General features: G+C 72.7%; 36 protein-coding genes, 2 pseudogenes and 1 riboswitch. Of the genes and pseudogenes, 21 read left to right on the forward strand and 17 right to left on the reverse strand.

The genetic code is table 11. From position 1 onward, the window contains the following. The 4 genes and pseudogenes from ACFW1A_RS07350 to ACFW1A_RS07365 form a co-directional block, all read left to right on the forward strand. Positions 1-373 (forward strand): annotated as a pseudogene (locus ACFW1A_RS07350) (transcriptional regulator); the annotation flags it as partial. A gap of 268 nt (positions 374-641) precedes the next feature. Then, complete coding sequence (locus ACFW1A_RS07355; RefSeq protein WP_380405669.1) at positions 642-2,240, forward strand: chitinase; 1,599 nt, start codon at positions 642-644, stop codon at positions 2,238-2,240. Positions 2,241-2,309: 69 nt separating this feature from the next. Beyond that, positions 2,310-4,349, forward strand: a complete 2,040-nt coding sequence (locus ACFW1A_RS07360; protein WP_380405672.1) for a glycosyl hydrolase family 18 protein — start codon at positions 2,310-2,312, stop codon at positions 4,347-4,349. A gap of 324 nt (positions 4,350-4,673) precedes the next feature. Then, positions 4,674-6,608 carry a tetratricopeptide repeat protein gene (locus ACFW1A_RS07365; protein WP_380405675.1) on the forward strand — a complete coding sequence of 645 codons (1,935 nt, stop codon included), beginning with the start codon at positions 4,674-4,676 and terminating at the stop codon, positions 6,606-6,608. Positions 6,609-6,659: 51 nt separating this feature from the next. Here the strand turns inward: ACFW1A_RS07365 and hisN are convergent, their stop codons facing one another. The 5 genes from hisN to ACFW1A_RS07390 all read right to left on the reverse strand — a co-directional run bounded on the left by hisN (position 6,660) and on the right by ACFW1A_RS07390 (position 11,104). Further along, the gene (gene hisN / locus ACFW1A_RS07370) at positions 6,660-7,457 is read right to left on the reverse strand and encodes a histidinol-phosphatase (protein ID WP_380405679.1); all 798 of its coding nucleotides are present in this window, start codon (positions 7,455-7,457) and stop codon (positions 6,660-6,662) included. A gap of 43 nt (positions 7,458-7,500) precedes the next feature. Beyond that, positions 7,501-7,824, reverse strand: a complete 324-nt coding sequence (locus ACFW1A_RS07375) for a DMT family transporter (protein ID WP_380405682.1) — start codon at positions 7,822-7,824, stop codon at positions 7,501-7,503. Between the two features lie 73 nt (positions 7,825-7,897). Beyond that, on the reverse strand, positions 7,898-8,953 hold the full coding sequence (rsgA, locus tag ACFW1A_RS07380) for a ribosome small subunit-dependent GTPase A (RefSeq protein WP_380405685.1): 1,056 nt from the start codon (positions 8,951-8,953) through the stop codon (positions 7,898-7,900). A 17-nt stretch (positions 8,954-8,970) separates the two neighbouring features. Then, positions 8,971-10,296 (reverse strand): 3-phosphoshikimate 1-carboxyvinyltransferase, encoded by a 1,326-nt coding sequence (aroA, locus tag ACFW1A_RS07385; protein WP_380405688.1) that lies wholly within the window; start codon positions 10,294-10,296, stop codon positions 8,971-8,973. 97 nt (positions 10,297-10,393) lie between these two features. Then, complete coding sequence (locus tag ACFW1A_RS07390; RefSeq protein WP_380405691.1) at positions 10,394-11,104, reverse strand: M50 family metallopeptidase; 711 nt, start codon at positions 11,102-11,104, stop codon at positions 10,394-10,396. A gap of 91 nt (positions 11,105-11,195) precedes the next feature. On the opposite strand from ACFW1A_RS07390, the gene ACFW1A_RS07395 reads away from it, so the two are divergent. From ACFW1A_RS07395 to def, 8 genes and pseudogenes are all read left to right on the forward strand, one after another. Next, positions 11,196-11,954, forward strand: coding sequence for an SOS response-associated peptidase (locus ACFW1A_RS07395; protein WP_380405694.1), 759 nt, complete (start codon positions 11,196-11,198; stop codon positions 11,952-11,954). Next, positions 11,948-12,592 carry an alpha/beta family hydrolase gene (locus tag ACFW1A_RS07400; RefSeq protein ID WP_380405771.1) on the forward strand — a complete coding sequence of 215 codons (645 nt, stop codon included), beginning with the start codon at positions 11,948-11,950 and terminating at the stop codon, positions 12,590-12,592. The genes ACFW1A_RS07395 and ACFW1A_RS07400 overlap by 7 nt, the downstream gene beginning before the upstream one ends. Before the next feature lie 100 nt (positions 12,593-12,692). Further along, positions 12,693-13,592, forward strand: coding sequence for a sigma-70 family RNA polymerase sigma factor (locus tag ACFW1A_RS07405; protein WP_380405697.1), 900 nt, complete (start codon positions 12,693-12,695; stop codon positions 13,590-13,592). Beyond that, positions 13,589-13,942: a mycothiol system anti-sigma-R factor gene (rsrA, locus tag ACFW1A_RS07410; protein ID WP_380405699.1), complete on the forward strand. Its 354-nt coding sequence runs from the start codon at positions 13,589-13,591 to the stop codon at positions 13,940-13,942. The genes ACFW1A_RS07405 and rsrA overlap by 4 nt, the downstream gene beginning before the upstream one ends. A gap of 328 nt (positions 13,943-14,270) precedes the next feature. Beyond that, positions 14,271-15,659, forward strand: a complete 1,389-nt coding sequence (locus tag ACFW1A_RS07415) for an HD-GYP domain-containing protein (RefSeq protein ID WP_380405702.1) — start codon at positions 14,271-14,273, stop codon at positions 15,657-15,659. Beyond that, the gene (locus tag ACFW1A_RS07420) at positions 15,656-17,137 is read left to right on the forward strand and encodes an HD-GYP domain-containing protein (RefSeq protein ID WP_380405705.1); all 1,482 of its coding nucleotides are present in this window, start codon (positions 15,656-15,658) and stop codon (positions 17,135-17,137) included. Before ACFW1A_RS07415 ends, ACFW1A_RS07420 begins: the two co-directional genes overlap by 4 nt. A 177-nt stretch (positions 17,138-17,314) precedes the next feature. Then, complete coding sequence (locus ACFW1A_RS07425) at positions 17,315-18,304, forward strand: tetratricopeptide repeat protein (RefSeq protein ID WP_380405708.1); 990 nt, start codon at positions 17,315-17,317, stop codon at positions 18,302-18,304. 143 nt (positions 18,305-18,447) lie between these two features. After that, positions 18,448-18,984 (forward strand): annotated as a pseudogene (gene def / locus ACFW1A_RS07430) (peptide deformylase); the annotation flags it as partial. A 72-nt stretch (positions 18,985-19,056) separates the two neighbouring features. Here the strand turns inward: def and ACFW1A_RS07435 are convergent. The 5 genes from ACFW1A_RS07435 to ACFW1A_RS07455 all read right to left on the reverse strand — a co-directional run bounded on the left by ACFW1A_RS07435 (position 19,057) and on the right by ACFW1A_RS07455 (position 25,716). Further along, complete coding sequence (locus tag ACFW1A_RS07435; protein ID WP_380405711.1) at positions 19,057-20,835, reverse strand: ricin-type beta-trefoil lectin domain protein; 1,779 nt, start codon at positions 20,833-20,835, stop codon at positions 19,057-19,059. Positions 20,836-21,025: 190 nt separating this feature from the next. Further along, entirely contained in the window at positions 21,026-22,021 is a 996-nt protein-coding gene (locus ACFW1A_RS07440) for a ribonucleotide-diphosphate reductase subunit beta (protein WP_380405774.1), read from the reverse strand. A gap of 38 nt (positions 22,022-22,059) precedes the next feature. Next, positions 22,060-24,471: a ribonucleoside-diphosphate reductase subunit alpha gene (locus ACFW1A_RS07445; RefSeq protein ID WP_380405714.1), complete on the reverse strand. Its 2,412-nt coding sequence runs from the start codon at positions 24,469-24,471 to the stop codon at positions 22,060-22,062. 154 nt (positions 24,472-24,625) lie between these two features. Then, a riboswitch (cobalamin riboswitch) is annotated at positions 24,626-24,757 on the reverse strand. 102 nt (positions 24,758-24,859) lie between these two features. Further along, entirely contained in the window at positions 24,860-25,405 is a 546-nt protein-coding gene (locus tag ACFW1A_RS07450; protein WP_380405717.1) for a GNAT family N-acetyltransferase, read from the reverse strand. Then, entirely contained in the window at positions 25,348-25,716 is a 369-nt protein-coding gene (locus ACFW1A_RS07455; RefSeq protein WP_380405720.1) for a hypothetical protein, read from the reverse strand. Before ACFW1A_RS07455 ends, ACFW1A_RS07450 begins: the two co-directional genes overlap by 58 nt. 92 nt (positions 25,717-25,808) lie before the next feature. Between ACFW1A_RS07455 and ACFW1A_RS07460 the strand changes: the two genes are divergently transcribed. Then, positions 25,809-26,768 carry a helix-turn-helix domain-containing protein gene (locus ACFW1A_RS07460; RefSeq protein WP_380405723.1) on the forward strand — a complete coding sequence of 320 codons (960 nt, stop codon included), beginning with the start codon at positions 25,809-25,811 and terminating at the stop codon, positions 26,766-26,768. Positions 26,769-26,824: 56 nt separating this feature from the next. Here the strand turns inward: ACFW1A_RS07460 and ACFW1A_RS07465 are convergent, their stop codons facing one another. The 5 genes from ACFW1A_RS07465 to ACFW1A_RS07485 all read right to left on the reverse strand — a co-directional run bounded on the left by ACFW1A_RS07465 (position 26,825) and on the right by ACFW1A_RS07485 (position 32,622). Continuing rightward, positions 26,825-28,525, reverse strand: a complete 1,701-nt coding sequence (locus ACFW1A_RS07465; protein WP_380405726.1) for a ricin-type beta-trefoil lectin domain protein — start codon at positions 28,523-28,525, stop codon at positions 26,825-26,827. 186 nt (positions 28,526-28,711) lie between these two features. Then, positions 28,712-29,464 (reverse strand): histidine phosphatase family protein, encoded by a 753-nt coding sequence (locus ACFW1A_RS07470; RefSeq protein ID WP_380405731.1) that lies wholly within the window; start codon positions 29,462-29,464, stop codon positions 28,712-28,714. 141 nt (positions 29,465-29,605) lie between these two features. Beyond that, complete coding sequence (gene mctP, locus ACFW1A_RS07475; RefSeq protein WP_380405736.1) at positions 29,606-31,252, reverse strand: monocarboxylate uptake permease MctP; 1,647 nt, start codon at positions 31,250-31,252, stop codon at positions 29,606-29,608. Then, positions 31,249-31,533, reverse strand: coding sequence for a DUF3311 domain-containing protein (locus ACFW1A_RS07480; RefSeq protein ID WP_380405739.1), 285 nt, complete (start codon positions 31,531-31,533; stop codon positions 31,249-31,251). The genes mctP and ACFW1A_RS07480 overlap by 4 nt, the downstream gene beginning before the upstream one ends. A 300-nt stretch (positions 31,534-31,833) precedes the next feature. Next, positions 31,834-32,622, reverse strand: coding sequence for a GntR family transcriptional regulator (locus tag ACFW1A_RS07485; protein WP_380405742.1), 789 nt, complete (start codon positions 32,620-32,622; stop codon positions 31,834-31,836). 354 nt (positions 32,623-32,976) lie between these two features. On the opposite strand from ACFW1A_RS07485, the gene ACFW1A_RS07490 reads away from it, so the two are divergent. The 7 genes from ACFW1A_RS07490 to ACFW1A_RS07520 all read left to right on the forward strand — a co-directional run bounded on the left by ACFW1A_RS07490 (position 32,977) and on the right by ACFW1A_RS07520 (position 42,477). Beyond that, a complete protein-coding gene (locus ACFW1A_RS07490) occupies positions 32,977-34,251 on the forward strand; it encodes an extracellular solute-binding protein (RefSeq protein WP_380405746.1) in 1,275 nt (424 codons plus the stop codon). A gap of 129 nt (positions 34,252-34,380) precedes the next feature. After that, complete coding sequence (locus tag ACFW1A_RS07495; protein ID WP_380405749.1) at positions 34,381-35,376, forward strand: carbohydrate ABC transporter permease; 996 nt, start codon at positions 34,381-34,383, stop codon at positions 35,374-35,376. Continuing rightward, positions 35,373-36,212, forward strand: coding sequence for a carbohydrate ABC transporter permease (locus ACFW1A_RS07500; RefSeq protein WP_380405752.1), 840 nt, complete (start codon positions 35,373-35,375; stop codon positions 36,210-36,212). Before ACFW1A_RS07495 ends, ACFW1A_RS07500 begins: the two co-directional genes overlap by 4 nt. Positions 36,213-36,217: 5 nt before the next feature. After that, entirely contained in the window at positions 36,218-37,789 is a 1,572-nt protein-coding gene (locus ACFW1A_RS07505; protein WP_380405755.1) for a glycoside hydrolase family 3 protein, read from the forward strand. A 386-nt stretch (positions 37,790-38,175) separates the two neighbouring features. Further along, positions 38,176-39,483, forward strand: coding sequence for an extracellular solute-binding protein (locus ACFW1A_RS07510; protein ID WP_380405758.1), 1,308 nt, complete (start codon positions 38,176-38,178; stop codon positions 39,481-39,483). Between the two features lie 66 nt (positions 39,484-39,549). Continuing rightward, on the forward strand, positions 39,550-40,635 hold the full coding sequence (locus ACFW1A_RS07515) for an SIS domain-containing protein (protein WP_380405761.1): 1,086 nt from the start codon (positions 39,550-39,552) through the stop codon (positions 40,633-40,635). 333 nt (positions 40,636-40,968) lie between these two features. Then, a complete protein-coding gene (locus tag ACFW1A_RS07520) occupies positions 40,969-42,477 on the forward strand; it encodes a sensor histidine kinase (protein ID WP_380405777.1) in 1,509 nt (502 codons plus the stop codon). A gap of 404 nt (positions 42,478-42,881) precedes the next feature. On the opposite strand, the gene ACFW1A_RS07525 is transcribed toward ACFW1A_RS07520, so the two are convergent. Both ACFW1A_RS07525 and ACFW1A_RS07530 read right to left on the reverse strand, forming a co-directional pair. Next, complete coding sequence (locus ACFW1A_RS07525; RefSeq protein WP_014138019.1) at positions 42,882-43,133, reverse strand: WhiB family transcriptional regulator; 252 nt, start codon at positions 43,131-43,133, stop codon at positions 42,882-42,884. Positions 43,134-43,517: 384 nt separating this feature from the next. Beyond that, the gene (locus tag ACFW1A_RS07530) at positions 43,518-44,489 is read right to left on the reverse strand and encodes a diacylglycerol/lipid kinase family protein (RefSeq protein ID WP_380405764.1); all 972 of its coding nucleotides are present in this window, start codon (positions 44,487-44,489) and stop codon (positions 43,518-43,520) included. A 51-nt stretch (positions 44,490-44,540) separates the two neighbouring features. Between ACFW1A_RS07530 and ACFW1A_RS07535 the strand changes: the two genes are divergently transcribed. After that, a complete protein-coding gene (locus ACFW1A_RS07535; RefSeq protein ID WP_380405768.1) occupies positions 44,541-44,966 on the forward strand; it encodes a hypothetical protein in 426 nt (141 codons plus the stop codon). Positions 44,967-45,001 lie beyond the last annotated feature (35 nt).

A 45,001-nucleotide genomic window follows, 5' to 3' on the forward strand; every position in this document is an offset into this window, starting at 1 on the left:
GCGCGCGGCGGCGGCCCGGCTGGCCGCGCACCCCGGGCGGGGGCCGGCCGCGCTGGCCGCCCGGCTCGCCGACGAGCACGCCCGGCTGGCGGAGCTCAGCCCGGGCGGGCGGGGCCCGGCCGCGGCGCTGGACTCCGCGCGGCAGCGGCTGGCCCGGGCGCGGGGCGGCCCCGCGGCGCTGGCCCTGTTCGCCGGGCTGGCCGCCGCGCACCCCGGGGGAGTTGACGAAGTATCGTGCTCCCCGGAGGAGTTGCTGGAGCTGCTGGCCGAGTACGGCCTGGCGGTGCCGACCCCGGGGGGCCGTTACCGGATCCCCGCGCTGACCGCCGCGTTCGGGCGGGCGCTGGATGGACCGCGGATGGAATCCGGCTGACGGTCCGGTGCCCGTGCCGCCCCGCCCCCGGCGGCTGACCGGCCACGATGCCGAGTGGTGTGATGCTCCGTCAAGTCCGTTCCGCGGTCCGGCCCGGACCGCCCCGGGCGGCCGCTCTGATCCTCTTGACCGGCTATTTGGTCTAGTCCACTCTGAGTCCGCCGTCGGCACGAGCGGAGCAGTGCGCGCCGACGGCGCAGTGCGCGCCTCCCCCACAGGCTCCCCATCGCCCCCACTCGCCGCCCGGCGACGATCCAAGGAGCAGAACGTGCATCGTGCGACCAGAGTGACCCAGCCCAGACCCGCCCGCGCGGCGCGGCCCGGCGCCCGTGCGGTGGTGGCCTCGGCCGCCGCGCTGGCCGTGGTCGCGAGCGGCAGCCTGCTGCTCGCCGCCACCGGCGACGCCAATGCCGACGTGGTCAACCTGCTGCAGAACCCCGGCTTCGAGGCCGGCAGCCTGCAGGGCTGGAGCTGTACCGCCAACTCCGGCGCGGTGGTCTCCAGCCCCGTGCACAGCGGCAGCCACGCGCTGCAGGCGACCCCGGTCGGCAGCGACAACGCGCAGTGCACCCAGCAGGTCTCGGTGCGGCCCAACTCGAACTACACGCTGAGCGGTTGGGTCCAGGGCAACTACGTCTACCTGGGGGACAGCGGCACCGGCGGCACGGACACCTCCACCTGGAGCACCAACGCCGCCTGGAATCAGCTGACCACCAGCTTCACCACCGGGCCGAGCACCACCAGCGTGACGGTCTACCTGCACGGTTGGTACGGCACCGGTGCCTACGGCGCCGACGACCTGGTGCTCAGCGGCCCGGGCTCGGGCAGCACCCTGCCCCCGCCGCCCACCACCCCGCCGCCGACCACCGCGCCGCCGACCACCGCGCCGCCCACGACCCAGCCCCCGACGACGCAGCCCCCGACCACCCAGCCGCCCACCTCGCCGCCGCCGACCTCGCCCACCCCCACGGGCCCGGCCAAGCACCTGCTCACGGGCTACTGGCAGGACTTCGACAACGGCGCCACCGACCAGCGGATCAGCGACGTCAACGCGGCCTACGACATCATCGCGGTTGCCTTCGCGAACGCGACCGGCACGCCGGGCGCGATCGACTTCGCGCTGGACGGCACCCTGTCGAGCAAGCTGGGCGGCTACACCGACGCCCAGTTCGAGGCGGACATCGCCGCCAAGCACGCGGCCGGCAAGAAGGTGATCGTCTCGGTCGGCGGCCAGAACGGGACCATCTCGGTCAGCGACTCCGCCTCCGCGGCCAACTTCGCCAACAGCGCCTACGCGGTCATCCAGAAGTACGGGTTCGACGGGATCGACATCGACCTGGAGAACGGGGTCAACTCCACCTACATGGCGCAGGCGCTGCACAGCCTGGCGGCCAAGGTCGGCAGCGGCTTCGTGCTCACCATGGCGCCGCAGACCATCGACATGCAGTCCACCGGCATGGAGTACTTCAAGCTGGCGCTGGCCGTCAAGGACGTCCTGACCATCGTCAACATGCAGTACTACAACTCGGGTTCGATGAACGGCTGCGACGGCAACGTCTACTCCGAGGGCACCGAGAACTTCCTCACCGCGCTGGCCTGCATCCAGCTCCAGGGCGGCCTGGCGCCGGGCCAGGTGGGCCTGGGCGTGCCGGCCTCGGGCAGCGCGGCGGGCGGCGGGTACGTCTCGCCCGGTGTGGTGAACGCGGCGCTGGACTGCCTGGCGAGCGGCACCAACTGCGGCTCCTTCAAGCCCACCACCAAGTGGCCCGGCATCGGCGGTGCGATGACCTGGTCCACCAACTGGGACGCCAGCAACGGCAGTTCCATCGCGACTTCGGTCGGCGGCCACCTGCACGCGATGCCCTGACCGGAACCGCGGGGCCCCACACCCCGCAGCGCAGTCTCTCAACCCCCACGACAGAGAGAAGACAACCGCATGCGCAGAACCAGTCGATCCGCCTGGGCGGTGACCTCCGCGGCCGGCCTCCTGCTGGGCGGCGCCCTGTCGGTGCTGGGCATGGCCCACGCCCAGGCCACCCAGACCACGGCGACGCCCGCCGCGGCCCCGGCGAACACCACCGGCGCGCCCGCCACCTCGGGCGGCATGAAGGTCGCCTACTACGACCAGTGGGCGGTCTACCAGAACGCGTTCTACCTGAAGAACGTGGACACCACCGGTGAGGCGAGCAAGCTCACCACCCTGATCTACGACTTCGAGAACATCGACCCGACCAACCTGACCTGCTTCGAGGCCAACTCGGCCGCCTCGCAGGACGAGAACAACCCGAACGCGGGCGACGGGGCCGGCGACTCGTTCGCCGACTACGGCAAGACCTTCGCCAACGGCAACTCGGTGGACAACTCCACCGACACCTGGAACCAGCCGATCGCCGGCAACTTCCACCAGTTGCAGGAGCTGAAGGCCAAGTACCCGAACCTCAAGGTGGTCCTCAGCCTGGGTGGTTGGACGTACTCCAAGTACTTCTCCGACGCGGCGGCCACCGACGCGTCGCGGAAGAAGTTCGTCTCCTCCTGCATCGACATGTTCATCAAGGGCAACCTGCCCTCGCAGGGCGGCTACGGCGGCGCCGGCACCGGCAAGGGGATCTTCGACGGCTTCGACATCGACTGGGAGTACCCGGGCGGCGGCGGCCACACCGGCAACCACTCCTCGCCGGCGGACAAGCAGAACTTCACCGCGCTGCTGGCCGAGTTCCGGTCCGAGCTGAACACCCAGGGTGCCGCGGACGGCAAGACCTACTCGCTGTCGGCGGCGCTGCCGGCCGGCCAGGACAAGATCAAGTCCGTCGAGACGGACAAGATCGGCCAGTACCTGACCTTCGGCGACCCGATGACCTACGACATGCACGGCGGTTGGGAGGCGACCGGCCCGACCAACCACCAGTCGCCGCTCTACGACAACCCGGCCGACCCGTCCAACCCGATCGCCCCGGGCACCAGCAAGTACTCCATCGACGAGGCGATGAAGGCCTACACCGTCGGTGACTCGCAGTACGGCATCCCGGGCGGCTTCCCGGCCGCCAAGCTCAACATGGGCGTGCCGTTCTACTACCGCGGCTGGACCGGGGTGGCGGCGGGCAGCAACCACGGCCTGTTCCAGCCCGCCAGCGCACCCGCGCCCGGCGCACCCGACTCGGGCAACGTGGCGGGCACCCGGATGTACAAGGAGCTGTCCGGCGTGGTGGACAACGCCGCCGACACCTTCTGGGACCCGCTCGCGCAGTCCGCGTGGTTCTACGACGGCACCAACTTCTGGTCCGGCGAGGACCTGCAGTCGATCCAGGCCAAGGCCGACTACCTGCACTGCAACGGCATGGGCGGGACGATGATGTTCTCGCTCTACGACCTGGACCCGGCGGCCACGCTGTTCAACGCGGTGGTGAACGACACCAACGGCTCGGCGGGCAACTGCCCGGCGCCGCCGACCGGCTCGCCCACCCCGACGCCCACTCCCACGCCCACCCCGACGCCGACTCCCACGCCGACGCCCACCCCGACCCCCACGCCCACCCCGACCCCCACGCCGACCCCGACCCCGACGCCCACCCCGACCGGCCCGTCCGGCGGCCCGGTGGTGAACGGCGGCTTCGAGTCCGGCAGCCTCTCCCCGTGGACCTGCACCGGCAACCTGGGCTCGGTGGTGAGCAGCCCGGTGCACTCCGGCTCGCACGCCCTGGCGGGCGCTGCCAGCAGCAGTGACGACGCCCAGTGCTCGCAGACCGTCACGGTCAAGCCGAACACCACCTACACCCTGTCCGGCTGGGTGCAGGGCAACTACACCTACCTCGGGGTGACCGGCTCCGGCGCGGACACCTCGACCTGGACCTCCGGCCCCAACTGGTCGCAGCTGTCGACCAAGTTCACCACCGGCGCCGCGGTCACCTCGGTGACCGTCTGGGTGCACGGCTGGTACGGCCAGGGGACCTACTACGCGGACGACATCAGCGTCGGCTGAGCCTGCGCGAGCTGATTCCGCACCAGCACGGGGCGGTGCCACCCATAAGCGGTGGCACCGCCTCCGCTACTATGGGGCCACGTTCGCTGCATCCCTTGCGCCACCGGGGTTTGTGAGGCGCAAGTGTCGGGAAATCGACAAAGCGCTGAAGCTATCTCCGCCGGCTTCGGTCCGGCCCGGCAAAATCGCGCGGGCAGGTGTACGCGGGTGTTCGGGTGATGCGACGATGGACCAGATGGGGGACGGGGCGCGGCTGCTGACGGGCCGTGGGCCTACGCGCGTCCCCGCGGGATGCCACGACACTCGGGGGGAGCGGGAGTCGGCATGAAGCTGATCGGCAAGCAGCAGCCGGGCGTCGACACCGCCGCCAGCACCGCACCCGTGCCCGCCCAGCGCGGACTGGGCGGCGCCGCGGCCCGCCCCGGCTACGGCCCGGAGAGCCTGGAGCCGGTGCCGGTCCCGCAGTTGGGCGGCCGCTACCCGGCGCCGTCCGCCGTGCCGGCCGTGCCCGAACCCGCCGGCCCGGCGTCGGCCGCCGCACCCTCCGAGGCCGCCTGCGAGACCGGCGCGGCTGACGGCGACGGCTTCGAGAGCGAGCTGGCGGCCCGCGAGTCCGCCGCACTGGAGGGCCGCTACCGTGCCGCCGCCGACGGCGGCGACCTCGGCGCGGCCAGCCGGCTGGGCGCGCTGCTGCTGCGCCGCGGCGATCTGGACGACGCCGAACCGTATCTGCGCCGGGCCGCCGCCGCGGGGGTGCGGGCCGCCGCCAACAACCTCGGCGTGCTGCTGCACCAGCGCGGCCACCGCTCGGAGGCCGGCCAGTGGTGGCGCCAGGCCGCGGTGGCCGGCAGCGCGCCCGCCGCGCACGCCCTCGGCCTGCACCTGCGCGACCACGGCGACGAGGAGTCCGCCGAGTACTGGCTGCACTTCGCCGCCGAGCAGGGGCACGCGCTGGGCGCCTACGCGCTCGGCGACCTGATGGAGCACCGGCGCGACGTGCGCGCCGAGCGCTGGTTCCGGCTGGCCGCCGACGCCGGCCACCGGGAGGCCGCCTACCGGCTGGCCCGGATGCGCGAGGCGGTCGGCGACAAGGACAGCGCCGAGACCTGGTACCGCACCGCCGCGGTGCGCAGCCACGCCCGCGCGGCGCTGCGGCTGGGCGTGCTGGTCGAGGAGCGCGGCGGCCGCGAGGAGGCGGCCCGCTGGTACCGCCAGTCCGCCCAGAACGGCGAGCCCCGGGCCGCCTGCGCGCTGGGCTTCCTGCTGCGCGACAGCGGCGACCTGCCGGCCGCCGCCCAGTGGTGGCAGGAGGCGGCCGAGGCCGGCGACGGCAACGCCGCCAACGCCCTGGGTGCGCTGCACGCCGGCCGCGGCGAGGACCGGGACGCCGAGCGCTGGTACCGGGCGGCGCTGGAGGCCGGGGACCACAACGGCGCGTTCAACCTCGGCCTGCTGTGCGCCTCCACCGGGCGCGAGGCGCAGGCCGAGCAGTGGTACCGCCGGGCCGCCTACGCCGGGCACCGTGAGGCCTGCAACGCGCTGGCCGTGGTGCTGCTGCAGCGCGGCGACGAGGCCGGGGCCGAGCCCTGGTTCTCCAAGGCCGCCGAGGCCGGCAGCGTGGACGGCGCCTTCAACCTCGGCATCCTGCACGCGGGCCGCGGCGAGCAGCAGCAGGCCCAGGAGTGGTACGCCCGGGCCGCCGCCGAGGGGCACGGCGAGGCCGCCCTGCAGCTCGCCGTGGCCAAGGAGCAGCGCGGCGACCAGGGCGCGGCGCTGGAGCGCTACCGGCAGGCCGCCGAGGCCGGTTCGGCCGAGGGCGCGTTCCGGCTCGCCGCGCTGCTGGACCGCCGGCAGGACGCGCCCGAGCAGGCCGAGCACTGGTACGCGGTGGCGGCCGACGCCGGGCACGGCCGGGCCCAGGTGCGGATGGGCGTGCGGGCCGCCGAGCGCGGCGCGCTGGAGATCGCGGAGAGCTGGTACCGGCGGGCCGCCGAGACCGGCAGCCGCAGCGCCGCCTTCAACCTCGGCCTGCTGCTGGCCCGCCAGGAGCGCGAGCCGGAGGCGATGCTCTGGTACACCCGGGCCGCCGACGCCGGCCACGGCCGGGCCGCGCTGCGGCTGGCGCTGCTCGCGCTGCGCCGCGGCGAGCCGGTGCAGGCGGAGAACTGGTGCCGCCGGGCCGCGGACTACGGCCCGCCCGAGGTGGCCGAGCGGGCCGGGCGGCTGCTGGACGCGATGCACCCGGAGATGACCGCCTGACGGGCCGTCGCCCGACGGTGCGTCGGGCGGTCGGCCGGCCCTGCCGGTGCGTCAGACGCTCAGCCGGCGCAGCGCCTCCTCGTGCAGCAGGCCGTTGGAGGCCACCGCGTCGGCGCCGCTGGGGCCGTCGATGCCGTCCAGCCCGGTGAACCGGCCGCCGGCCTCCTGCACCACGATGCACGGGGCGGCCATGTCCCACAGGCTCAGCTCCGGCTCGGCGGCGACGTCCACCGCGCCCTCGGCCACCATCATGTAGGACCAGAAGTCGCCGTAGGCCCGGGTCCGCCAGCAGGCCCGGGTCAGGTCCAGGAACGGGTCGAGCCGGCCGCGCTCCTCCCAGCCGGAGAGCGAGGAGTAGGAGAACGAGGCGTCCTCGATCCGGGAGACCTGGGAGACGTGGATCCGGCTCGCCTTGGCCAGGCTGCGCCCGGCGTAGGCGCCCAGGTCCTTGGCCGCCCACCAGCGCCGCTGCAGCGCCGGTGCGGAGACGATGCCGACCACCGGCTGCTCCGTCCCGTCCGGGCCGACCTCCAGCAGGGCGATCAGGGTGGCCCAGACCGGCACCCCGCGGATGTAGTTCTTGGTCCCGTCGATCGGGTCGATCACCCAGCGCCGGGGACCCGAGCCGACCAGGCCGAACTCCTCGCCCATCACGGCGTCGCGCGGCCGGGCCCGCTGCAGCACCCCGCGCACCAGCTCCTCGGCGGCCTTGTCGGCGTCCGAGACCGGCGTCAGGTCGGGCTTGGTCTCGATCGCCAGGTCCAGCGCCCGGAAGCGGTCCAGGGTGACCGAGTCGGCCGAGTCGGCGAGCACGTGGGCGAGGCGGAGGTCATCGTGGTAGTCGGCCATGGGTCGAACAGTACCGTCCGGACGCCCCCGCCCACCGCAGCGTTCAGTGACCGGACCCGCTGAGCTGGAGGCCCACCACACCGGCGATCACCAGGCTGACCGAGACCAGCTTGAGCACCGAGGTGGACTCGCCCAGCCAGACCATCCCGTAGATCGCGGTGCCCGCCGCGCCGATCCCGGTCCACACCGCGTACGCGCTGCCCACCGGCAGCTGCTTGAGCGAGAGGGTGAGCAGCCCGAAGCTGCTCAGCGCGAAGAAGGCGAAGGCGATGGTCGGCCCCAGCCGGGTGAATCCGTGGCTGAGCTTGAGGTTGACGGCGAATCCGGTCTCCAGCAGACCCGCGAGGACCACCATGAACCAGGCCACTGCGCCTCCTGTGTCGAGCTCGCCCGTCCTCCTATGATCACCAATCGGCGGGCGCCCGACACCTGGGAGGCCGTCAGTCCCCCTCGCGCGGCTCCCGGGCGGCGAGCAGGCGGCGCAGCGAGTGCAGCCGGGCCGGCTCGGCGTGGCCGTCCGCCACCCAGGCGTCCAGCGCGCAGTCCGGCTCGTCGTGGCTGCAGGCGCGCGGGCAGTCCGCGGTGCCCGGCTCCAGGTCGGGGAAGGCGAGGATCACCCGGGACGGGTCGATGTGCGACAGGCCGAAGGAGCGGAAGCCGGGGGTGTCGATCACCCAGCCCGGGTCCAGCGCCTTCTTCGAGCCGGGCTTGGCCCCCGGCGGCGGGGGCAGCCGCAGCGCCAGCGCCGAGACGGTGGTGTGCCGGCCGCGCCCGGTCACCGCGTTGACGTGGCCGGTGGTCCGCTGGCGCTCCGGCACCAGGGCGTTCACCAGGGTGGTCTTGCCGACCCCGGAGTGCCCGATGAAGACGGTGGACAGCCCGCGCAGGTGCGCGCGCACCTCCTCGGCGCCGGCGGTGGCCAGCTCGTCCCGGCGGGTGACCACGTACTGGATGCCGAGCGGGGCGTACGCCTCCAGCAGCGGCTCGGCCGGGGCCAGGTCGGACTTGGTGAGCACCAGGAGCGGTTCCATGCCGGCGTCGTAGGCGGCCACCAGGCAGCGGTCGACCAGCCGCGGGCGCGGCTCCGGGTTGGCCAGCGCGATGACGATCGCCAGCTGGTCGGCGTTGGCCACCACGATCCGCTCGTACGGGTCGTCGTCGTCCGCGGTGCGGCGCAGCACCGAGGTGCGCTCCTCGACCCGGACGATCCGGGCCAGCGTGTCCGGCTCCCCGGACAGGTCGCCGACCAGGCTGACGGTGTCGCCCACCACCACGCCCTTGCGGCCGAGTTCGCGGGCCTTCATGGCCAGGACCTGGCGCTCCCGCTTGGTGCCGGCCTCGACCAGGCAGGTCAGCCGGCCGCGGTCGACGGTCAGCACCATCGCCTCGGCGGCGTCCTCGTGCTTGGGGCGGATCCGGGTCCGCGGCCGGGAGCCCCGGCGGGCCGGGCGGTTGCGGATGTCGTCCTCGTCGGCGTCCTTGCCGTAACGGCGCATGGTGCTGCTACCCCCGCTCAGCCGGCCGCCCGGCCGAGCAGTTGGTCCCACATCAGCGGGAAGTCCGGCAGCGTCTTGGCGGTGGTGGCCACGTTCTCCACCTCGACGCCGGGCACCACCAGGCCGAGCACCGCGGCGGCGGTGGCCAGCCGGTGGTCCTCGTAGGTGTGGAAGACGCCGCCGTGCAGCGCGCGCGGGCGGATCCGCAGGCCGTCGGCGGTCTCGGAGACGTCGCCGCCCAGCTCGTTGATCTCCTTGGCCAGCGCGGCCAGCCGGTCGGTCTCGTGCAGCCGCAGGTGGGCGATGCCGTACAGGTGGGACTCGGAGTCGGCCAGCGCGGCGACCGCGGCGATCACCGGGGCGAGCTCGCCCACGTCGTGCAGGTCGGCCTCGATGCCGTGCACCGCGCCGGTGCCGGTGAAGCGCAGGCCGTCGTCGGTGAACTCGGCCCGGCCGCCCATCCGCCCGAAGATCTCGCGCAGCTGGTCGCCCGGCTGGGTGGTGTGCCGGGGCCAGTCCCGCACGGTCACCCGACCGGCCGTCACCAGGGCGGCGGCGAAGAACGGGGCGGCGTTGGACAGGTCCGGCTCGACCACCAGGTCGCGGCCGAGCAGCGCGCCCGGAGTGACCCGCCAGACGTCCGGCTCGCCGCCGTCCTCGGGCGCGTCCACCTGGACCCCGGCGAGGCGCAGCATGTCGACCGTCATCCGGATGTGCGGCAGCGAGGGCACCGGGCCGCCGGTGTTGCGGACCTCGACGCCCTGGTTGTAGCGGGCGCCGGAGAGCAGCAGCGCGCTGACGAACTGGGAGGAGGCGGAGGCGTCCAGCTCCACCACGCCGCCGTCCAGCGCGCCGGTGCCGTGCACGGTCAGCGGGAAGCCGCCGCGCCCGCCGTCCTCGATCCGGGCGCCGAGCGCGCGCAGCGAGTCGATCACGCCGTGCTGCGGGCGCTCGTGGCTGCGCGGGTCGCCGTCGAAGTGCACCGGACCGTCGGCCAGCACGGCCAGCGGGGGCAGGAAGCGCATCACGGTGCCGGCGTTGCCGACGTCGACCCGGGCCGGGCCGGCGAGCTGCTTGGCCGGGATGACCCGCCAGGCCTCGCCGCCGCCGGTGCCGCCGCTGGAGTTGTTGACCTGCTCCTCGATGCCCACGCCCAGGGCCCGCAGGCCGTCCGCCATCAGCTGGGAGTCGCGGCTGCGCAGCGGGCGGCGCACCCAACTGGGCTCGCCGGCCAGCGCGGCCAGGATCAGCGCGCGGTTGGTGACGGACTTGGAACCAGGAATGGTGACAGTCGCGTCGACGGCGCCGGTCGCAACCGGTGCGGGCCACAGGGTGTCGGTCATGCGGCCAGTCTAGGTGCGGTGGCCTGGGATGCGGCCCACCCGGCCGAGGGGTGGACGGCCCGGCCGCGCAGGGGCGTCCGCCGGTCCGGGAGGCCCGTTAGCCGGCCAGCAGCCAGCTGCTGCCGATCACCAGGCAGGCCAGCGCGACCACCGCGAAGAGCGCCACCCAGAGCAGCGCGGCCACCCCGGTGAGCCGGGCCAGCTGGTCGGCGTCCGAGTCGCGCGCACCGCCGCGGTGCCGCTTGCGCTGCAGCTCGACCACTGGGCGCACCCCGGCCAGCAGCAGGAACCAGACCCCGAGGAAGGCGAAGCAGGCCTGCAGCTGGGCGCTGCCGAACCAGGAGACCGCGAAGAAGGCGGCGCCGGTGAGCACCACCGAGAGCAGCCCGAAGGCGTTGCGGATCATCACCAGCATGCCGACCAGCAGCACGATGGCTATCCAGAGCAGGGCGGTGATCCGGCCGGCGGCCAGCAGCGCGGCGCCGCCGAGGCCGAGCAGCGAGGGGGCGGTGTAGCCGGCCGCCGCCGTGAGGATCATGCCGGGCCCGGTGGGGCGCCCGGCCGAGACGGTCAGTCCCGAGGTGTCCGAGTGCAGCCGGATCCCGGCCAGCCGCCGACCGGTGAGCAGCGCGACCAGCGCGTGCCCGCCCTCGTGCGCCAGCGTCACCACGTTGCGGCTCAGCCGCCAGACCGGGTGCGGCAGCACCGCGAGCAGGGCGGCGCCGGCGCAGGCCAGCACCAGCCAGTGCGGCGGGTCGGGCTGGGTGCCGACGGCCTGCTGCCAGAGCTGGTCGAGACTGTGGTTCATCGCGAGTTCCCTGGGTCGGGCGGGCGGGGGGTGGGCAGCCTCCCATGCCGAGACGTCCCGGCGGTAGCCGCCGGTTGCATAGGGTGGCCGCATGTGTGGTCGATTCGCGGCGAGCACCCGGCCGGAGGACATCGTCGAGCTCTTCGGGGTCGCCCAGTGGGACCCGGAGGAGACCCTGGCGCCCAGTTGGAACGTGGCGCCGACCGATCCGGTGCTGGCGGTGCTGGAGCGGGTGCCGAAGGGCGGCGGCGCGCCGGTGCGCCAGCTGCGGCGGCTGCGCTGGGGCCTGGTGCCGGCCTGGTCGGACTCGCCGGCGACCGCGGTCAAGATGATCAACGCCCGGGCCGACACGGTGCACGAGAAGCCCGCCTACCGGCAGGCCTTCGCCGCCCGCCGCTGCCTGCTCCCGGTGGACGGCTACTACGAGTGGCAGACCGTCGAGCCGGTCGGCGGCCGGGGCCGGCCGCGCAAGGTCCCGCACTTCGTGCACCGGGTGGACGGGGCGCCGCTGGCCCTGGCCGGCCTGTACGAGTTCTGGCGGGACCGCGGCCACCCGGCCGACCACCCGGCGGGCTGGCTGGTCACCTGCACGATCGTGACCACCGGGGCCGAGGACCTGCTGGCGCCGATCCACCACCGGATGCCGCTCTTCCTGCAGCCCGAGTCGTTCGCCGCCTGGCTGGACCCGGGGCTGGACAATGCGGAGGAGGCCCGCGCGCTGCTGGTCCCGCCGCGGCCCGGCCTGCTCGCGGTCACCCCGGTGGCCAGTGCGGTGGGCAGCATCCGCAACAACCACCCCGGGCTGACCGAGCGGGTCACCCCCGACATGGAGGGGGCGCTGTTCTGGTGACGGACCGTCGGACCCTGGTGGAGACCCCGGCCGGGCCGGCCGCGATCAACTGGCACCGGGCCGCCGAGCCGCGCCTGCTGCTGGCCCTCGGGCACGGCGCGGGCGGCGGCATCGAGGCCCCGGACCTGGCCGCGCTGGCCGCCGCGCTGCCCGGGCACGGGGTGAGCGTGGCCCTGGTCGAGCAGCCCTGGCGGGTGGCGGGCCGGAAGCTGGCCCCGGCCCCGAAGACCTTGGACGCCGGCTGGCTGCCGGTGGTCGAGCGGCTGGCCGGCGAGGGGCTGCCGCTGGTGGTCGGCGGCCGCAGCGCCGGCGCCCGGGTGGCCTGCCGGACCGGGGCCGCCAGCGGTGCGGTGGCCGTGCTGGCGCTGGCCTTCCCGCTGCACCCGCCGGGGAAGCCGGAGCGCTCCCGGGCCGCGGAGCTGCTGGACAGCGGCCTGCCCACGCTGGTGGTGCAGGGCGGGGCGGACACCTTCGGCACCCCGGCGGAGTTCCCCGAGCTGCCCGCCGGACACCGGCTGGTGCCGGTCCCGGCCGCCGGACACGGGTTCAAGGTGCCGAAGTCCGCGCCGATCGATCAGTCCGGGGTGCTGGCGCTGATCACCGGCGCGGTGGCCGACTGGCTGGCCGGGACCGGCTGAGTGGCGGACCGGGGGAATCCGTGCTGGGCCCGGGAATGCCGGGGCGGTCGGCCGGGTTAACCCTTCCGTCAGGAAGTGCTCCAGCGGAAAGGCAGCGCACATGGGTTCGATCGCTTGCCCCGAGCGGCCGGAGGAGCGGAGCGCCGAGAGCGCCTTCGTCCCGTGGTCGGAGTGGCTCGTCGCGGGCGAGAAGCCCGAGGGCCCGATATCCTCGCTTCCGGGCGGGCTCGCGGTGAGCCGTGCCCGCAGCAGCGAGGAGGTGGGTCCGGTCGCCGCGACCGAGGACGAGCCGCACGTGGGCCTGGACGGGGACGAGCTCCCGGGCGACACGCCGCTGACCGGTGAGGAGCTGGCGGAGGCGATCGGCGAGGACACCTTCCGGGTCTCCGCCGAGGAGACCGAGGAGGCGCGCCGGGCGCGCTTCGAGCGCGACGCCCTGGGCTATCTGGACCCGATGTATTCGGCCGCACTGCGGATGACCCGCAACCCGGCCGATGCCGAGGACCTGTTGCAGGAGGCCTTCGCGAAGGCGTACGCCTCCTTCCACCAGTTCCGCGAGGGCACCAACCTGAAGGCCTGGCTGTACCGCATCCTGACCAACACCTTCATCAACTCGTACCGCAAGAAGCAGCGGGAGCCGCAGCGCACCGCCGCCGAGGAGATCGAGGACTGGCAGCTGGCCCGGGCCGAGTCGCACATGTCGACCGGTCTGCGCTCGGCCGAGACCCAGGCGCTCGACCACCTGCCGGACAGTGACGTGAAGGACGCCCTGCAGGCGATCCCGGAGGAGTTCCGCATCGCGGTCTACCTCGCGGACGTCGAGGGCTTTGCATACAAGGAGATCGCCGACATCATGGGGACCCCCATCGGTACGGTGATGTCCCGGCTGCACCGAGGCCGCCGCCAGTTGCGGGGCATGCTGGAGGACTACGCCCGCGAGCGCGGGCTGGTTCCGGCCGGCAGCGGGGCTGGGCGCGAGGCGAAAGGCACCGGCTCATGAGCTGCGGAGACCCGCACGCCACGGACTGCGGCGAGGTGCTCGACCACCTCTACGAGTTCCTCGACAACGAGATGCCGGAAGGCGACTGCGCCAAGCTGCGCCAGCACCTTGACGAGTGCTCGCCCTGCCTGGAGAAGTACGGGTTGGAGCAGGCCATCAAGGCGCTGATCAAGCGTTCCTGCGGCTGTGACGACACCCCGTCGGACCTGCGCAGCAAGGTGCTGGCCCGGATCGACAGCATCCGGGCTGGCCAGCGCAGCACCGAGCCGGTGGTGGAGGTGGACCCGGGCGCCGCGCACGGCGGGACCGGTCTGCTGGCCGCCGGCCCGGTGGTCTCGCCCGCCGAGTAGGACGGCTTCGCACAGGGGCCCGGGAGTTCGCTCCCGGGCCCCTGTCGCATGTGCGCACGGCCCGCATGACGCGCCGTCAGTTCGCTCAAGTCACTCGATCGGGTGAGTGTGTGCCGGGCACGGCCGGGTATCGCGTGATGGCGGCTCCCAGCCCGGGAGTTGAGGCCTATCCTCCTCTGACGAGCCCGGGCGAGGTGGGGAGGCTGAGATCGCTGTCGATCGTGGGGGCCACGCGCTCCCGGAACGGACGGCCGCCGAGCGGACCGCCCCCGACGGCCGGTCGGGCGGCGCGCGGCTGACCGCCCCGGCCCGCGGCTACGTGGTGCTGGTGCTGGTCGCCGCCGGCTGTTGCTGCCTGCTGCCGGGCCGGCCGAGCTGGACCGGGTCGGTCGACTGGCCCAGGGTCGCGCTGCTCGCCTTCCTGCACGCCTGCTGGGAGTCGGTCGCCCAGGGCGTGCCCAGCCCCTGCCTGCGCGCGGTGCGCCGGGTCCGGGCCCGGCTGGTCCGGGTGCCCCGCCCGGTCGCCGAGCCGGTCGGGGTGATCCGGCCCAGTGCCAACACCTTCCTGCCGGTGCTCTACGCCGGGGTGCTGATGCTGCCGCCGGGCGCCGCCGCGCTGGTGGCGCTGCCGGCCGCGCTGACCGGCGGTGCCGCGGGCGGGCCGCCGCTGCTGCGCCGGGCTTGGAACGCGGCCCAGTTCGCGCTGTCCGCCTGGACGGCCGCGGTGCTGTTCGGCGCGCTGCACGGCCCGCGGCTGCTGCTGGGCGCCCGCTACCCGGTGGCGCTGGCCCCGGCGCTGGCCGCGGTGCTCGCCTTCTGCCTGGTCAACGGGGTGCTGGTGGCGGGCGTGCGGGTGCTGGCCGAGCGCACCCCGCTGTCCGAACTGGCCCGCGGCGCGCGCAGCGTGCTCGGCCTGCCGGCGCTGGTGCACGCGCTCGGCGGGCTGATGATGGCGGTGCTCTGGCAGGGACCGTACGGCGCCTTCGCCGCGGTGCTGGCGCTGCTGCCGCTGTCCATCTCGGCCTGGGTCTTCGCCCAGGGGCACCGGGAGCGGGCGGCGCACCGGGCCACCGTGGAGGCGCTGGTGCAGGCGGTGGAGATCAAGGACGCCTACACCCGCGGGCACAGCGAACGGGTCGGCCGGGCCTCGGTGCTGATCGCCGGTCAGCTCGGCATGGCCGGCGAGCGGCTGCGCACGCTGCACTTCGCCGGCACCCTGCACGACGTGGGCAAGCTCGGGGTGGCGACCGAACTGTTGCGCAGAAACGGTCCCCTGACCGAGGCCGAGCGCCGGGCCGTCGAGGTGCACCCCGAGTACGGGCACGAGCTGGTGCGCGGCATCGACTTCCTCGGCGAGGCGCACGCCGGGATCCTGCACCACCACGAGCGGCTGGACGGCCGCGGCTACCCGCACGGCCTGGCCGGCGAGCGGATCCCGGAGTTCGCCCGGATCATCGCGGTGGCCGACGCCTTCGACTCGATGACCTCCACCCGTTCCTACCGGCGCGGCCGCCCGGTCGCCGAGGCGGTGGCCGAGCTGCGCCGGTGCGCCGGCAGCCAGTTCGACCCGGCGATGGTGGAGGCGCTGGTCGCGGCGGTGGCCCGGCACGGCTGGCAGCCGGTGCTGCCGCCGGCCGAGGGCGAGGAAGCGGTGCCGGACATCCCGCTCGGGGTGCCGGAGCCGCCGCCGCGGCTCGCCGCGGGCGGTGCCAGATGAGGGCGGCGGTGGTCCGCCCGGGCGGTGGTCCGGGCGGGGCCGCGGCGGTGCGGGCCGCCGCGCTGCTGCTGCTGGCGGCCGCGGTGGCCGCGGTGGTCACCGGTCCGGTGGCCGAGCCGGTGGTGGCGGCCGGCTTCGCGGCGCTGGTCACGGTGGGTGAGGCGGTCCGGATCCGGCGTCCGGACGGGCGCGAGCAGGCACCGCTGGGTGCGGCCGCCGGGCTGGCCTACGCACTGCTCGGGCCGTTGCGCGGACTGCCCACCCAGCACGGGGCGCTGCAGGTGGTGGCCGTGGTCGGCGCCGGGCTGGCCGCCGGCACCCTGTTGCGGGCGGTGGCGCCGGACCTGCTCGCCCGGCTCCGCGGCCGGGCGCCGGAGCGGGACGGCTCGGTGCCGCGCCCGCGGCGCACCCCGGTCGGCGGGCACCCGCACGCGCGCGCGGCGGCGGACCGGCGCCGGGTCCGGCCCGACCGGCCGGTGCGCGGGCGCCGCAGCCACCGGCGGCGGGCCGACCGGTTCGGGCCGGTCCGCGCGTTCGACGCGGACGGCGCGGCCCGCCGGCTGCTGGTGGTCGGCTTCGCCGCGGTGCTCTTCCAGCCGCTCTACACCAGTGGCGCGCTGGACCGGCTGCCGCTGGCCGGGCCGGCCTACGGGGTCTTCCTGGTGCTGGTGGCCGCACTGGCCGGCCTGTGCGACGCGGTGCTGGCGGCCTGTCAGCACCGGGGGAGCGGGGCGCGGTTCGGCTCGGCGCTGGAGGAGGAGCTGCGCGCGCTGCCCGGGATCGGCTCCGCGATCGCCGCCACCGGGATGCTGGTGAGCCTGGCGGCCGGCGAGGTGGGCCTGTGGGCGCTGCCGGTCTTCTGCCTGCCGCTGCTGCTGGCCCAGGCGTCGTTCCGGCGGGCGGCCGCGGTGCGGGCGACCTACGGGCAGACCATCGCCAGCCTGGCCCGGGCCACCGAGGTGGCCGGCTACACCGCGCCCGGCCACGCCCGCCGGGTGGCGGACACCGCCTGCGCGCTCGGCCGCGAACTGGGTCTGGGCGCCCACGAGCTCGCCCTGTTGGAGTACGCCGCGCTGATGCACGACATCGGCCAGCTCTCCCTGGTCGAACCCGTCGCGGCCGGCGCCACCGCCACCCTGCCGGAGCAGGAGCAGCAGCGGATCGCCCGGCTGGGCAGCGAGGTCATCCGGTGCACCGGGGTGCCGGAGCCGGTGGCCGAGCAGGTGGCCCGGTCGGCCGATCCGCTGCTCGGCCCCGACGGCCGGACGGACCGCACGCTGCCGCTGGCGGCCCGGATCATCCGGGTGGCCAACGCGCACGAGGACCTGTGCGGGGTGACGGACGGCGCCGCCGCGGTGCTGGCCGCCCTGCGGGCCGAGTGCGGGCGCAGCTACGACCCGGTGGTGGTGGCGGCGCTGGAGCGGGTGCGGGCCCAGGGGCGCGGGCCGTGCACGGTGGCCAGGGCCGAAGGCGGATGAACCGCTGTGCAGGGATGAACCCCTGTGCAGTGAGCGCGCCCGGCGGCAGCCGTGGTTGGATGCGGTCGTAGCGTGGAACTACCCGAACCGGGGCCCCGGGCTCCCGGCTCGGCAACGGGGAGGCGGACCGGCCCCAGCAGGATTCAGCGGAACCGAGCGGACAGGCGGCAGGGCAACGTGAAGATCTTCCACCGGGCACGGCACCGGCCGTCCGCCACCTGGCGGCAGACGACCGACCGGGCCTTCACGCTGATCGGCGACGGGCGGTACGAGGACGCCGGAGCGCTGCTGGTGATGGCCGCCGACCTGGAACCCTGGCTCTCCGACTCCTGGTTCAACCTGGCCCTGCTGCACAAGTTCCGCCGGGACTGGGAACAGGCCCGGGTGGCCGGCCTGCGCGCGGTCGCCCTGCTCGACCGCGACCACGGCGCACCCGACTGGTGGAACCTGGGCATCACCGCCACCGCGCTGCAGGACTGGCCGCTGGCCCGCCGGGCCTGGCAGGCGTACGGCCTGCGGCTGCCGGGCGGGACGGGCGCCGTGGCCGACGGCCCGGTCCGGCTGGACCTGGGCACCACCCCGGTGCGGCTCTCCCCGGAGGGCGAGTCCGAGGTGGTCTGGGGCCGCCGGCTGGACCCGGCCCGGGTGGAGGTGCTCTCCATCCCGCTGCCCTCCTCCGGCCGCCGCTGGGGCGAGGTGGTGCTGCACGACGGCGCCCCGCACGGCGAGCGGGTGGCCGGCGGCACCGCCTACCCCGTCTTCGACGAGATCGAGCTGTGGGCGCCCTCGCCGGTGCCGACCTACGTGGTGCTGCTGCAGGCGGCGACCGAGGCGGACCGGGACGCGCTGGAGCGGCTGGTGGCCGAGGCCGGCTACGCGGCCGAGGACTGGACCTCGTCGGTCCGACTGCTCTGCCGGGCCTGTTCGGAGAGCCGGATGGTGACCGACGACGGCCGCACCGTGCACCACGACCCGCACGACGACGGCGACGCGGCGCACCCCGGCCACCTCAGCCACCTGAGCCACGGCAGCGGCGGCTCCGCCTGGCAGACCGAGCGGGAGTGCGGCATCGCCGCCCCGGCCGGCCTGGTCCGACTGCTGCTGGACCGGTGGGTGGCGGCGGCGCCGAGCACCCGGGCCTACCGGGACGTGGAAGAGGTCTGCTGAGCGCCCCTTAGGCTTGGACGGTTAGCCCACCGGCGCACTACAGGAGCGGACAGATGGCCGAGCAGCACGACGAGCACACCCACGAGCACCAGGAGCCGGCCGAGCCGGTCCGGGTGATCGGTGAGGAGCCCGACACCAGCAAGGGCACCGCCCGGCCGATCACGGTGGTGGGCAACCCGGTGCTGCACCGCGAGTGCCGGACGGTCACCGCGTTCGACGGCGAGCTGGCCGCGCTGATCGACGACATGTTCGTCTCGATGTACGCGGCCGAGGGCGTCGGCCTGGCGGCCAACCAGATCGGCGTGGACGCCAAGGTGTTCGTCTACGACTGCCCGGACGACCAGAACGTGCGGCACGTCGGGCACGTGATCAACCCGGTGCTGGAGGAGCTGCCGGTGGACCGGCGCACCCTGGACGACGGCAACGAGGGCTGCCTGTCGGTGCCCGGCGCCTACGCCGAGCTGCCCCGGCCGGACTTCGCCGTGGTCACCGGCCAGGACAAGGACGGCAACCCGGTCCGGGTCGAGGGCACCGGCTTCTTCGCCCGCTGCCTGCAGCACGAGACCGACCACCTGAACGGCTACCTCTACATCGACCGGCTCTCCAAGCGCGACCGCAAGGACGCGCTGCGCCAGATGGCCGAGGGCACGCCGAAGTACGCCACGGTCCCGAACGCCTAGTCCGGCACGGCGTCAGGGCCGCCACCCCGCACGGGGTGGCGGCCCTGACGCGTGTGCGGGCGGTGCGGCGGATCAGGTGGCCGAGGTGAGGGTCCACTTCTGGCCGACGGCGCCGGTGCAGGTCGCGAGCTGGAGCTGGACCGGGTTCGCGGTGCTGCCGTTCGGGTCGGTCATGCACGGGCCGGCCGGCAGCTGGAACGCGCCGTTCGGGTTGCCGACCCAGCGCTGGCGCTGGTCGCCGCGGCAGCGGTCCAGGAAGAGCGGGTTGCCCACGGCGTCGTTGGAGGACACGCAGTGCGAGCCCATCTGGACCGACAGGTCGGGGGCCAGGGTCCAGACCTGGTTGGAACCGCCGGTGCAGTCGAACAGGTTGGTCGCGGTGCCGATCGAGCTGAAGCCCCACGGGGAGTCCACGCACTTGTTGGCCAGGTCGGCCGACTGGATCCGGACGTGGCCGGGGCGGATCAGCGAGAGCGTCGACGGGGCACCGAACTGGGCGGAGCCGAACGCGGCCGGGGCGCCCGGGTACTCCCGCAGGATCCCGCCCGGGCTGAGGGTGTAGAGGTCGGGGTTGCCGTTGGTGGTGTCACCGGGGGCGTAGAACGTCGAGACGGTCTCCGCGATCGCGCTCACCGGCAGGTACGGCGAGGTCACCGGTCCGTTGTTGGACTGGCCGAACCAGCGCTGGTTGGCGCCGCCGTTGCAGTCCCAGAGCTGCAGCTGGGTGCCGGGCGTGTTGGCGCCGTAGGGGTTGTCCATGCAGCGGCCGGACACCGGGTTGAACAGCGAGCCGTTGGCGCCGTTGCTCCACTGCTGGTTGGCACCGCCGTTGCAGTCCCAGAGCTCCAGCTTGGTGCCGTTGGCGGTGCCGTTGCCGGTGGCGTCCAGACACTTGCCCAGGGCCCGCACCGTGCCGTCGCTGCCGAACGCCCAGGCGTTGGCGAACGGGTCGACGTGCAGGTACTGCACCTGGCTCCCGCTGGTGCTGTCGACCGGGGTGGCCCCCATCCAGGCCCCGGTGGCGGTGTCCCGCACGGTCTGCCACATCGGCGTGGGCTCTTCGGCGAAGTCGCCGGTCGGCAGTCCGGCCGCGTCGTAGGACAGCTGCTTCGTGTAGAGGACCCCACTGATTTCGTCACCGGCCCACAGGGTGGGGGCGCCGCCGACGTTCGCCACCATCAGGGCGGAGCCACGGACGGCGCCGATGTTGACCGCGGGGGAGAGGCCGCTGCCGGTCCAGCCGAACGAGTAGATCGCGCCGGCCTCGTTGTCGATCAGCGTCGGCCCGGTGCCGCCGTTGTGCCCGGGACCGGCGACGATCTGATCGGCCCCGCTCCAGTCCGCGGCGTAGAAGCCGCAGCGGAGGCCGGCCGTGTTGCAGGCGGGCCGGGCCAGCTGGCCGACCCCGGCGGGGTTGGTGAACTGGCCCGCGGTGCCGCCCGAGGCCGCGTCGTTGCGGTAGCTGTACAGCTTGTGCGAGACGAGGTTCAGCGCGAACAGGTCGTCAGGTCCGCTGCCGGTCAGGCTGCCGTAGTGCGCGATCCGGTAGTTGCGCCAGCTGTCGTGCTCGGGGCTGGCAGCCGCGGTCGAGACGACCCGCGGCTGGAACGTGCTCCCGGCGCCGGTGCTGACGGCGATCAGGTTGCCGTTGCCCGAGGGGTCGGGCAGCACGATGTCCGGATTGCCGTCGCCGTCGATGTCCCCCGGGACGACGGCGCTCTGCGCCGCGGCCGGCGCGGCCTGCACGAGCCCGACGCCCCCGAGGCCCAGTGCGCCGACCGCGGCGGTCGCCAGCAGACGGTGCGTCAGGGTGCGCAGCGAGCGCGGCCGGACGCGGATGGATCCCCCCATGTGGTGCTCTCCCTCTTGGTTGGTACCGGAACTGCGGTGGCAGACTACGAGTGTGACGACCTGTTGGCAAAGTGGTAATTGAGACAGGGATCGATTCACGAGTCCGGCACCGGCGGTCGCCGTTGCCACCCCGGAAAAGCAGAACGGGAGCGCGGTGGCGGCCACCGCGCTCCCGTCCCGACGGGTCGGATCAGAAGTCGTCGTCGAAGGAGACCGAACCCTCCACGGCCACCTGGTACGCCGAGACCCGGCGCTCGAAGAAGTTGGTCAGCTCCTGGACGTTCTGCAGCTCCATGAAGCCGAACGGGTTGGTCGAGCCGTAGCGGACCGGCAGGCCCAGGCGGGCCAGCCGCTGGTCGGCCACCGCCTCCAGGTACTGGCGCATCGACTCGGTGTTCATGCCGGCCAGGCCGTCGCCGCACAGGTCGCGGGCGAACTGGAGCTCGGCCTCGACGGCCTCCTCCAGCATCTCGGTGACCTGCTGGGCCATCTTGTCGTCGAAGAGGTCGGGCTCCTCGGCGCGCACCGTGTCCACCACCGACATGGCGAAGTCCATGTGCATGGACTCGTCGCGGAAGACCCAGTTGGTGCCGGTGGCCAGGCCGTGCAGCAGGCCGCGGCTGCGGAACCAGTACACGTAGGCGAAGGCGCCGTAGAAGAACAGGCCCTCCACGCAGGCCGCGAAGCAGATCAGGTTGAGCAGGAAGGCCCGGCGGTCGTCCTTGGTCTGCAGCGACTCGAGGTGGTCGACCGCGTTCATGTACGTGAAGCAGAACTGCGCCTTCTGCGCGATGGAGGGGATGTTCTCCACCGCCGCGAAGGCCGCCGCGCGGTCCTCCGGGTCGGGCAGGTAGGTGTCGAGCAGCGTCAGGTAGAACTGGACGTGCACGGCCTCCTCGAACAGCTGCCGGGAGAGGTAGAGCCGGGCCTCGGGCGAGTTGATGTGCTTGTAGAGGCTCAGCACCACGTTGTTGGCGACGATCGAGTCACCGGTGGCGAAGAAGGCGACCAGGCGGCCGATCAGGTGCCGCTCGCCCTCGCTCAGCTTGGCCAGGTCGGCGACGTCGGAGTGCAGGTCCACCTCCTCCACGGTCCAGGTGTTCTTGATCGCGTCCCGGTACCGGTCGTAGAACGACGGGTAGCGCATCGGACGCAGGGTCAGCTCGAAGCCGGGGTCGAGCAGCATCTTCTTCCGGCCGTCGGGCTGGTCGGCGGGGGTGGAGCTCACTGGCAGGCCTCGCAGGACTCGGGGTTCTCCAGCGAGCAGGCGATGGCGTCCTGCTCGGCCTGGGTCATGGTGGGGGTGTTCACGGGCTGCGGCGCGGCGGCGCGGGCGGCGCCGGGGGCGGCCTGGGCGATCCGGGTGGCCGGGCGCGAGCGCAGGTAGTAGGTGGTCTTCAGACCGACCTTCCACGCGTAGGCGTACATCGAGCTCAGCTTGCCGATGGTCGGCGCCGCCATGAACAGGTTCAGCGACTGGCTCTGGTCGATGTACGGCTGCCGGGCCGCGGCCAGGTCGATCAGCGCGCGCTGCGGCAGCTCCCAGGCGGTGCGGTACAGCGAGCGCACCTCGGCCGGCAGCCAGCCCAGCTCCTGCACGCTGCCGTTGGCGTCGCGCAGCGCGTCCCGGGTCTGCTGGTCCCAGACGCCCAGCTCCTTGAGCTCCTTCACCAGGTACGGGTTGACCTGGAGGAACTCGCCGGACAGCGTCTCGCGCTTGAACAGGTTGGAGACCTGCGGCTCGATGCACTCGTAGACGCCCGCGATGGAGGCGATGGTGGCGGTCGGGGCGATCGCCAGCAGCAGCGAGTTGCGCAGGCCGGTGCGGGCGATCGTGGCGCGCAGCGCGTCCCAGCGCTCCCGCCACTGCGGGGTCACGCCGAAGTGGTCGATGTGCAGCTGGCCCCGGGCCGCGCGGGTCTCGCCGTAGGCCGGGTGCTGCCCGAACTGCTCGGCCAGCTCGCTGGAGCGCTCGTAGGCGGTCAGCATGATCCGCTCGGCGATCAGCGTGGACAGCTTCTTGGCCTCGGCGGAGTCGAAGTCCAGGCGCAGCTTGAAGAAGACGTCCTGCAGGCCCATCACGCCCAGGCCCACCGGGCGCCAGCGCGAGTTGGAGGTGCCGGCCTCGGTGGTCGGGTAGAAGTTGATGTCCACCACGCGGTCCAGGAAGGTCACCGCGGTGCGCACGGTGGCGTCCAGCCGCTCCCAGTCCATCGCGGTCAGCAGGTCCGCGGCGCTCGCGCCCTCGGCCAGGTGGGCGCCGAGGTTGACCGAGCCGAGGTTGCAGACCGCGGTCTCGGAGTCGTCGGTGACCTCCAGGATCTCGGTGCACAGGTTGGAGGAGTGCACCGTGCGGCCCGGCAGCGCGGTCTGGTTGGCGGCCCGGTTGGAGGCGTCCTTGAAGGTCATCCAGCCGTTGCCGGTCTGCGCCAGGGTGCGCATCATCCGGGCGTACAGGGTCTGCGCGGGGATGGTGCGCACGGCCTTGCCGGCCTGCTCGGCCTTCAGGTACGCCTCGTCGAAGTCCGCGCCCCACAGGTCGACGAGCTCGGGCACGTCGGCCGGCGAGAAGAGCGACCAGTCGGCGTTGGCGTTGACCCGGCGCATGAACTCGTCCGGGATCCAGTGCGCCAGGTTGAGGTTGTGGGTCCGGCGGGCCTCCTCGCCGGTGTTGTCGCGCAGCTCCAGGAACTCCTCGATGTCCGCGTGCCAGGTCTCCAGGTAGACGCAGGCCGCGCCCTTGCGCCGGCCGCCCTGGTTGACCGCGGCGACCGAGGAGTCCAGGGTGCGCAGGAACGGCACGATGCCGTTGGACTGGCCGTTGGTGCCGCGGATCAGGCTGCCGCGCGAGCGGATCCGGGAGTAGGACAGGCCGATGCCGCCGGCGTGCTTGGAGAGCCGGGCGATCTGCGCGTAGCGGGAGTAGATCGAGTCCAGGTTGTCCAGCGGCGAGTCCAGCAGGTAGCAGCTGGACATCTGCGGGTGCCGGGTGCCGGAGTTGAACAGGGTGGGCGAGCTGGTCAGGTACTCCAGCCGGCTCATCAGGCGGTACAGCTCGGCCACCTCGGCCACCGACCGGGCGGTGTCGCCGACCGCCAGGCCGCAGGCCACCCGGAGCAGGAAGTGCTGGGGCGTCTCCACCACCTTGCGGGTGATCGGGTGGCGCAGCAGGTAGCGGGACTGCACGGTGCGCAGGCCGAAGTACTCGAACCGGTCGTCGCCCGAGGGGTCCACCAGCGCGTTCAGCGCCGCGGCGTGCTTGGCCACGAAGTCGGCGGTGGAGTCGCCGATCAGGCCCTCGCCGTGGCCGACGACGATCGAATCGGTGAAGCTGACCACGCCCTGGGTCGCGGCCTCGTCCAGGATCTCCTGGGCGAGCAGCCGGGCGGCCAGCTTCGAGTACTGCGGGTCCTCGGCGATCATCGAAGCGGCGGCGTCCACGGCCAGCCCGCGCAGCTCGGCGAAGTCCGAACCGGCGTGGCGGCCGCGCAGCGCGGCGGCGGCGACGTGGCCGGGGTCCACCTGCGGAAGGTCGGTGCTGCAATCAGTGAGCAGCCGAAGCAGCGCCGTACCGGGGTCGGTGGGGGCATCTGCATTTCCCTGGGACGGCAGGGCGACTGAGGCAGCGACGGTCAAGGCGCACTCTCTCCTGTGGCGGCGGCGGACGTGTCCGACCACTGGGGCGCGACAGGGAAAACGGCACGGCGAAACGTTCCGGCGCGCGCGTCGTCACCCTGGCCCACCCGCGGGGCCGGACGGTACTGGTGCTGTGAAGGCCCCTGCGGGGAGGCCCGGGTGGCACACCGTCGGCAGGTACTCGGACTCGCGGCGCCGGGCGTGGCCGGTCGCGCTCACCGCTGCGGGGCAGTCCCGGACTCGCACCGGGTTCCCCTGCGTCGACAGCGAGAGTGAGCATACATGTAGTGGCGGCTGCCCGACGCAGGCCCAGATGTAGTGTCGGCGGCGTGTTGGATCCGTCGCGCTGTGGTGCTGGCGGCTTCGCGGAAACCGGCCTGATCCCGGGTCAGCGGGCGCCTGACGCCGCGTCGGCACCGGTCCGGAACGCCATCGTGTAGACCCACAGGTCGATGCCCTCGCGCGGGCTCCAGTCGCGCTCCGGGCAGCGGGCGAAGCCGACCCGCTCGTAGATCCGGTGCGCGGCCCGCATCCCGGGGCGGGTGGAGAAGGCCATGCCCGCCAGGCCCAGCGCGCGGCAGCGGTCCACCGTGGCGCGCACCAGGGCCTCGCCGACGCCGCGGCCCCGGGCGGCGGCCGCGGCCGCCAGCATCCGGATCTCGCCCTCGTCGGGGCCGGCGATGTCGGCCCACTCGGTGCCGCCGACGGCCAGCGTGACGGTGCCGAGCACCCGGCCGGCCGGGCCCCGGGAGAGGTCGGCCGGGTCGACGGCGACGAGCAGCTCGGCCTCGGCGGCGCGGCGGCGGGCGTCGCGCAGCAGGCTCACGTACTGGGCGTCGGGCGGGGTGTGGCCGTCGCCGACGAACGCCTCCACGGTCACCTCGCCTGCGGCGTGCAGGTCTGCTTCGAGCGCGGGGCGGATGACGAGGTCCATCGGACCAGTGTGCCAAGGCGCAGGTCGGAGGCGGCGGGGAGGGTGCCGCGCAGGCGGTCGGCGGCGTCGGCGGCCGGGGCGTCGGCGGCCGGGACGGCGGGGGAGACGGCGGTCGGGACGGCGGTCGGGACGGCGGTGCGGTGCAGCCGGTCGGGCTGACCGGGGTCGGCGGGGTAGCCGGTCGGGCGGTGCCAGTTGTCGCGGCCGTGCCGTCCGGTGCGGTCGAGGTCGCGGCCGAGCAGCAGGCCGAGGGCGCCGAAGCCGCCGACCAGGCCGAGGACGAGGAGTGCGTTCGCCAGCGTGGAGGTCATGGCTCCAGCCTGGCAACCGGTTCGAAGCGGAACGAGTGGCAGCAATGCCACTCTCCGTCGAATTCCTGCCAGTGGTTCGCTAGGCTGCCCCCATGGCGCTGAGCGGAACCCTGCAGAACGTGGTCGCGGTGGTGCTGGAGGACGTGCACCCCTTCGAGCTGGGCGTGGCCAGCGAGGTGTTCGGGCTGGACCGGAGCGAGGAGGGGCTGCCGGTCTACGACTTCGCGCTGGCCTCGACCCGGGCGGGCGAGCTGCGCACCCACGCGGGGTTCACGGTGAACGTGCCGCACGGCGTGGAGCGGCTGGCCGAGGCGGACCTGGTGATCGCGGCCGCCACGGGGGTGCGGGACAGCTACCCGGCCGAGCTGGTCCAGGCGGTGCGGGCGGCGGCCGAGCGGGGCGCGCGGGTGCTCTCGATCTGCAGCGGCACCTTCCTGCTCGGTGCTGCGGGCCTGCTGGACGGCCGGCGCTGCACCACGCACTGGCGGTGGACCGACGAGCTGGCGGCCCGGTTCCCGCTCGCGGTGGTGGAGCCGGACGTGCTCTACGTGGACGACGACCCGGTGGTCACCTCGGCGGGGACCGCGGCCGGCATCGACGCCTGCCTGCACCTGGTGCGCAAGCTCCAGGGCTCGGAGGTGGCCCGCGGCATCGCCCGCCGGATGGTGGTGGCCCCGCACCGCGAGGGCGGTCAGGCCCAGTACGTGAACCGGCCCGCCGCGACCCGCGAGTACTCCTCCTTCGGCACCGTGCTGGACTGGATGCGCGCCGAGCTGGACCGGGACTGGACCGTCGACCAGCTCGCCGCCCGCGCCCACATGGCCCCGCGCACTTTCGCCCGCCGCTTCCAGCAGGAGACCGGCACCACCCCGCTGCGCTGGCTGATCGGCCAGCGCGTGCTGTTCGCCCAGCGCCTGCTGGAGGAGACCGCCGACCCGGTGGAGACCGTCGCCGCCCGGGTCGGCTTCGGCAACGCGGCCACCCTGCGCCACCACTTCGCCCGCTGGCTCGGCACCACTCCGGGCGCCTACCGGCGGGCCTTCGGCGGCTGAGCCGGCCGCAGGCCGTGGGGGGAACCTGCGACCGGCGCACCAGGGGTGACCCGCTGTCAGACCGGCAGTGACCAGGCCTGGTTGGACTGGTGGCTGCCGCAGGTCCAGGTGTCCAGCCGGGTGGCGTCGGCGGTGCCGCCGCCGTAGACGTCCAGGCACAGGCCGGAGGCGGCGCTGGCCAGGGTGCCGTCGCTCCGGTAGGTCCAACTCTGGGTGGCGGCACCGGTGCAGGAGCTGAGCACGGCGTAGGAGCCGGCCGCGGTGCCCGCGGCGGTCAGGCACTTGCCCAGGGTGCGCACCGTCCCGTCGGTGCCCACGGTCCAGCGCTGGTTGGCGTTCCCGGTGCAGCCGTAGAGGATGACCGGGTTGCCGTCGGTGGTGGAACTGCCGGAGTCGTCCGCGCACTTGGCGCCGTTGCCGGTCAGCTGGCCGGTCGGGACCGGCGCCGCGCAGCCGTTCGGGGTGAGCCGCCAGACGGCGGTGCCGTGCGCCGGGACGGTGGCGGTCAGCGTTGCCGGGACGGTCGAGGACGCCCCGGTCCACAGGTCCTTGGCGGTCGCGGTGCAGCCCGGCAGGCCGACCGTGACGAGCGGGACGGAGACCGACCGGGCGCTGCCGGTCCGGTTGAGCACGGCCACCGCGCGGTCGCCGTTCGCCAGCGGGCGGGCCAGGGTGTCGGTGGAGCCGTCGGTGGCGACCACCCCGGCCTGCCGGCCCAGGGCGTCCTGGTCGAGGGCGATCAGGTCGGTGTTGCCGAGCGCGGCCAGGCCGGCGGTGGAGAGGTGGGCCACGTCGGAGGAGAGGATCATCGGCGCGGCCATCATGGACCAGAGCGCCACCTGGCTGCGGGCCTCGTCGTCGCCCAGCCCGCCGTCGCCGGCGATCAGGAAGTCCGGGTCGTTCCAGTTGCCGGGCTTGGCGTAGCGGCCGATCCAGCGGTTGTAGCCGTAGTTGGCGAGCACCGAGCTCCACCGCGAGGCGGTCGGCTTGGCGGCGTCGAAGGTGGCGATGTCCCAACCCTCCCGCCACAGCTGGCCGTCCTGGCCGACCCAGCCCAGCACCGAGAACCAACTCGGGCCGCCCCACTCGCCGTTCTGGAAGTAGGCCGGTGCGGACTCGGAGAAGGTGATGGCCCGGCCGCTGCCGGCCAGCGCGGCGGACTCGGCGTCGTAGGCCTGGCGGTAGGCGTCCTCCTGGGACTGGCCGGAGGCGACGTAGACGTTGCAGCCGTCCAGCTTCAGGTAGTCCACGCCCCAGGAGGCGAACGAGGCCGCGTCCTGGGCGAAGTGGTCGGCGCCGCCGCCCTGCGGCCGGCCGCTGCCGGGGTAGCCGCCGCAGGTGCTGGAGCCGGCGTCCTCGTAGATCCCGAACTTCAGGCCCTTGTTGTGCAGGTAGGCGCCCAACCAGGCCATCCCGTGCGGGAACTTGCTCTGGTCGGCGACCAGGTTGCCGGAGCCGTCGCGACTGCCGGCCATCCAGCAGTCGTCCACCGTGACGGTGGTGTAGCCCTTGGCGGCCAGCCCGCTGCTGACCAGGGCGTCGGCATTGCCGGTGATGGTCGACTCGGTGATCCCGCACTGGTAGTGCGCCCAGTCGTTCCAGCCCATCGGCGGGGTGGCGGCGAGCGGCGCGGTGGCGGCGCGAGCCGGGGCCGCCGCGGTGGCGGCGGCGGTGGCGGCGGGTGCGGTCGCCAGGGGCAGGGCGAGCAGGGCGGAGACGGCCAGCAGGGCATGGAGGGGACGGCGGACCGAGGGCACGTGGGGGCTCCTTCCGAAGAGGTGCGCGAGTGCTGGTGCGCACCTAGTGCACCCGCCATGCTCATAACAGTCAATAGAGTCGACAGAACGCGCAGAAATGAGCAGAACGCTCGGGGTGCAGCACGACGGCCGCTCCCCGGAGGATCCGGGGAGCGGCCGTGGACGAAGCACCCGTGCGGCGGGCCGTCAGCCGTTGCCGGTCAAGTGCCCGGTCCCGTTCCAGTGCTCCGGGCGGAGCCGGTCGCCGTCCGAACGCCACACGCTCGCGGAGCAGTTGGCCACCACGTCGAGGTCCAGCAGCTCCGCCTCGGTGAGCCGCTCCAGCACGTAGCGCAGCATCAGCAGCACGTTGTCGTGCGCCACCAGCAGCACCGGGTGCCCGGCCTCCTCGGCGCACAGGTCGCGCAGGCAGTCGCGCACCCGCAGCGCCACGTCCGCCCAGCTCTCGCCGCCCGGCGGCCGGTAGTAGAGCTCGCCCATCCGCTGCCGCCGGGCCGCCTCGCCGGGGTGGTCCCGGTCGATCGCCGCCGCCGTGAGCATCTCCAGCACGCCCAGCTCGCGGTCGCGCAGCCGCTCGTCGTACCGCACCGCCAGGCCGACCGGCACCGAGCCCAGGCCGGCCGCCTGGGCCAGCGCGATCCGCGCCGTCTCCGCCGCCCGCACGTACGGCGAGCACCACACGGCCCGCGGCCGGTCGGCGGACGGCAGCTCGGCCCACCAGCGCCCGAAGGCCTGGGCCTGCGCCTGTCCGAGCATGGAGAGCGGGATGTCCGCGTCCCGGCAGCTGATCGGCACGGTCAGTGCGCCGACCGCCTCGGCCAGCTGGAACTCCACGTTCGCGGTGCTCTGCCCGTGCCGGGTGGCGATCAGTACCGAGGGCAGCTCGGCCGCGGCCCGGCTGCGCGGCTGTCCGTTCAGGATGGTGCTCAGCTCTGGCATGCCCGCTCCCCGTTGGCTCAGGTATCACCGCTGGTCGGTGCGTGGATCGTGTCCGAAGGACGCCCATACATATGATCGCGCCGCCATCACCTCAGTGTTGAGGGCGATGACGGCGCGATCACAGGGCGCGCACCGGGGCGCTTAATGCGCCGTGGCCGGCTGGGGCGCATCCGCGAGCTCGGGGTCGCCCTCCTCCGCGCTGTAGTCCGCCGGGGACGTCTCGTCCGCGCCCTCGGGGGCCTTGACCGCCTTGAGGACCAGGGTGAGCAGCACGGCGACGCCCAGGTTGAGGGCGAAGGCGGTCAGCCCGATGTAGCCGATCTCGCCGATCACCGGGATGGTCGCGCTGCTGCCGCCGAAGTGCTTGGTGGCGGGGGAGGCGATGCCGTACGCCTTCCAGGTGCCGTAGACCATGCCGACCGCCCAGCCCGCCAGCAGCGCCCAGCGGTGGAACCACCGGGTGAACAGGCCGGCCACCACCGAGACGAAGGTCTGCAGGATCCAGATCCCGCCCAGCAGCTGCATGTTGATCGCCAGCTGCTTGTCCATGCCGAGCACGAAGACCAGCGCGCCGACCTTGACCAGCAGCGAGACGATCTTGGCGACCTTGGTCTCCGCCTCCGGGGAGGCGTCCGGCCGGATGAACTCCTTGTACACGTTGCGGGTGAACAGGTTGGCCGCGGCGATCGACATGATCGCGGCCGGCACCAGGGCGCCGATCCCGATCGCGGCGAAGGCCACGCCGGTGAACCAGTCCGGGAAGAGCTTGGAGAACAGCTCCGGCACCGCCAGCTGCGGGTTGAAGCCGGCGATCGCCTTGCCGTTCGCGTCCTTGCCCACGCCGGCCGCGATCGCCAGGAAGCCGAGCAGCGCCAGCAGGCCCAGCATCAGCGAGTAGGCGGGCAGGATCGCCATGTTGCGGCGCACGGTGTTGCGCGACTTGGCGGCCAGCACGCCGGTGACGGTGTGCGGGTACATGAAGAGCGCGAGTGCCGAGCCGAACGCCAGGGTCGCGTACCCCCACTGCGCCTTCGGGCCGGTGACCAGCGAGCCGACCGGCTGGTGGGTCTTCGGGTTGACCGCGCTGAACTTGGTCGCGGCCTGGTCGAAGATGTGCCCGTAGCCGCCCAGCCGCATCGGCAGGTAGATCACCGCAACGATGATCACGATGTAGACCAGGGTGTCCTTGACGAAGGCGATCAGCGCCGGCGCCCGCAGGCCCGAGGAGTAGGTGTACGCCGCCAGCACCGCGAAGGCGAGGAAGAGCGGCAGGTCCTTGACGAACCAGTTGCTGTTGGCGCCGCCGCCGACCCCGAGGGTGTCCAGCACCGCCTGGATGCCGACCAGCTGCAGCGCGATGTACGGCATGGTGGCCAGGATGCCGGTCACCGCCACGGCCAGCGCCAGCCCGCGCGAGCCGTACCGCCCGCGCACGAAGTCGGCCGGGGTGACGTAGCCGCGGGCCCGGGCCACCGACCAGAGCCGGGGCAGGAAGAGGAAGACCAGCGGGTAGGCGATGATCGTGTACGGCACCGCGAAGAAGCCCGAGGCGCCGGCGCCGTAGACCGCGGCCGGCACCGCGATGAAGGTGTACGCGGTGTAGAGGTCGCCGCCCAGCAGGAACCAGGTGATCCAGGTCCCGAAGCTGCGCCCGCCCAGGCCCCACTCGTCCAGGTGCTGGCCGTTCTCGGCCTTGCGCCAGCGCGCCGCCAGGAAGCCGAGCACGGTGACCAGCAGGAAGAAGAGGACGAACACCACCAGGGCGCTCGTGTTGACGCCGTGGCTCATCGCGATTCACCCCCGCGGGCGGCGGCCTTGCGCTGCTTGGCATCGTGGTTGAGCAGCAGGTACGCGGCGCCGGTGAAGAGCGCCGAGACCGGGATCCAGAGGATCTGGTACCAGTAGAAGAACGGCATGCCGCCGAGCTTGGGGGTCAGCTTGGCGTAGGAGTTGACCCACAGCAGCGCGACCACCGGGACGGCCAGGCTGATTCCGGCCAGGACCCGGGCCGGGGTGACCGGGGGCAGCGGCCCCGGCGGTGCTGAGGGGGCGTCAAGATCGTTCGACATGAGCGGCTCCGGCGGTGGCAGGGAGATCCCGAGCAGCGCCGCAGCGCCCCGGTTCCCGACGCGCCCGCCGAGCAGCGCCCTTGGTGATCGGCTTGGACTGGTCGGAATGTAGGGCACCGTACGCCCTGGTGTCACCAGGTAAAACCGACCGTCTCGGAAACTGGGCAACTGTTCGAGCTGGGAACGGACGCTTCGTCAGGTGGCCCAGGCGACAGACGGATCGCCGCGTTCCGGGTGCGGGGGCCGGGAACGCCGAAGGGGCGCCCCGGCTCCGGGGCGCCCCTTCGGCCGGTCGGCCGATCAGCTCGGCCGCTGCAGCCGGGTGATGAACTTGTACCGGTCGCCGCGGTAGATCGAGCGGACCCACTCCACCGGGGCGCCCTCGGGGTCGAAGGAGTGCCGGGACAGCTGCAGCATCGGCAGCCCGAGGTCGGAGCCGAGCAGCCCGGCCTCGCGCGGGTTGGCCAGCGTGGTCTCGATGGTCTCCTCGGCCTCCGCCACCACCACGCCGTAGACCTCGCGCAGCGCGGTGTACAGCGAGTTGTGCTTGACCAGGTTGCGGCGCAGCGCCGGGAAGCGCTTGGCCGACAGGTGGGCCACCTCGATCGCCATCGGGTCGCCGTTGGCCAGCCGCAGGCGCTCGATCCGCAGCACCCGGCTGCCGGGCTTGATGTCCAGCAGTGGGGCGATCCGGTCGTCCGCGGTGATGTAGCCGACCTCGATCAGCCGGGAGGTCGGCTCCAGGCCCTGGGCCCGCATGTCCTCCGTGTAGGAGGTCAGCTGCAGGGCCTGGGCCACCTTGGGCTTGGCCACGAAGGTGCCCTTGCCCTGGATCCGCTCCAGCCGCCCCTCGACCACCAGCTCCTGGAGCGCCTGGCGGACCGTGGTGCGCGAGGTGTCGAACTGGGCCGCCAGGGCCCGCTCCGGGGGGACCGGGGTGCCGGCCGGCTGGGTCTCGGTGAGCTGGAGCAGGTGGCGCTTCAGCCCGTAGTACTTGGGCACGCGGGCGCTCGCCGGGTCGCCGGCCGCCCCGGTCTGTGCCGGCACCGCCTGGGGGAGCTGGGCCGTTGTGCCCCCGTCGCTGCTCATGGCCGCTTCTCCGCTTCCTCTCGGGGCCCTTCCGGACCCCTCGCGGGGCCAACATCAGCCCCACTACCTCGTTAACGGCACACATCGTCGCACGTATGCCATGGCGACGGGGAGCTCATCACGCGATGAACGATGAGCGGTGTCGGCTTGATAACGGCTCGTCCGGATTGGTCTTCGGCCCGTTGACAGTGCCATTGGTCTAGGCCAAGCTCCAGGCATCTGGTCTACACCACTGCAGACCAACTCATGAATCCCAACCCATCTCAAGGGTCTCGGCGCCGCTTTCGCACGGTTTGTGCGGATCTGTCGCTGGCCACCGATGGGGGGCAACCGGGCATCCCTCAGGAGGATGGCGTGAAGCGTCAGCTCATCGCGGCGGTCGGCGTCGCGGCCATGGTCGTCGGCGTCGCGGCCTGCAGCTCGTCGAAGTCCGACACGGCGAGCTCCAGCAGCTCCAGCAAGCCGGCGAACTACAACGGCAAGACCCTCACCGCTTGGTTCATGGACGGCTCCGCGCCGCAGGCCTGGCAGGACGGCGTCAAGGCCGACTTCGAGTCCCAGTTCCCGGGCGCCAAGCTGAACATCCAGATCCAGAAGTGGGACGGGATCGGCCAGAAGATCACCACCGCCCTCTCCGAGGGCTCGGTGGACGTCCTGGAGGTCGGCAACACCCAGACCGCGGGCTACGCGGCCACCGGTGGTCTGCTGGACATCACCAAGGACAAGGGCGACCTGGGCGGCAACGACTGGGCCGCCAACCTGAACGCCTCCTCGGTGCTGGACGGCAAGCAGTACGCCGCGCCGTGGTACTTCGCCAACCGCGTCGTCATCTACAACAAGGCGCTGTGGACCAAGGCCGGCATCTCCGCCACCCCGAAGACCCTGGACGAGTTCTACGGCGACCTGGACAAGCTCAAGGGCGCCGGCGTCGCGAACCCGATCTACCTGCCCGGCCAGGAGTGGTACACCTACTTCGGCCTGATCGCCGGCTCCGGCGGCCAGATCGCCAAGCAGGACGGCGACAAGTGGGTCGGCAACCTGGAGTCGCCGGAGGCCAAGGCCGCCTTCCAGACCTACCAGAAGCTGCAGTCCTACTCGACCGCGCCGAAGGACAAGGACGAGGCCACCCCGCAGCAGATGACGCTCTTCCCCAAGGGCGACGTCGGCGCGATGATCGGCCTCGGCTGGGAGGCTCCGGCCCCCAAGGACATGCCGGCCGACCAGGTGGGCTTCTTCCCGCTGCCGGGCGCCACCGCCGACAAGCCGTCGGGCGTCTTCCTGGGCGGCTCGAACCTGGCCATCGCCCAGGCGAGCAAGAACCAGGACCTGGCCAAGGGCTTCCTGAAGATCGCGCTCTCGGACAAGTACGAGGGCATGATGGCCGCCGCCGGCCTGGTCCCGAACAAGACCGCGCTGAACTCGCTGGCCACCACCGACTACGCGAAGGCCGCCATCCCGGCCTCCACCAACGGTGCGACCACGCCGAACGTCCCGGCCTGGGCGAACGTCGAGAACACGCCGAACCCGATCAAGGACTTCATGGCCGCCGCCCTGCAGGGCGGGGACTACGACAGCCTGGCCAAGAAGTACGACGACGAGATCAGCAAGCGTCTCGCGCAGAAGAACTAGTAGCACCGAGCGGCGTCGCTCACCGGCTCCCGAGGGGGCCGGTGGGCGCCGCCGCCGCCCTGTTTGGGGCCGCACGGGCGGCCGGACGGTGGCCGTCACGTTTCGGCCAGGCGTGAGGAAGAGAGAGCGATGGCTGTTCAGTCGGACCCGGTGCGGGCTCAGTCCCCGGGGCCCAGCAACACTCACGGGCCGGTGCCCGGCGACTCCCTGAGCGGGCCGAGACGGTCCGGTCCTGGGCTGTTGTCCCGGTTCGCGCCGTACGTGCTGCTGCTGCCGACCATGGTCGCCACGCTGGCGCTGCTGGCCTGGCCGCTGGTCAACACCTTCCTCCTCTCGCTGCAGAACATGAACCGGCGTCAGCTGATCCAGCACCTGACGGAGTGGACCGGGTTCTCGAACTACACCGACCAGCTGAAGAGCGCCGAGTTCTGGCACACCACCGAGCGCTCGGTGATCTTCACCGTGCTCAACGTGGCGCTGATCATGATCGGCGGCACCCTGGTCGGCCTGCTGCTCAACCGGCTCGGCAAGAAGATGCGACTGGCCCTCGGCGTCTCGCTGATCCTGGCCTGGGCGATGCCGCTGGTGGCCCAGTCCACCGTGTACCTGTGGCTCTTCGACTCGCGCTACGGCGTGGTCAACTGGTTCCTGGACCAGCTCGGCTGGCACAGCATGGCCACCTACAACTGGACCGGCACCCAGACCTCCACGTTCTTCGTGATCATGCTGCTGCTGGTCTGGGGCTCGATCCCGTTCGTGGCGTTCAACATGTACGCGGGTCTGACCACGATCCCGACCGAGCTGTACGAGGCCGCCCGGATGGACGGGGCCGGCGCGATCAAGGTCTTCACCTCGGTGGTCTACCCGAGCCTGAAGCCGTTCTTCCTGGGGACGACCTTCCTGGAGATCATCTGGATCTTCAAGGCGTTCACCCAGGTCTTCACCATCGACAACGGCGGGCCGGAGCGCAGCACCGAGACCATGCCGGTCTACGCCTACGTCGAGGGCATGGGCAACCAGCACTACGGCGTGGGCGGCGCGATCGCCATCCTGACCATGGTCATGCTGGCGCTGGTCATGATCCCGTACTTCCGGATCATCTTGAAGCAGGAGGACGAGCTGTGAGGCGCTCACTCTTTGGCCGCAGCTGGCCCAATGTCATCGCACTGGTCCTGCTGGTCTTCTTCGCCTTCCCGGTCTACTGGATGGTGGTCACGGCCTTCAAGCCGAACAAGGACATCATCAGCAAGACCCCGGTCTTCATCCCGTTCCACGCGACCCTGGAGCACTTCAGCACCGCGTTCAACGCGGCGCAGTTCTGGGAGATGACCGGCAACAGCATCCTGGTCACGGTGGTCTCGGTGGCGGCCTCGCTGGTGATCGCCACGCTGGCCGCGTTCGCGGTGGCCCGGATGCGGTTCCGCGGCCGCAAGGGCTTCATCCTGGTGATCATGCTGGCGCAGATGGCCCCGTGGGAGGTCATGGTCATCTCGACGTACCTGATCGTCCGCGACAACGACATGCTCAACAGCCTCGTGCCGCTGATGGTCTTCTACATGATGATGGTGCTGCCCTTCACCATCTGGACGCTGCGCGGCTTCATCGCCGCGGTGCCGAAGGAGCTGGAGGAGTCGGCGATGGTGGACGGCTGCACCCGCCCGCAGGCCTTCGTCAAGGTGGTCTTCCCGCTGCTGGTCCCGGGCCTGATGTCCACCTCGCTGTTCGGCTTCATCACCGCCTGGAACGAGTTCCCGCTGGTCCTGGTGCTCAACAAGGCCACCGGCCCCGGCACCGCGCAGACCCTGCCGGTCTGGCTGAGCTCCTTCCAGAGCAACTTCGGCGACGACTGGGGCGCCACCATGGCCGCCTCGACGTTCTTCGCCCTGCCGGTCCTGGTCCTGTTCCTGGTCTTCCAGCGCAAGGCCGTCGGCGGGCAGACCGCCGGCGCAGTGAAGGGCTGATCCGCGTGAGCATCCTCATCCCGACCGTGCCGGACAGCGACCAGCTGCACCGGGACGCGCTCACCGTGCTGCAGCCCGGCTTCGACGGCACCGAGCCGCCCGAGTGGGTGCACCGGCACATCGCGGCCGGACTCGGCTCGGTGGCCCTGTTCGGCCGCAACGTGACCGGCCAGGCCCAGCTGACCGAGCTCTGCCGCGAGCTGCGCCGGGAGAACCCGGACCTGCTGATCGCCATCGACGAGGAGGGCGGCGACGTCACCCGCCTGGAGGTCGGCTCCGGCTCCTCCTGGCCGGGCAACCTCGCGCTCGGCGCGATCGACGACCCGGCGCTGACCCGGGACGTGGCCCGCGAGCTCGGCCGCGCGCTGGCCGAGTGCGGGATCAACTTCAACTGGGCGCCGGCCGCCGACGTGAACTCGAACCCGGGCAACCCGGTGATCGGGGTGCGCTCGTTCGGCGCCGACACCGAGCTGTGCGCCCGGCACACCGCCGCCTGGGTGGAGGGCCTGCAGTCGGCCGGGGTGGCCGCCTGCGCCAAGCACTTCCCCGGCCACGGCGACACCAACGTGGACTCGCACCACGGCCTGCCGCTGATCGACGTGGCGGAGGACCTGCTGCGCTCGCGCGACCTGCCGCCGTTCAAGGCCGCGGTCGCGGCCGGCGCCAAGGCGATGATGAGCGCGCACATCATGATCCCGGCGCTCGACCCGGTCTACCCGGCCACCCTCTCCCCGGCGGTGCTGGGCGGCCTGCTGCGCGGCCCGGAGAGCCGGGGCGGGCTCGGCTACCAGGGCCTGATCGTCACCGACGCGGTCGAGATGGGCGCCATCGCCGACACCTACGGGATCGCGCAGGGGACGGTGCTGGCGCTGGCCGCGGGCGCCGACGCGATCTGCGTGGGCGGCGGCCTGTGCGACGAGGAGACGGTGCTCGAGCTGCGCGACGCCATCGTGGAGGCGGTCCGCTCGGGCCGCCTCGCCGAGGACCGACTGGCGGACGCCGCCGCCCGGGTGCGCGCGCTGGGCAGCTGGGCCCGGCAGGCCCGGTTCGGCGCCGGGGCGGCCCAGTCGGCCCCGGTGGAGCCCGACCTGGCGATCGGCCTGCGGGCGGCCCGCCGGGCGCTCAAGGTGACCGAGGACCCGGCGCAGCCGTTCGTCCCGGTGACCGAGCGCCCGTACGTGGTCTCCTTCTCGCCGGAGTCCAACATCGCGGTGGGCGACGAGACCCCGTGGGGGGTGGCCGGCATGCTGGCCGAGCGCTTCCCGGGCACCCGCACCCGCAGCGTCGGCCCGGAGCAGGCCGAGGAGGCCGAGCTGGACGCGCTGGCGGCCGCCCTGGTCGCCGAGGCCGAGGGGCGCCGACTGGTCCTGGTGGTGCGCGACGTGCACCGCCACGCGTGGATGTCGGCGGCACTGCGCCTGCTGCTGACCTCCCGTCCCGACGCGCTGGTGGTGGAGATGGGGGTCCCGCAGGCCGAGCCGGTCGGCGCGCTGCACATCGTCACGCACGGCGCGGCCCGGGTCTGCGGGCTGGCCGCCGTCGAGGTGCTCACCGGCCTGCCGTCGGTCCGCGGCTGACTGGTCGAAGCTTTCTGGCCGCCGCTCAACGCCGGTGCCCCGGAACGGAATTAATCGTTCCGGGGCACCGGCGTTTCGGCATTCCTGACGGTGCGTCCCATGGCGCCGCCGGATGTTCGCATGACAATTCGCACCGCAATTGTCATGCATTAAGCAGGCATTAAGGCAACCTCAAGTGACGGATCGACAGCGGAGCGCTGATTGCTGACAACAGGTGTGCAACGGCGGCCGCCAGGTGAACGTTTCGCGTTGACAGGGCCGTTGGTCTAGGCCAGGCTCCTGAAATCTGGTCTGGACCACATCGGGTCCACGCTCGGAATTCCTCGGTTGCCCCTGGCCCATCCTGCCGCGGGAACACCCTCTTGCCGCCCCTCCGGGAGGATCGCGTGAAGCGAAAGCTCATGGCCGCGTCCGTCGTCACCGCACTCGTCGCGGGACTGGCCGCCTGTGGATCGGGAGGCTCCGGCGGGCCGGCCAAGCAGTCCGCGGACCCGCGCGCGACCTCCGGGACGCTCACCATCTGGCTGATGAACGACGCCCAGAGCAGCTGGCCCGAGCTGGTGCAGCAGGTCAACGACGAGTTCGCCAAGACCTACCCGAACGTCACCATCAAGCTCAGCTACCAGACCTGGGCCGACAAGGTGAACAACCTGGACACCGCGCTCGCCCAGGGCACGGCGCCGGACGTGGTGGAGCTCGGCAACACCGAGACCATGAAGTACATCCTCGGCGGTTCGCTGCTGGAGGAGAACAAGGCCGACTTCGAGAACTCGGACGCCTGGATCCGCGGCCTGGAGAACACCTGCGACTACAACGGGAAGCTCTACTGCGTGCCGTACTACGCCGGCGCCCGGGTCGCGGTCTACAACTCCACGATGCTCCAGCAGGCCACCGGCAGCGCCGACTTCCCCAAGACCGAGGACGAGCTGCGGGCCGCCATGGACAAGGTCCAGCAGGGGGCGCCGAAGGGCGACAAGTCCTTCTCCGCGCTCTACCTGCCCGGCCCCTACTGGTACGCGGCGATGTCCTACGTGGCGGCCTACGGCGGCTCGATCGCGAAGTTCGACGCGGCCGGCAACTGGCACGGCACCCTGGAGGACCCCAAGGCGCAGCAGGGCATCCAGCACTTCGTCGAGCTGGTGAAGAAGTACAACCACAACGACCTGACGGTCAACGAGCTCAACCAGTCCGACGTGCTGGGCAAGCAGAAGGCCGCGGTGATCTACGGCAACGGCTGGGAGGCGGGCAAGGCGGCCACCCCGCCCGGCGGCGACGCGGCGCTCAAGGACGTGCTCAAGGTGGCCGGCTTCCCCGGCCCGAACGGCAAGCCGCTGCCCAGCTTCATCGGCGGCTCGGACCTGGCGGTCACCGCCAAGTCGAACGTCTCCGACGTGGCCAAGGCCTGGATCAAGCTCTTCACCAGCACCAAGTCGGAGGCGCTGCTGGCGAGCAAGAACATCCTGCCGAACAACCTCACCCAGCTGGACGCGCTGAAGTACCGGCCGGAGACCGCGGCCGCGGCCAACGCCGTGCCGGACGCGTGGTTCACCCCGCTGGCCCCCGGCTGGGCCCAGGTGGAGAAGCAGAACGTGCTGGTCGACATGCTCAACTCGATCCTGGCCGGCAAGTCGGTGGACGAGGCCACCAAGGCCGCCGACGCGCAGATCAACCAGCTGATCAACAACCAGTCCTGACGGCCCCGGGCCGTAGCATCGGTGGGCGGGGCCGGCCCCGCCCCGCCCACCGGAAGGGACTCGCAGATGCCCGAGCAGTCGCCCCCCGCACCCGGCCGGATCATGGCGGCCGAGATGGCCGAACAGCCCGCGGTGCTGCAGCGGCTGCTGGACGAGGGGGCGGCGCCGATCCGCGAGGTGGCGGCGCAGATCGCCGCACGCGGGCCGCGGTTCGTGCTGCTGACCGCCCGCGGCACCTCGGACAACGCGGCGCTGTACGCGAAGTACCTGGTCGAGGTGGAACTGGGCAAGCCGGCGGGGCTGGCCTCGATGTCCACCACCACCGCGTACGGCGCCCGGCCCGACCTGCGGGACGTGCTGGTGGTCACGGTCAGCCAGTCCGGCGGCTCGCCGGACCTGATCGCCTCCACCAAGGCGGCCCGGGAGGGCGGCGCGGTCACCCTGGCGGTGACCAACAACCCGGACTCGCCGCTGGCCGAGGTCTCCGAGTTCCACGTCGACGTGCTGGCCGGCCCGGAGAAGGCGCTGCCGGCCACCAAGACGTACACCGCCGAGCTGCTGGCCCTCTACCTGCTCGTGCAGGGGCTGCGCGGCGACGGGGGCACCGCGCGGCCGCGGGACCCGGGGGAGGCGGCGGCGGTCGAGCAGCTGCCCGCGCTCGCCGCCCGGGTGCTGGGCCGGCAGGCCGAGGTGCGGGCGCTGGCCGAGCGGTACCGGTTCGCCCAGCGGCTGGTGCTCACCTCGCGCGGCTTCGGGTACCCGACGGCCAGGGAGGCGGCGCTGAAGCTGATGGAGACCACGTACATCCCGGCCCAGCCGTTCTCCGGCGCCGACCTGCTGCACGGGCCGCTGGCGATGGTGGACAACGTCTCGCCGGTGATCGCGATCGTGCCGGACGGCAAGGGCGGCGAGGCGCTGCAGCCGGTGCTGGACCGGCTGCGCGGGCGCGGGGCGGACCTGATGGTGGTGGGCCCGCAGGACCAGGTGGACGCGGCCTCGGCGGGGTTCGCGCTGCCGCCCGGGGTGCCCGAGCCGGTGCAGCCGATCCTGGAGATCCTGCCGCTGCAGCAGTTGGCGCACGAGATCACCATCGCCCGCGGCCAGGACCCGGACGCCCCGCGGGCGCTGGCCAAGGTCACCGAGACCCACTGAGCCGCCCGCCCCCGGACAGCACTACGGGCCACGGCGCCGACGCGGGACCCTCAACCCGCGCGGCACCGCAGCCCGGAGCTGTCGTCGGAGGCCGGGAGCGGCACCGGGACTGTGCGGGGTCCCGGTGCGCCGGCTTCCGACCGAGGAGAGACCGCGCGCGGTCAGGGCAGTTGCGCGGTGTGGTCTCTCCCTGGTGCCCTTCCATTGTGGACTAGACCAATCTGGGTTGTCCAGGCGTTCGCCCCAATTGGTCTGGACAACATCGGGGGACCGGTCCGCGACCGTGCCCGCGCCCGCCGGCCGCGGGTTGGCTACGCTCGCCCTGTGCCCTCGCTGAACGAACTCGTCCGCCGCCACACCACCCTCACCGGTGCCGACGTGGAGTGGCTGCACATGCTGGTCTCGGAGTGGCAACTGCTCTCCGACCTCTCCTTCGCCGACCTGGTGCTCTGGATCCCCACCTGGGACGGCATCCGGTACGTCTCGGTGGCCCAGATGCGGCCCAACACCGGCCCCACCTCCTACCAGGACGACATGGTCGGCCACCTGGTCCCGCGCGGCCGCCGGCCGCTGCTGGACGCCGCCTTCGACGAGGGGCGGATCGTCCGCGAGGGTGATCCGGAGTGGCGCGAGGAGGTGCCGGTGCGGGTCGAGTCGATCCCGGTCCGGCGCGAGGGACGGGTGCTCGGGGTGATCGCCCGCAACACCAACCTGCTCACCGTGCGCACCCCCAGCCGGCTGGAGCTCACCTACCTGCAGAGCGCCTCCGACCTGGCCCAGATGATCGCCGCCGGCACGTTCCCCTATCCGGGGGAGCAGGTGGACATGGACGCCGCCCCGCGGGTCGGCGACGGCCTGATCCGGCTGGACGCCGACGGGATCGCCACCTACGCCAGCCCCAACGCGCTCTCCGCCTACCACCGCCTGGGCCTGACCACCGACCTGGTGGGCGTTCACCTCGGCCGCACCACGGCCGAGTTGGCGCCCCCGTCGCGCGGCGCGGTGCACGAGGCGCTGGTGAAGCTGGCCAGCGGCTGGGCGCCCCGGCAGACCGAGGTGGAGGCCCAGGGCGGAGTGGTCACGCTGCGGGCCATCCCGCTCAAGCCCAAGGGCGTCCACACCGGCTCGCTGGTGCTGGTCCGGGACGTGACCGAACTGCGGCGCCGGGACCGGGAGCTGATCACCAAGGACGCCACCATCCGGGAGATCCACCACCGGGTGAAGAACAACCTGCAGACGGTCGCGGCGCTGCTGCGCCTGCAGTCGCGCCGGATGGACTCGGAGGCGGCGCGCGGCGCGCTGGACGAGGCGGTGCGCCGGGTCGGCTCGATCGCCATCGTGCACGAGACCCTCTCGCAGAACCTGGACGAGAAGGTGGCCTTCGACGAGATCGCCGACCGGGTGCTGGCGATGGTGATGGAGCTGGCCACGGACGGCCAGGTGACCACCCGGCGCAGCGGCAGCTTCGGCATCCTGTCGGCGGAGGTGGCCACCCCGCTGTCGATGGTGCTCACCGAGCTGCTGCAGAACGCGCTCGAGCACGCCTTCGGACCGAAGACCGCCGGCACCCTGTCGGTCAGCGCGCTGCGCGGCCGGGCACCGGCCACCGGCAAGGGCTGGTCGGACAGTTGGAACGGCGGGGCGAAGCCGGAGGAGTACCTGCTGATCACCGTTCAGGACGACGGGCGGGGCATGCCGGAGGGCTTCGACCCGCAGCAGGCGGGCAACCTCGGGCTGCAGATCGTGCGCACCCTGGCCACCGGCGAGCTGGGCGGCACCTTCGACATGGTTGCGGCCCCGGGGGGCGGCACCAAGGTGGTGCTGGAGATCCCGGTGCGCTGACCGGGTGGCTGAGAGGGTGTCAGGGGACACGAAACGAGACCCTGCCGACCGGGGGGGGGGAGGGTCGGCAGGGCCTCTCAACCCGTTCCGGCCGTCGGGGGGAGTCGGTCGGAACGGGGGCTCTGTGTGGGCGTGACGCCCGCCCCGCACATTGCGTACGGTGAGCGTCCCAGGTCCACAGTATTGCTCTGCGTGAGCAGTGGCAAGTGTCGGGACCGAGTTGAGCCACGTGTCGGCTCGCCGCGCCGGCCGTGTTGCCCGGGCGCGGCGGCTCCTCGGAAGGCTTCGACTCAGCGGCGGTCGAAGCCTGTGATCATGTGTTGATCGGATACTGCGTGATCTCGCGATCGGGTGCTGCGGTCCTGCGGCTCGATGTCCGGGCGGAGCGCTGTGGAGCGGCTCGCTCAGGCGGTGCGGGCGCGGTTGCGGGCGGCACGGCGCTTCATCGCACGACGCTCGTCCTCGCTCATGCCACCCCAGACGCCGGCGTCCTGACCGGTCTCCAGGGCCCACTGCAGACACTGCTCCATGACGGGACAGCGGCGGCACACGGCCTTGGCTTCCTCGATCTGCAGCAGAGCAGGACCGGTGTTCCCGATCGGGAAGAACAGCTCCGGGTCCTCTTCGCGGCAGACAGCGCGGTGGCGCCAGTCCATGGTCGTCCAACTCCTCCTGCCGACGGACGGGTGGTCCGGCAGCACTATCGATGGCTTGTGAATGTGAACGCTTTCACGAATCCCCCAAAGGCAAAAGGGACCTCGGGCCTCTACGGCCTGGCGGTCTGAGCTGAGGGGGGTTCGGGCGAATCCTGAGCGGATCACCGGCCGGTGGCCAGGTGGTACGCGGTCAGTGGGGCCGCTTCGCTGTCCCGCTGCGACGCGTCCCGATCGCCATGTAGAGGTTCGCAAACCTCGGGCTCGGATACAACCCCCTTCGAGGAGGAATTTTTGATTCTTCGGTGTCGCCTACCTCACAGGCAGTACTTCTATGGGGTGAAGGGGGCTCGCGCGTTCGAGAAGAAGGGGAAGACCCCCTTCTGGTCACACAATCACACGCAGTGCCCGCCGTACGCCTGTGAAACTGACGCGACTCCTGTCTCCAAGGTGGTCCCCATCGACCTGAAATGGGGCCGGTTCCTCTGAAACCAAGGTGAAGTGCCTGACGTCGTGATAGGAGACGACGTGCTTGCCGGACGGCCCGACGGCTTTGCCGGACTGCTCCGAAGGAGTGTGCGGCCGCAGGATCTGACGAACCGTACGAGCGGTTCCGAACGCCGTCATTCGAGTGATGCCGAAGACGTCAAGGTCGGTTTCGAAGGAGGCGGAAGGCGAAGGGAGGACCGGGCGATTGCCGAGAAAGGTCCACGGCGAGGTGTTCGACACTATGGTCATCACCAGCCCGGGCTGCGGTGCCCGGCCGGGCAGCTCAAGGGTGACCGGCCCGTTCCGCCGGTGATCACGTTCGGTGACGAAGTGCCGGAGCGCCTCGCGGACGTAGAGCGCGTGCGTCGAGCGGCGCCCCGACCTGCGCTGCTCCTCGACCCGGCCGACCACGCCGGCGTCGAAGCCGAGCCCGGCGGTGAAGGTGAACCAGCGGTCGGGCAGGCCCTCGGTCATCGCCTTGCCCAGCGAGATCTGCCGCTCCCGGCGCTGGTCCAGTGCGTCCAGCAGCACCCCGGTGGCCTCCACCGGGTGGTTGGGCAGGCCCAGCGCGCGGGCGAAGACGTTGGTCGAGCCGCCCGGCACCACCGCCAGCCGCGGCACCCGCTCGCCCGGCCCGTGCGCCAGCAGGCCGTTCACCACCTCGTTGACGGTGCCGTCGCCGCCCAGCGCCACCACCAGGTCCACCGCGCCGTCGGCCACCGCCTGGCGGGCCAGGTCGCGGGCGTGGCCGCGGTAGCCGGTGACCGCCACCTCCAGCTTGAGGTCGCTGCGCAGGGCGTGGGTCAGGACGTCCCTGGTCCGGCCACTGGTGGTGGTGGCCTTCGGGTTCACGACCAGGAGCGCGCGCATGGGGATCAGCCTACGGCGCGGGGCCGGGAGGGCGGCGGCTACCCTGCTGGGGTGACCGCAGACACCACCGCCACCACCGCACCCGCGCCGGCCGCCCGCCCGGCCCAGTTGATCGCCGCCGTCGCCCTCACCGTGGCCGAGGGCACCGCCCTGGTGGCCTGGGGCGGCTACATCATCGTGGCCGCGCTGGTGGAGAGCACCAGGAACCAGGGGTTGGCCGAGTACGGCGGCGCGGTGATCCTGCTGATGGGCCTGCTGCCGCTGCTGGCCGCCCGGGCGCTGCTGCGGCTGCAGCGCTGGGGGCGCACCCCCGCGGTGCTGACCCACTCGCTCTGCCTGCCGGTGGCCTACTACATGTGGCAGAGCAGCGGTCCGATGCCGGCGCTCGGGGCCCTGGTGGGCCTGGCTGGCCTGGCCGGCCTGGTGGTGCTGCTCAACCCCAAGGTGACCAAGGCGCTCTACCAGCAGGTGGATTGAACCACCCGGAGAGCTCAGCGCCCGGACGTGAAAGC

Source organism: Kitasatospora sp. NPDC058965, from assembly GCF_042741245.1.
In the GTDB taxonomy this organism is placed as follows: domain Bacteria; phylum Actinomycetota; class Actinomycetes; order Streptomycetales; family Streptomycetaceae; genus Kitasatospora.

Excerpts from the sequence above, each read along its gene's own strand:
- ACFW1A_RS07460 (WP_380405723.1), top strand. The coding sequence starts at position 25,809 with ATGGCGCTGAGCGGAACCCTGCAGAACGTGGTCGCGGTGGTGCTGGAG.
- mctP (WP_380405736.1), bottom strand. The coding sequence starts at position 31,252 with ATGAGCCACGGCGTCAACACGAGCGCCCTGGTGGTGTTCGTCCTCTTC.
- ACFW1A_RS07470 (WP_380405731.1), bottom strand. The coding sequence starts at position 29,464 with ATGCCAGAGCTGAGCACCATCCTGAACGGACAGCCGCGCAGCCGGGCC.
- hisN (WP_380405679.1), bottom strand. The coding sequence starts at position 7,457 with ATGGCCGACTACCACGATGACCTCCGCCTCGCCCACGTGCTCGCCGAC.
- ACFW1A_RS07455 (WP_380405720.1), bottom strand. The coding sequence starts at position 25,716 with ATGACCTCCACGCTGGCGAACGCACTCCTCGTCCTCGGCCTGGTCGGC.
- ACFW1A_RS07435 (WP_380405711.1), bottom strand. The coding sequence starts at position 20,835 with ATGGGGGGATCCATCCGCGTCCGGCCGCGCTCGCTGCGCACCCTGACG.
- rsgA (WP_380405685.1), bottom strand. The coding sequence starts at position 8,953 with ATGCGCCGTTACGGCAAGGACGCCGACGAGGACGACATCCGCAACCGC.
- ACFW1A_RS07360 (WP_380405672.1), top strand. The coding sequence starts at position 2,310 with ATGCGCAGAACCAGTCGATCCGCCTGGGCGGTGACCTCCGCGGCCGGC.
- ACFW1A_RS07395 (WP_380405694.1), top strand. The coding sequence starts at position 11,196 with ATGTGTGGTCGATTCGCGGCGAGCACCCGGCCGGAGGACATCGTCGAG.
- ACFW1A_RS07480 (WP_380405739.1), bottom strand. The coding sequence starts at position 31,533 with ATGTCGAACGATCTTGACGCCCCCTCAGCACCGCCGGGGCCGCTGCCC.
- ACFW1A_RS07365 (WP_380405675.1), top strand. The coding sequence starts at position 4,674 with ATGAAGCTGATCGGCAAGCAGCAGCCGGGCGTCGACACCGCCGCCAGC.
- aroA (WP_380405688.1), bottom strand. The coding sequence starts at position 10,296 with ATGACCGACACCCTGTGGCCCGCACCGGTTGCGACCGGCGCCGTCGAC.
- ACFW1A_RS07515 (WP_380405761.1), top strand. The coding sequence starts at position 39,550 with ATGCCCGAGCAGTCGCCCCCCGCACCCGGCCGGATCATGGCGGCCGAG.
- ACFW1A_RS07390 (WP_380405691.1), bottom strand. The coding sequence starts at position 11,104 with ATGAACCACAGTCTCGACCAGCTCTGGCAGCAGGCCGTCGGCACCCAG.
- ACFW1A_RS07485 (WP_380405742.1), bottom strand. The coding sequence starts at position 32,622 with ATGAGCAGCGACGGGGGCACAACGGCCCAGCTCCCCCAGGCGGTGCCG.
- ACFW1A_RS07530 (WP_380405764.1), bottom strand. The coding sequence starts at position 44,489 with ATGCGCGCGCTCCTGGTCGTGAACCCGAAGGCCACCACCACCAGTGGC.
- ACFW1A_RS07420 (WP_380405705.1), top strand. The coding sequence starts at position 15,656 with ATGAGGGCGGCGGTGGTCCGCCCGGGCGGTGGTCCGGGCGGGGCCGCG.
- ACFW1A_RS07450 (WP_380405717.1), bottom strand. The coding sequence starts at position 25,405 with ATGGACCTCGTCATCCGCCCCGCGCTCGAAGCAGACCTGCACGCCGCA.
- rsrA (WP_380405699.1), top strand. The coding sequence starts at position 13,589 with ATGAGCTGCGGAGACCCGCACGCCACGGACTGCGGCGAGGTGCTCGAC.
- ACFW1A_RS07440 (WP_380405774.1), bottom strand. The coding sequence starts at position 22,021 with ATGCTGCTCGACCCCGGCTTCGAGCTGACCCTGCGTCCGATGCGCTAC.
- ACFW1A_RS07495 (WP_380405749.1), top strand. The coding sequence starts at position 34,381 with ATGGCTGTTCAGTCGGACCCGGTGCGGGCTCAGTCCCCGGGGCCCAGC.
- ACFW1A_RS07405 (WP_380405697.1), top strand. The coding sequence starts at position 12,693 with ATGGGTTCGATCGCTTGCCCCGAGCGGCCGGAGGAGCGGAGCGCCGAG.
- ACFW1A_RS07525 (WP_014138019.1), bottom strand. The coding sequence starts at position 43,133 with ATGGACTGGCGCCACCGCGCTGTCTGCCGCGAAGAGGACCCGGAGCTG.